The sequence below is a fragment of the Streptomyces sp. NPDC001816 genome (assembly GCF_042892235.1).
Classification (GTDB): domain Bacteria; phylum Actinomycetota; class Actinomycetes; order Streptomycetales; family Streptomycetaceae; genus Streptomyces.
This window is the reverse complement of record NZ_JBIATY010000007.1, coordinates 269,713-324,648: the sequence shown is the minus strand read 5'-3', so window position 1 is coordinate 324,648 and position 54,936 is coordinate 269,713. Positions and strand designations below refer to the sequence as shown.

Annotated in this window: 51 protein-coding genes and 16 pseudogenes (2 of these 67 cut by a window edge); 37 read left to right on the top strand and 30 right to left on the bottom strand. The window is 68.1% G+C overall.

The window, feature by feature from the left end:
- Nucleotides 1-306, bottom strand: the start of a protein-coding gene (locus tag ACFYZZ_RS26445) for an alkaline phosphatase family protein (protein WP_389180583.1). Its footprint begins 585 nt before the window's first position; only the first 306 of its 891 coding nucleotides appear in the window; it begins with the start codon at nt 304-306; the stop codon falls past the left edge of the window.
- Nucleotides 307-1,153: 847 nt separating this feature from the next.
- Nucleotides 1,154-2,008, bottom strand: a complete 855-nt coding sequence (locus tag ACFYZZ_RS26440) for an Imm50 family immunity protein (protein WP_389180579.1) — start codon at nt 2,006-2,008, stop codon at nt 1,154-1,156.
- Between the two features lie 199 nt (nt 2,009-2,207).
- Here ACFYZZ_RS26440 and ACFYZZ_RS26435 point away from each other — a divergent pair.
- Both ACFYZZ_RS26435 and ACFYZZ_RS26430 read left to right on the top strand, forming a co-directional pair.
- Nucleotides 2,208-2,867, top strand: a pseudogene (locus ACFYZZ_RS26435) (transposase); the annotation flags it as partial.
- A gap of 121 nt (nt 2,868-2,988) precedes the next feature.
- Nucleotides 2,989-3,384: a hypothetical protein gene (locus ACFYZZ_RS26430; RefSeq protein WP_389180576.1), complete on the top strand. Its 396-nt coding sequence runs from the start codon at nt 2,989-2,991 to the stop codon at nt 3,382-3,384.
- 7 nt (nt 3,385-3,391) lie between these two features.
- On the opposite strand, the pseudogene ACFYZZ_RS26425 reads toward ACFYZZ_RS26430, so the two are convergent.
- Nucleotides 3,392-3,820: pseudogene (locus ACFYZZ_RS26425) on the bottom strand (flavin reductase family protein); the annotation flags it as partial.
- 142 nt (nt 3,821-3,962) lie between these two features.
- Nucleotides 3,963-5,099: an LUD domain-containing protein gene (locus tag ACFYZZ_RS26420; RefSeq protein ID WP_389180573.1), complete on the bottom strand. Its 1,137-nt coding sequence runs from the start codon at nt 5,097-5,099 to the stop codon at nt 3,963-3,965.
- A 150-nt stretch (nt 5,100-5,249) separates the two neighbouring features.
- On the opposite strand from ACFYZZ_RS26420, the pseudogene sigJ reads away from it, so the two are divergent.
- Nucleotides 5,250-6,210, top strand: a pseudogene (gene sigJ / locus ACFYZZ_RS26415) (RNA polymerase sigma factor SigJ).
- A gap of 123 nt (nt 6,211-6,333) precedes the next feature.
- On the opposite strand, the gene ACFYZZ_RS26410 reads toward sigJ, so the two are convergent.
- Nucleotides 6,334-6,717 carry a hypothetical protein gene (locus ACFYZZ_RS26410; protein WP_389180983.1) on the bottom strand — a complete coding sequence of 128 codons (384 nt, stop codon included), beginning with the start codon at nt 6,715-6,717 and terminating at the stop codon, nt 6,334-6,336.
- Nucleotides 6,718-7,022: 305 nt separating this feature from the next.
- The gene (locus ACFYZZ_RS26405) at nt 7,023-7,820 is read right to left on the bottom strand and encodes a transglutaminase domain-containing protein (protein WP_389180980.1); all 798 of its coding nucleotides are present in this window, start codon (nt 7,818-7,820) and stop codon (nt 7,023-7,025) included.
- Between the two features lie 145 nt (nt 7,821-7,965).
- On the opposite strand from ACFYZZ_RS26405, the pseudogene ACFYZZ_RS26400 reads away from it, so the two are divergent.
- A pseudogene (locus ACFYZZ_RS26400) lies at nt 7,966-8,300 on the top strand (transposase); the annotation flags it as partial.
- Nucleotides 8,301-8,316: 16 nt separating this feature from the next.
- On the opposite strand, the gene ACFYZZ_RS26395 reads toward ACFYZZ_RS26400, so the two are convergent.
- Together ACFYZZ_RS26395 and ACFYZZ_RS26390 are read right to left on the bottom strand one after the other, a co-directional pair.
- Nucleotides 8,317-8,772: a hypothetical protein gene (locus ACFYZZ_RS26395; RefSeq protein ID WP_389180570.1), complete on the bottom strand. Its 456-nt coding sequence runs from the start codon at nt 8,770-8,772 to the stop codon at nt 8,317-8,319.
- Between the two features lie 300 nt (nt 8,773-9,072).
- Nucleotides 9,073-9,428, bottom strand: a pseudogene (locus ACFYZZ_RS26390) (transposase family protein); the annotation flags it as partial.
- A gap of 88 nt (nt 9,429-9,516) precedes the next feature.
- Between ACFYZZ_RS26390 and ACFYZZ_RS26385 the strand changes: the two are divergent.
- Entirely contained in the window at nt 9,517-9,816 is a 300-nt protein-coding gene (locus ACFYZZ_RS26385) for a hypothetical protein (RefSeq protein WP_389180567.1), read from the top strand.
- A gap of 468 nt (nt 9,817-10,284) precedes the next feature.
- Here ACFYZZ_RS26385 and ACFYZZ_RS26380 read toward each other — a convergent pair whose 3' ends face one another.
- Nucleotides 10,285-10,644, bottom strand: a complete 360-nt coding sequence (locus tag ACFYZZ_RS26380) for an excisionase (protein ID WP_389180564.1) — start codon at nt 10,642-10,644, stop codon at nt 10,285-10,287.
- A 68-nt stretch (nt 10,645-10,712) separates the two neighbouring features.
- On the opposite strand from ACFYZZ_RS26380, the pseudogene ACFYZZ_RS26375 reads away from it, so the two are divergent.
- The 6 genes and pseudogenes from ACFYZZ_RS26375 to ACFYZZ_RS26350 form a co-directional block, all read left to right on the top strand.
- Nucleotides 10,713-10,866 (top strand): annotated as a pseudogene (locus ACFYZZ_RS26375) (Clp protease N-terminal domain-containing protein); the annotation flags it as partial.
- Nucleotides 10,867-10,931: 65 nt separating this feature from the next.
- Nucleotides 10,932-11,088, top strand: a pseudogene (locus ACFYZZ_RS26370) (Clp protease N-terminal domain-containing protein); the annotation flags it as partial.
- Entirely contained in the window at nt 11,082-11,684 is a 603-nt protein-coding gene (locus ACFYZZ_RS26365; protein ID WP_389180978.1) for a Clp protease N-terminal domain-containing protein, read from the top strand. The pseudogene ACFYZZ_RS26370 and the gene ACFYZZ_RS26365, both read left to right, overlap by 7 nt.
- Before the next feature lie 56 nt (nt 11,685-11,740).
- Nucleotides 11,741-12,193 carry a hypothetical protein gene (locus ACFYZZ_RS26360; RefSeq protein ID WP_389180561.1) on the top strand — a complete coding sequence of 151 codons (453 nt, stop codon included), beginning with the start codon at nt 11,741-11,743 and terminating at the stop codon, nt 12,191-12,193.
- Nucleotides 12,190-13,302: an FAD-dependent oxidoreductase gene (locus ACFYZZ_RS26355; protein ID WP_389180558.1), complete on the top strand. Its 1,113-nt coding sequence runs from the start codon at nt 12,190-12,192 to the stop codon at nt 13,300-13,302. Before ACFYZZ_RS26360 ends, ACFYZZ_RS26355 begins: the two co-directional genes overlap by 4 nt.
- A 449-nt stretch (nt 13,303-13,751) precedes the next feature.
- Nucleotides 13,752-13,982, top strand: coding sequence for a hypothetical protein (locus ACFYZZ_RS26350; RefSeq protein ID WP_389180556.1), 231 nt, complete (start codon nt 13,752-13,754; stop codon nt 13,980-13,982).
- A gap of 351 nt (nt 13,983-14,333) precedes the next feature.
- Here the strand turns inward: ACFYZZ_RS26350 and ACFYZZ_RS26345 are convergent, their stop codons facing one another.
- On the bottom strand, nt 14,334-15,605 hold the full coding sequence (locus ACFYZZ_RS26345; RefSeq protein WP_389180553.1) for a hypothetical protein: 1,272 nt from the start codon (nt 15,603-15,605) through the stop codon (nt 14,334-14,336).
- 342 nt (nt 15,606-15,947) lie between these two features.
- Between ACFYZZ_RS26345 and ACFYZZ_RS26340 the strand changes: the two genes are divergently transcribed.
- Nucleotides 15,948-16,499: a GNAT family N-acetyltransferase gene (locus ACFYZZ_RS26340; protein ID WP_389180550.1), complete on the top strand. Its 552-nt coding sequence runs from the start codon at nt 15,948-15,950 to the stop codon at nt 16,497-16,499.
- Between the two features lie 75 nt (nt 16,500-16,574).
- On the opposite strand, the gene ACFYZZ_RS26335 is transcribed toward ACFYZZ_RS26340, so the two are convergent.
- A complete protein-coding gene (locus tag ACFYZZ_RS26335; RefSeq protein ID WP_389180547.1) occupies nt 16,575-16,922 on the bottom strand; it encodes a hypothetical protein in 348 nt (115 codons plus the stop codon).
- Between the two features lie 126 nt (nt 16,923-17,048).
- Between ACFYZZ_RS26335 and ACFYZZ_RS26330 the strand changes: the two genes are divergently transcribed.
- The 6 genes from ACFYZZ_RS26330 to ACFYZZ_RS26305 all read left to right on the top strand — a co-directional run bounded on the left by ACFYZZ_RS26330 (nt 17,049) and on the right by ACFYZZ_RS26305 (nt 23,225).
- On the top strand, nt 17,049-17,456 hold the full coding sequence (locus ACFYZZ_RS26330) for a hypothetical protein (protein WP_389180544.1): 408 nt from the start codon (nt 17,049-17,051) through the stop codon (nt 17,454-17,456).
- A 159-nt stretch (nt 17,457-17,615) separates the two neighbouring features.
- Nucleotides 17,616-17,807 carry a hypothetical protein gene (locus tag ACFYZZ_RS26325; RefSeq protein WP_389180541.1) on the top strand — a complete coding sequence of 64 codons (192 nt, stop codon included), beginning with the start codon at nt 17,616-17,618 and terminating at the stop codon, nt 17,805-17,807.
- A 1,039-nt stretch (nt 17,808-18,846) separates the two neighbouring features.
- Nucleotides 18,847-19,428, top strand: coding sequence for a GNAT family N-acetyltransferase (locus ACFYZZ_RS26320; protein WP_389180538.1), 582 nt, complete (start codon nt 18,847-18,849; stop codon nt 19,426-19,428).
- Between the two features lie 40 nt (nt 19,429-19,468).
- A complete protein-coding gene (locus ACFYZZ_RS26315) occupies nt 19,469-20,239 on the top strand; it encodes a transposase family protein (protein ID WP_389180535.1) in 771 nt (256 codons plus the stop codon).
- A 500-nt stretch (nt 20,240-20,739) separates the two neighbouring features.
- Entirely contained in the window at nt 20,740-21,843 is a 1,104-nt protein-coding gene (locus ACFYZZ_RS26310) for a multidrug MFS transporter (RefSeq protein WP_389180532.1), read from the top strand.
- Between the two features lie 50 nt (nt 21,844-21,893).
- Nucleotides 21,894-23,225 (top strand): cytochrome P450, encoded by a 1,332-nt coding sequence (locus ACFYZZ_RS26305; protein WP_389180528.1) that lies wholly within the window; start codon nt 21,894-21,896, stop codon nt 23,223-23,225.
- A gap of 123 nt (nt 23,226-23,348) precedes the next feature.
- On the opposite strand, the pseudogene ACFYZZ_RS26300 reads toward ACFYZZ_RS26305, so the two are convergent.
- Nucleotides 23,349-23,603, bottom strand: a pseudogene (locus ACFYZZ_RS26300) (hypothetical protein); the annotation flags it as partial.
- A gap of 237 nt (nt 23,604-23,840) precedes the next feature.
- Between ACFYZZ_RS26300 and ACFYZZ_RS26295 the strand changes: the two are divergent.
- Entirely contained in the window at nt 23,841-25,067 is a 1,227-nt protein-coding gene (locus ACFYZZ_RS26295) for a PP2C family protein-serine/threonine phosphatase (RefSeq protein WP_389180975.1), read from the top strand.
- A 103-nt stretch (nt 25,068-25,170) separates the two neighbouring features.
- Here ACFYZZ_RS26295 and ACFYZZ_RS26290 read toward each other — a convergent pair.
- Nucleotides 25,171-25,620, bottom strand: a pseudogene (locus tag ACFYZZ_RS26290) (carboxymuconolactone decarboxylase family protein).
- Between the two features lie 79 nt (nt 25,621-25,699).
- On the opposite strand from ACFYZZ_RS26290, the gene ACFYZZ_RS26285 reads away from it, so the two are divergent.
- Nucleotides 25,700-25,981 carry a hypothetical protein gene (locus ACFYZZ_RS26285; RefSeq protein WP_389180525.1) on the top strand — a complete coding sequence of 94 codons (282 nt, stop codon included), beginning with the start codon at nt 25,700-25,702 and terminating at the stop codon, nt 25,979-25,981.
- Between the two features lie 746 nt (nt 25,982-26,727).
- Here ACFYZZ_RS26285 and ACFYZZ_RS26280 read toward each other — a convergent pair.
- On the bottom strand, nt 26,728-27,843 hold the full coding sequence (locus tag ACFYZZ_RS26280; RefSeq protein ID WP_389180522.1) for an FAD-dependent oxidoreductase: 1,116 nt from the start codon (nt 27,841-27,843) through the stop codon (nt 26,728-26,730).
- 912 nt (nt 27,844-28,755) lie between these two features.
- Nucleotides 28,756-29,253, bottom strand: coding sequence for a hypothetical protein (locus tag ACFYZZ_RS26275; RefSeq protein WP_389180519.1), 498 nt, complete (start codon nt 29,251-29,253; stop codon nt 28,756-28,758).
- A 389-nt stretch (nt 29,254-29,642) separates the two neighbouring features.
- Between ACFYZZ_RS26275 and ACFYZZ_RS26270 the strand changes: the two are divergent.
- The 4 genes and pseudogenes from ACFYZZ_RS26270 to ACFYZZ_RS26255 form a co-directional block, all read left to right on the top strand.
- Nucleotides 29,643-30,129, top strand: a pseudogene (locus ACFYZZ_RS26270) (transposase); the annotation flags it as partial.
- Between the two features lie 351 nt (nt 30,130-30,480).
- Nucleotides 30,481-31,695 (top strand): phosphotransferase family protein, encoded by a 1,215-nt coding sequence (locus ACFYZZ_RS26265; protein ID WP_389180972.1) that lies wholly within the window; start codon nt 30,481-30,483, stop codon nt 31,693-31,695.
- Between the two features lie 551 nt (nt 31,696-32,246).
- Complete coding sequence (locus tag ACFYZZ_RS26260) at nt 32,247-32,657, top strand: PPOX class F420-dependent oxidoreductase (protein ID WP_389180516.1); 411 nt, start codon at nt 32,247-32,249, stop codon at nt 32,655-32,657.
- Nucleotides 32,658-32,753: 96 nt separating this feature from the next.
- Nucleotides 32,754-32,993 (top strand): annotated as a pseudogene (locus tag ACFYZZ_RS26255) (IS5/IS1182 family transposase); the annotation flags it as partial.
- A gap of 47 nt (nt 32,994-33,040) precedes the next feature.
- Here the strand turns inward: ACFYZZ_RS26255 and ACFYZZ_RS26250 are convergent.
- The 4 genes and pseudogenes from ACFYZZ_RS26250 to ACFYZZ_RS26235 all read right to left on the bottom strand — a co-directional run bounded on the left by ACFYZZ_RS26250 (nt 33,041) and on the right by ACFYZZ_RS26235 (nt 36,771).
- Nucleotides 33,041-33,580 carry a GNAT family N-acetyltransferase gene (locus ACFYZZ_RS26250; protein ID WP_389180513.1) on the bottom strand — a complete coding sequence of 180 codons (540 nt, stop codon included), beginning with the start codon at nt 33,578-33,580 and terminating at the stop codon, nt 33,041-33,043.
- A gap of 78 nt (nt 33,581-33,658) precedes the next feature.
- Nucleotides 33,659-34,514, bottom strand: a pseudogene (locus tag ACFYZZ_RS26245) (helix-turn-helix domain-containing protein); the annotation flags it as partial.
- 518 nt (nt 34,515-35,032) lie between these two features.
- Entirely contained in the window at nt 35,033-35,866 is an 834-nt protein-coding gene (locus ACFYZZ_RS26240; RefSeq protein ID WP_389180510.1) for a PIG-L family deacetylase, read from the bottom strand.
- Nucleotides 35,867-36,603: 737 nt separating this feature from the next.
- Nucleotides 36,604-36,771, bottom strand: coding sequence for a hypothetical protein (locus ACFYZZ_RS26235; RefSeq protein ID WP_389180507.1), 168 nt, complete (start codon nt 36,769-36,771; stop codon nt 36,604-36,606).
- 292 nt (nt 36,772-37,063) lie between these two features.
- Here ACFYZZ_RS26235 and ACFYZZ_RS26230 point away from each other — a divergent pair.
- Nucleotides 37,064-37,278: pseudogene (locus tag ACFYZZ_RS26230) on the top strand (IS5/IS1182 family transposase); the annotation flags it as partial.
- A gap of 116 nt (nt 37,279-37,394) precedes the next feature.
- Here ACFYZZ_RS26230 and ACFYZZ_RS26225 read toward each other — a convergent pair.
- Nucleotides 37,395-37,913, bottom strand: coding sequence for a hypothetical protein (locus ACFYZZ_RS26225; protein ID WP_389180505.1), 519 nt, complete (start codon nt 37,911-37,913; stop codon nt 37,395-37,397).
- A 466-nt stretch (nt 37,914-38,379) separates the two neighbouring features.
- On the opposite strand from ACFYZZ_RS26225, the gene ACFYZZ_RS26220 reads away from it, so the two are divergent.
- Entirely contained in the window at nt 38,380-38,532 is a 153-nt protein-coding gene (locus ACFYZZ_RS26220; RefSeq protein WP_389180502.1) for a hypothetical protein, read from the top strand.
- A gap of 110 nt (nt 38,533-38,642) precedes the next feature.
- Here the strand turns inward: ACFYZZ_RS26220 and ACFYZZ_RS26215 are convergent, their stop codons facing one another.
- Both ACFYZZ_RS26215 and ACFYZZ_RS26210 read right to left on the bottom strand, forming a co-directional pair.
- Nucleotides 38,643-39,170, bottom strand: a complete 528-nt coding sequence (locus ACFYZZ_RS26215; RefSeq protein ID WP_389180499.1) for a GNAT family N-acetyltransferase — start codon at nt 39,168-39,170, stop codon at nt 38,643-38,645.
- Between the two features lie 50 nt (nt 39,171-39,220).
- A pseudogene (locus ACFYZZ_RS26210) lies at nt 39,221-39,370 on the bottom strand (ATP-binding protein); the annotation flags it as partial.
- Nucleotides 39,371-39,749: 379 nt separating this feature from the next.
- Here ACFYZZ_RS26210 and ACFYZZ_RS26205 point away from each other — a divergent pair.
- Together ACFYZZ_RS26205 and ACFYZZ_RS26200 are read left to right on the top strand one after the other, a co-directional pair.
- Nucleotides 39,750-39,956, top strand: coding sequence for a hypothetical protein (locus tag ACFYZZ_RS26205; RefSeq protein ID WP_389180496.1), 207 nt, complete (start codon nt 39,750-39,752; stop codon nt 39,954-39,956).
- 353 nt (nt 39,957-40,309) lie between these two features.
- Complete coding sequence (locus ACFYZZ_RS26200; RefSeq protein WP_389180493.1) at nt 40,310-41,515, top strand: HEAT repeat domain-containing protein; 1,206 nt, start codon at nt 40,310-40,312, stop codon at nt 41,513-41,515.
- Nucleotides 41,516-41,796: 281 nt separating this feature from the next.
- Here the strand turns inward: ACFYZZ_RS26200 and ACFYZZ_RS26195 are convergent, their stop codons facing one another.
- The 3 genes and pseudogenes from ACFYZZ_RS26195 to ACFYZZ_RS26185 form a co-directional block, all read right to left on the bottom strand.
- Nucleotides 41,797-42,498 (bottom strand): 2-phosphosulfolactate phosphatase, encoded by a 702-nt coding sequence (locus ACFYZZ_RS26195; protein ID WP_389180490.1) that lies wholly within the window; start codon nt 42,496-42,498, stop codon nt 41,797-41,799.
- Between the two features lie 170 nt (nt 42,499-42,668).
- Nucleotides 42,669-43,141: pseudogene (locus ACFYZZ_RS26190) on the bottom strand (transposase family protein); the annotation flags it as partial.
- Between the two features lie 610 nt (nt 43,142-43,751).
- Entirely contained in the window at nt 43,752-44,531 is a 780-nt protein-coding gene (locus ACFYZZ_RS26185; protein ID WP_389180487.1) for an ArsR/SmtB family transcription factor, read from the bottom strand.
- A 66-nt stretch (nt 44,532-44,597) separates the two neighbouring features.
- On the opposite strand from ACFYZZ_RS26185, the gene ACFYZZ_RS26180 reads away from it, so the two are divergent.
- Complete coding sequence (locus ACFYZZ_RS26180) at nt 44,598-45,230, top strand: flavin reductase family protein (RefSeq protein WP_389180485.1); 633 nt, start codon at nt 44,598-44,600, stop codon at nt 45,228-45,230.
- 157 nt (nt 45,231-45,387) lie between these two features.
- Nucleotides 45,388-45,912, top strand: coding sequence for an acyl-CoA thioester hydrolase/BAAT C-terminal domain-containing protein (locus tag ACFYZZ_RS26175; protein WP_389180482.1), 525 nt, complete (start codon nt 45,388-45,390; stop codon nt 45,910-45,912).
- Between the two features lie 18 nt (nt 45,913-45,930).
- Here ACFYZZ_RS26175 and ACFYZZ_RS26170 read toward each other — a convergent pair whose 3' ends face one another.
- The 3 genes from ACFYZZ_RS26170 to ACFYZZ_RS26160 form a co-directional block, all read right to left on the bottom strand.
- Nucleotides 45,931-46,569, bottom strand: a complete 639-nt coding sequence (locus tag ACFYZZ_RS26170) for an HAD family hydrolase (RefSeq protein WP_389180480.1) — start codon at nt 46,567-46,569, stop codon at nt 45,931-45,933.
- 81 nt (nt 46,570-46,650) lie between these two features.
- Nucleotides 46,651-47,016, bottom strand: a complete 366-nt coding sequence (locus ACFYZZ_RS26165) for a hypothetical protein (RefSeq protein WP_389180477.1) — start codon at nt 47,014-47,016, stop codon at nt 46,651-46,653.
- 21 nt (nt 47,017-47,037) lie between these two features.
- On the bottom strand, nt 47,038-47,196 hold the full coding sequence (locus ACFYZZ_RS26160; RefSeq protein ID WP_389180474.1) for a hypothetical protein: 159 nt from the start codon (nt 47,194-47,196) through the stop codon (nt 47,038-47,040).
- Between ACFYZZ_RS26160 and ACFYZZ_RS26155 the strand changes: the two genes are divergently transcribed.
- The 5 genes from ACFYZZ_RS26155 to ACFYZZ_RS26135 all read left to right on the top strand — a co-directional run bounded on the left by ACFYZZ_RS26155 (nt 47,189) and on the right by ACFYZZ_RS26135 (nt 50,811).
- On the top strand, nt 47,189-48,037 hold the full coding sequence (locus ACFYZZ_RS26155) for a hypothetical protein (protein ID WP_389180471.1): 849 nt from the start codon (nt 47,189-47,191) through the stop codon (nt 48,035-48,037). The two genes, ACFYZZ_RS26160 and ACFYZZ_RS26155, sit on opposite strands and share 8 nt — an antisense overlap.
- 477 nt (nt 48,038-48,514) lie before the next feature.
- Nucleotides 48,515-48,946, top strand: coding sequence for a hypothetical protein (locus tag ACFYZZ_RS26150; protein WP_389180468.1), 432 nt, complete (start codon nt 48,515-48,517; stop codon nt 48,944-48,946).
- 146 nt (nt 48,947-49,092) lie between these two features.
- Nucleotides 49,093-49,545 carry a hypothetical protein gene (locus ACFYZZ_RS26145; RefSeq protein ID WP_389180465.1) on the top strand — a complete coding sequence of 151 codons (453 nt, stop codon included), beginning with the start codon at nt 49,093-49,095 and terminating at the stop codon, nt 49,543-49,545.
- Nucleotides 49,546-49,696: 151 nt separating this feature from the next.
- Nucleotides 49,697-50,092: a DUF6153 family protein gene (locus ACFYZZ_RS26140; RefSeq protein ID WP_389180462.1), complete on the top strand. Its 396-nt coding sequence runs from the start codon at nt 49,697-49,699 to the stop codon at nt 50,090-50,092.
- Nucleotides 50,093-50,175: 83 nt separating this feature from the next.
- Entirely contained in the window at nt 50,176-50,811 is a 636-nt protein-coding gene (locus tag ACFYZZ_RS26135; RefSeq protein ID WP_389180459.1) for a DUF305 domain-containing protein, read from the top strand.
- A gap of 62 nt (nt 50,812-50,873) precedes the next feature.
- On the opposite strand, the gene ACFYZZ_RS26130 is transcribed toward ACFYZZ_RS26135, so the two are convergent.
- Nucleotides 50,874-51,449, bottom strand: coding sequence for a TetR/AcrR family transcriptional regulator (locus ACFYZZ_RS26130; protein WP_389180456.1), 576 nt, complete (start codon nt 51,447-51,449; stop codon nt 50,874-50,876).
- A gap of 132 nt (nt 51,450-51,581) precedes the next feature.
- Between ACFYZZ_RS26130 and ACFYZZ_RS26125 the strand changes: the two genes are divergently transcribed.
- On the top strand, nt 51,582-52,199 hold the full coding sequence (locus tag ACFYZZ_RS26125; protein WP_389180454.1) for a class I SAM-dependent methyltransferase: 618 nt from the start codon (nt 51,582-51,584) through the stop codon (nt 52,197-52,199).
- 34 nt (nt 52,200-52,233) lie between these two features.
- The gene (locus ACFYZZ_RS26120; RefSeq protein ID WP_389180452.1) at nt 52,234-52,890 is read left to right on the top strand and encodes a DUF2218 domain-containing protein; all 657 of its coding nucleotides are present in this window, start codon (nt 52,234-52,236) and stop codon (nt 52,888-52,890) included.
- A 171-nt stretch (nt 52,891-53,061) separates the two neighbouring features.
- On the opposite strand, the pseudogene ACFYZZ_RS26115 reads toward ACFYZZ_RS26120, so the two are convergent.
- Nucleotides 53,062-54,936, bottom strand: a pseudogene (locus ACFYZZ_RS26115) (heavy metal translocating P-type ATPase); it runs 159 nt beyond the window's last position.

Below are 54,936 nucleotides of genomic sequence, written 5' to 3'. Positions count from 1 at the left end.
GCCCGAGAAGAGCATGTAGTAGTTCGGCTCACTGGGGTGGGTGAGGCCGTAGGACTGGGTGAGGTTGGCGCCACCCGCCTTGAGGGTGTTGTTGATGTACGGGGCGCTGGAGCTGCCGATCACCTGCGAGTACGAGTGGTTCTCCATCACCACGACCACCACATGGTCGGGGGTCGGGAGAGCGGCGGCCTGAGCGGTGGAGGCCGTGGCGGTCCACAGGCCGATCGATGTGGCGGTGAGGGCGACAGCCCCGGCGAGTGCCGCGAGGGGACGTCGGTTGCGCTTGGGGGCCTTGACGACGGTCATGACTGTCCTCCGGACAGAGGTGACGGACGTTCGGGGAGCGGCGTCGTAACCCTAGAAGCACCAGACCGGAACCGGGTGAAGGGCAGAAGAACGGTGGGCCCCGCTGGGCAAAGGTCACGCCACGCACAGTTCACGCACAGAGAACCCCGACCGTCACATGATCGACGCCCCTCAGCGGAGCGTGCCAGCCCACCCGCACCACGCTGCGTCCCCGACCCCAACTGCGGCCGGTTCAAAGTCCCCGACGGCCGTCGAAGCCCTCGAGGCTTCCAGGCCTCGACACATCGGCACGCTGATCGTTCGCGCCGAAGCCAGCGCCTGATCTCTGCTCGTCTGCTGCCCGCGTGGTGTGTGGGCGGATCTCCTGCGCGGGAGTCTCCACCGGGTGCTCTCAGACAGCGATCGGCGGAGTATCAGGTCTAGAGGAGCAGCTTCTGGCCCTGCGTCGGCTGCAGTCGCCCGTGGCCCATCGAGGGATTGGGCGAAGGGAAAGGGAGCACAGGTGGCGGAGGTGACGGCGTACTCGAGCAACACCGAGGCCATCCGTTTCTATGAGCGCAACGGCTTCACGTCCAAGTCAGTGACCTTGGAAATCGCGCTGTAGACGTCGGTTTCACCTGGCCGGCGGCCGCCTCAACGCTCCTGCGGCGGCCGTCACTTCGTCTGAGCCTGCCAGGCCTTGACCTTGGTCGTGGCCAGGCGACAGGACTCGGCGGCGCCAGGCCGCAGGCCGTTGCCACGAGAGAGGAAGATTCAGCTCAAGCAACGACTTCTGACTGGATTACGAGCCTCGCTCTTTCATGAGGGGCTTCCCGGTGCGCCATCCCCTCTCGACCTGCGAGTGACGTCACGGCACGCGGCTGGCCAGACGTCCAATTGGGACCTCGGCTCGGATCTCAGCGGCCTCGAAGGACACGCGCTTGCCCTGGCCGGCGAGCACGACCGCTTTCCCCACGACGGTGGCGACGGTTGTGGGCCGGCAGGACCACCCATCCACCCCGAAGTTCTTCACGCCGATGCAGACCAGTACGAACTCGACCGCATTGTGCCCTCGCGCCCGCCATAGATCCGCGGCACCGACAGGGACGGCGAAGGCGAAGAACCTCAAGGTGACCGACGCTTCGCGCTCGTCGATGAGAACAGAGGTCAGGCCGTAGTCGCTCAGCGGTGGCGGAGGTGAGCCAAGGACTTCGCGGAGCGTCTCGGGATGGGTCACCTCGGCAGACCAGTCACGGCCAGTCATAGAAAGCCTTGGCTGTCGTGGGAGGCAGCACCTGGTGCAGGTGCTGGTCGAGTCGGCTCTCGAACCATCGCCGAGCTGTGTAGGGATCCGCGTCGTCGGAGCGGAGGCGTTGAGATGCCTGGCCAGGACCGTGGCATGCGCGGTGAAGTCCAGCGAGAACCCCGGCCCGCTCACCGCGACCGTGATCCCGTGCCCTTGGTCCTGGGCGAAGGGGCCGAACTCGATGTCGACCACGGTGCGGTTGGGAACACCCCGCATCCGCAGGTCTTCACCCACGGCCAGGAACTGGATCTGGACCTCGAACCGGTCGCAGCCGGCTTCGGTCCAAGCTGCAGGAGCGAGGTCCGGAAATCGGGGCAGCTCCACCCGCAACGTCACACCGGGGCCGTAGGGACTCAGGTGCACCGATCTGAGAACCAGGTGCTTCAAGGGCGGCAACTCGGTGTAGAGCGCGGTCAACTGCTCGGAGTGGGCCAAGAGCCCTGGCCATGTGTCGGCTGACATGGGTGGGTCCCTTCACTCTGGGCGCTTCGCGCCCGGCGAGGCCAACCGATCCTCGTCCCAGGGGCGGTCGGAGATCAACAAGGTGCACTTGAACTGGGATGATAGTGCTCGTCTACGGTCTGGTTGGATTGCCCCGGCACGAGGCACGCGCCAGATGAAGCGCAATGGGTCCCATCCGCGTCCGGACATCGGGTGGCGGGCAGGGAGCGGTCTCGCGGCCGGCGGGGCGCTGCTGGTGGAGACTGCCCGCCGGACCGGCCTGGACACCGCGCTGCCGTGCCGGCGGCGCTCATGCCATATCGCAAGCCGCGGGCAGCGCACGGCACGACCCGGGCAAGATCCTTCTCGACCTCACTCTGGCGATTGCGCTGGGCGGAGACTGCCTGGCCGGCCTCGACCTGCTGCGGGCGCAGCCCAGCGTGTTCGGGCCGGTCGCGTCCGATCTGACGGTGTCCCGGCCGGCCGACACCCTCGCAGAGGACGCCGCCACCGACGGCGGCGTGCGCGACGGTGCCTGGGTGGCCGAACTCGCGGGCGACGTCCTGAAGGGACGGCCGAAGGGTATGCGGCTGATCGAGCGCAGGGAACGACCCCACCCCGGAGCCCAGTTGGGCATCACCGGCGCCCACCGCATGAGGCTCATCTGTTTCGTCACCAACACTGCCGACATCCCGATCGCGATCCCAGAACTGCGGCACCGCCAGCGCGTCTGCGCGGAGGACCGAATCCGGGCGGCTCGCGACGCCGCCTGCGCAACCTGCTGCTGCACGACGCCACCCAAAACCGCAGTTGGCTAGAGATCGTCCAACTTGCCCGAGGTAGCAACCCCCGAAGCTGACGGGCAGGACCAACAGGAGGCGGCGAACAACGAGTACAGGCAGGTGGGCTAGATTCGTGGTCGCCTTCGCAAGTCTCTACCGCCTGAGGAACTGTCCGTGTCCCAAATTCCGCCCCTGGGCGGCCTGAACGTCTCGTACACCGCGGTGCAGATACGACGCAACCGCCTGATCTTCCTCGGTCTGGTCCTTGTTCTCGCGGGCATAGTGGCGTTCTGGGCCTTGGGCCCGTACGACACGAAGGACCAGTCCGCGACGCTCAAGACCGGTGACTGCTTCCAGAACATCGGGACGGACAAGGAAGCGAAGACCAAGAAGCTCGACTGCACTGACCCGGACGCCGACTACAAGGTCCTGAAGATGGACAAGGACGGAGTCGTCGATACCTTCTCGTGCTCCGACGTCCCGGGCACGACCGGCTCGCTCACCCAGTCAGGGCCCGGAAAATGGTTCGTCGTCTGCTTCAAGGAAAACGACGAGCAGGGCAAGAAGTAGCCGGAAGGTCGGCGTGGACGCGTGCGACCGCGCACTCCACGATCAGGAAGTGGCCCTCCGCGTCCGGTGAGGAGCGCTGGACCTGGGCCTCGAGTTGGAGCGGGCACTCGGCGACGCGCGGAGCGCGTACCGTCTCGGACGGTACGGGCGTGAGGCCGGCCGCGGCGAACTTGCCGGGCTGGTAGCGGTAGCCGCGTGCCTGCTTGGCGGCGGGCACGGGGGTGGCTCCGGTGAGCGGGGCGAGTCGCTCCACCGCGTCCCAGAGGCCGGGCGAGGGAAGGTTGATCACGAGTTCCGGCCTGGTGGCCAGGTTGGCTGCGGCCTGGCTGTCGGCGCCGAGGCCGAGCACCACGGTCTGCCCTAGCGCCCAGGCGAAGGAGCTGATCGAGGTCTGCGTGACATGAGTAGCGCCAACGGACCAGATCACCTCGACCAGCGAACCGGATCAAATCGCCTGACACGGGAGCCAATCGGCGCGGCAGCCCCCGCGCAAGACAGGGCGCGGGGGCGGACGGTGAGCGCCGATACGGCTCTCCGTCCGCCGCCGCGGCGTTCTGACGTCTGCACCGCACGGGGTGTCAGAATCCGATGGCCTCGCGCAGCAGCAGGACGGTGCCGCGCCCGGGCTGCGGCTCGGCGTTGAGGACGAGTAGACGGTTGACCGCGCTCGGTTGCCCGTAGACCGCCATGGCGCGCGCGGTTTCCAGCGCAAGGGCGTGCTCCTCGACCCGGCGCAGTGCGGTGCTCAGGTCAGGCACCACCTTCTGCGCCCCGACGACCCAGATCGCCCTTGCGGCGCCGCCGGCGGAGGCGGGCAGCTGGCTGCCGCTGCCCGAGGCGATGACGAGCGAGCCGGTCTCGGTGACGGCCGCGACGCTGGCGACGAAGACGTCGGGGGTGGCCACCAGCCGGCGGATCTGGTCGGACTCGGTGGCGCGGTCCATTTTCAGTACACGCGGCCGGATGGCCTGGTAGCGGTCGCCCGCCTCGATGTCCTGCTCGATGCCGGAGAGCCGAAGCGTCTTGCTGGCCCCGGTGAACACGCCCGCGCCCTCCGGTATCAGATCCTTGACGCGGGCACGGGCCGCCGCAGCGTCGTCGAGCAGTTCGGCGGTAAAGCCGTTCGCCCGCAGCGCCGCGATCGCCCGGTCGAGCCGTTCGTCGGACGCCGGTGCGCTGAAGTCGTCGGCTGTCCCAGTCGCCGACGCGTCCGCCTCACCGGCACCCGGTGCCTGGCCGGCGTCCCCGGCCTTACCGGAGCCGTGCGCCTGAGTGCCGGGGCCGGGCACAGACCCCGCGAGCGGGGTGGTGTCGACGTACCTGACCTCGTAGACCCGCTCGGTGAACTTCCATCCCTCCGGCGTACGCCGGTAGGTGTCGTGGTAGACGGCGAAGTTCAGGCCCGAGCGGCCGTCGAGCAGACGTGCGATCTCCTGCATGTAGGTGCGACCGGTGGCGGTGTCGCCGTCGATCCGGATCGTGCCCGGGTGGCTGTTCTGCACGAAGAAGTCCCACTGGCTCTGCAGGCGTTCGCCTCCGGTCCGGATCTCCTCCCGGCCGATGAGCTCGACCGGGACATTGGGCATGCGCAGAACGCCGTCGGGGGTGAACAGCGCGGAGAGGCGGGCACGGTCGCGCATCATCGCCGCATCGGTGAACTCACCGCGCAGCGCCTCGATCTCGACGCGGTCGGCGATCTCCTGGAAGTCGTTCATGCTCAGCGTCCTGTCCTGTGGATGGTGTGCTCCTCTTCACCAGTCCGACAACGCAGCCCTGCCGATTGTGAGGCGAGCCGCCGAACGCACATTCCGGCGCTCTGATTCGTCGTGAGGGAGAAGGAACGTGAACGAGGGAGCCGGAGAGCCATGACCACCCCGTCGGAGCAGACACAGCGGCAGGCAGACGAGCAGGGCGACCCGGGCCGGAGCACGATCATGAGCGAGCGGCGGCAGCTGCCCAATCTCGCCTACCGGATGCTCGGGTCCTTGACCGACGCAGACGACGTCGTCCAGGAGACCTACACCCGCTGGTACGCGATGTCCCCGACGCAGCAGGAGGCAATCGAGTCGCCTGGCGCATGGCTGACGAAGGTGGCCGGCCGCATCTGCCTGAACCTGCTCGGCTCGGCACGCACCCGGCGGGAGACCTACGTCGGCGAATGGATCCCGGAGCCGCTGCCCGACCCCACCGAGTGGATCACCGGGTCGGCGGGCGGTGCCGGCGTGGACCCGGCAGACCGGATCACCCTTGACGAGTCGGTGACCATGGCCTTCCTGATCGTGTTCGAGTCGATGACCCCGGCCGAGCGCGTCGCGTCCGTGCTGCACGACGTCTTTCGCTACCCGTTCCCCGAGGTGGCCGAGATCGTCGGCCGCAGCCCTGCGGCGTGCCGTCAACTGGCGTCCGGCGTCCTCGGAGCGCCGCCGCGTCGCCGCCGCCCGGGCCGAGGTGAGCCCGAACACGACCCGGCAGGCGAGCGTCGTCCGGCGGTTCAAGGCGGCCTGGGAGGCGCAGGACATCGAGGCCCTGCTCAGCCTGCTCGACCCCGGCGCCACCGCGATCTCCGACGGCGGTGGCCGCGCCATCGCCCGCCTGTTGCCGATTGAGGGCGCACAGCAGATCGCCCACGTCTACCTGACAATTGCCCGGTTCGCGCCGCCCCGCACGATCCTCGAACGCACGGTCAACGGGCGGCCGGGCCTGGCGATCGAGTCCGAAGGCCGCATCGAGACGGTGTTCGCGTTCTAGGTTTCCGACGACGACCGGATCACGCACATCTGGGCGGTGCGCAACCCGGACAAGCTCCACCCATGGCAACTGTCGTGACCGTCCTCACGGTTCGGCGACGGTGGTCAGGTTCAGCGACAACCGGTCAAGGTTCGATGGCAGCTGGAGTCGTGAACCCCGCCACCCCGGCTTCGGGGTATCGGAACCATACTGGTCGGGTACTCATGGCAGGTCGTCGCGCCCCAGCCACGCCGGCTTGATGGGCACCCCGTCCGCATACCGCTCGACTTGTTGTTCCACCGCCTCGGCCGGTGGAACAACAGGCACGGTCGACGCCTGCGCCTCAGGTTCCGGGACGGTGGGCGCATCAGAGTCCTCCAGCAGCTCGGCCACCGTGAACCGAGTGACAAACGACTGCCACGCCCCGTCGATGACGAGCAGGAACCCATCGTTCTGTCGCAGGAGCCGACGGCGCTTGGGGCTTCTTGGGTGCTCGGGTGAGTAGCTCCGCGCCCGCCGTTCCAGCTCTGCGAGTGCCTCCTCACGCGGTCCGGTGATGTGAGCCACCACGTTTGCCTCGGTGTGTTTGCGGTCCCCAGCGCCCATGGTCGTCTCGATGACCAGCCCCCACGTCGTCACGTTCTTCGCCCCTTCACCTCTCGTATCTCTCCCTACCGTAGGAGGAACAGCGAAAGTAAGGCCGAGCAGCGCAGCAGGCGATCGCACAGAGCGCGCCATGCCGTCGAGGACGGGGCGGATCTGACCGGCAGACAGGGGGTGCGCGCGGCCTCGGGGCTACCCAAGTGCGCAGGCCTGTGCCCAACGTGCACCTAGCAGCGAATTACCGTGGAGCTGGTACGGGCGGCCGTCGACCGGGCCGTCGCCATGTGGGCAGGCCTGTAGGACGCGGCCTAGGCGCTCGCCGAACGGCGACTCAGGATGGGCTCGGCCAGCAGTCTCGCCATCCCGCACAGGGTCTGGCCGTGCTGGGCGAAAAGTTCGTCACGCGAGTCGAAGTGGCCGAGGTCAGCCAGGACGTAGGCCGAGAGATCGCACGCGGCGCCGGCGGCCGGGCAGACCGTCGTACCGTCCCAGTCGATCGCTGTCCTGGACAACGCCTCGAAGAGCGTCTCCGCGCCGGCGTTGGTGAAGCCACCACTGCTGCCTTCGCTCAGCTCGTTGAGACCACCGAAGAGTTCCGAGACTGTCAACCAGGGTGCGGTGAGGTGGTTGGTCAGTGACAGCCCGTCAAGGCGGAACTCCGGCCATGCGAGCACAACTTGGTGCGGGACGATCCGATGGAACCGGGGGAAGCGCGGATACCAGAACCGCCCGTCCACCAGCAGGCCACGCACCCGCGTGGCCACCCCGGATGCCCTTGCCGCGGACTCCAGTACCGCCAGCCGCTGGCTGCACGAGCCGCGGCGGCGGCGAAGCACCTCCGACACGGGCCGCTCGTCCTGAACCGAGTACACCGGCTGCACAACTGCGGCGATCCATCGGTGAGCCTGACGCAGGGCTGCTATGCGGTGGGCGGGATCTGAGGCGTCCCTCGAATCCGCCGGGATGTCGATCCGTCGGAGCAATGAGGAAACACTCGGATGCTGCCAGTCGAGAATCCGTGTCGGGGCCGTGCTCCCCGCAGCAGTTCCCCTGTCGGCCGTGCGTAGGCGGACACGGCCTCGCGGCGTGAGAAGCGAGCTCGTCATGACCGTGATCCTCTCGCCCAGCATCCTCCAGGTGGCAGGACGTATCATGACAGGAGATTTGAACGCGTTCAACTATGGTGAAGCTCTGCTCTGCCGGCCTGACTCGGCAAGATCGACCGGACGGGTCATAGCCGCGCACGGCTGATTGTCCGCGCCTGCTCGCTGCTCTGTCGCCGTGCTGACCACGAAGGGCCACCTCGCGGTTGACGGCCGAGGGCTGCCTTTGGTGTCGTCGTCACGCCGGGCAACGTCGACGAATCAACGGTGTTCGACATGGCCCTTGACGCTGTGCTGCGGCCTGGAGGTCTCGCCGCAGACCGGAGAGTGTCATAGCGGAGAAGGCGTATGGGCGTATAGGTGTATTCCGGGGCGCCGGGCCGGTCTGGGCGCCGGCCGGCAGCGACGCGGGGCAGCCGACGGTTCGGCCGCCGTTGTTCGATGCTGAGCAGTACCAAGGCCCGCAACATCATCGGATGCTGCGACGAGACCTCGGTCTTCAGTCCCACCAGTTGAACAGCAGGTCGCTCAACACTGCGGGGCGCCAGTAGCGGATCTGAGTGAGCTCTGTCTCCGCCAGCTTGGTCACATCCACTTTGGCCATCGGTGTCCTCAGATCCTCAACGGACAGACAGCGGAAACCGGCAACCCCGAGGTAGTTCACCCACGGCGGCGGGTCCACGAAGCCTGACAGCGGCTGTCCTGGAACAGGATGTGCGTTGGCGAAGGCGATAACCGGCAGGTGCGCGTGGCACAGAACGACGTACTCCTCCGCGCGGCAGGTGATGGTGAGCGCGTGGAAGCTGGACGCCCCGGGAAAGGCCAGCTCGCTGACACGGCCACCGATCCGTCTTGCCGCTTCCCAGCAGACGCTACGACAGAGCGTTAGGTCTGTCACCGAAACCGGTTCGTCGCCGTGACTCCAGAACCCAGTCGCTCCACGCTCCAGCCGCATCAACGCTTCTCCTTCCCGACGAGGAAGCTTGCCACAGCAAGATCAATTGTCCGACACCCCTGGCACTGGTGGTTCCGAGCGCGTGCCGGCGGCCGGGCTGCCGACTCCGGTGCGCGCACTCATCACTGGTCGGGATGGTCGGCTACCACTGGTTGAGCTTGCAGCAGGGCGCGGACGTCAAGGTCTGCGTGCGCTTCGCCGGGATCGAGCGGGTCGTGCCAAGGCCGGTGAGTTCTGGCAGCAGCCGCTCGACTTCCGCACGGGCCATCACGACGCGGCGGCCACGAGCCTTTTCCACTCTCAGTCTGAGCTGGCCATATGCAGGGGGAATACGGCACAGACGATGTTGCGGATCCGGGTGGTCGAACAGCGGAGCTTTCGCAGATGCCGCCAGGTCTTGAGGGTGGCAACGGCCCGCTCGGCGAAGGCGCGGATCTTTGCGTGGGCTGGTTGACTGCCTGCTGGCCTACGGACAGCGTCTCCCACCTGCCCCAGTATGGAGTTCGAACCGTGCCCCCGGCACCGCGGTAGGCCTTGTCGGCGTGCCTATTGTGTTTCCCAGAGTGGAAGAGCTTGTCGGCAGCTATGCGGTCGAATGGCGGCAGCAGGGTGCCGTCCAGTAGGACGAAAGCCTTCGTCGAGGCGGCCCGCACCGCCGCTTCGAAGCTTCACCCCCCTGTCAGCACAACTGACGAGCGATCTTGGTAGGTTGGAAGAGGGCGTACTGACTGACATGGGGTGACCGTGCCGTTCGATACTGGTTCACAGTTCGTCAGGGAAGCCGCCCGCCGCATCGTGGATCTCGTGCTCACCGAGGACGACGTCTACCTCGACAGCCTCCCGGACGAGGTCGAGGTCTCCATCGCCGTTCCGTTGGTCGAGGTGGCGAGGATGCTGGACGAGCCCACCGGCGACAAGGAGTTCCGGGTCGGCGTCCGGCTCCTGCTGGAGGTGGGCGCGGTCGTGGCGCCCCGTATGCCGAGCGAGCTGCGTGACCTGTTCGAGGAACTGCGTTTCGCAATGCGTGGCGTGACCGTGCGCTGAACGGGGTCCCGGACGAGAAGGCCTGCAGGGGCCGGGCAGAACGGGGCCTGGGCAGGGCGAGGTTCAACCCAGTTGAAAAGGCTCCATGTCCGTAGATCGCCACGATGGGCTGGAGGGGCGCCATGTCGGCGCCTGCGGCCAGGACCCACTCGGCATTCATGCCGGCTTTATGCAGCTCCTCGATGAAGTTGTTGGAAGACATCGGCACGGTGAACAACAGAATGTCGGCGATCAGGCCGGCGCACTCCGCGGGCTGCAGGGGATAGATGCCCCCCGCGGGGCCATTGTGCTGCGGGCGGTGTTGTCACCGCTACCGAAGCAGATTCAAGGTGCCTGCCCGTGGGCCACCGTTACCCCACTGGGCGCCGCTGGACTGGCCATACACATACACCCTGGTCGTGGACGAGCGCGCGGATCCGGCGTCGGTGGCACCGTTCCGAGCCGCAGGCTCGGTGTTGCTCGCGCCGGTCACTTCCGCTCCAGCGCGGCCAGCCGCAGCTCAAGTTGGTCAACCCGGTGTCGTAGCAGAGTGACCTGGGCTTCCAGGCTGACTTCCCGTTCCGCCCTGCGCTGGATGCGCGGTGACGAGGCGGCGCGCTCGATCACCGCGTCCAGCTGGACCAGGCGCTGTGGCCCGTTCGGGCCGTCCACCAGCCGGGACCGGATCTCGCCGTTGCGGTACCAGGCCCGCAGGGCCGAGCGGGAAACGCCGGTCTCCGCTTCCGCCTTGGCCAGCGTGACCCAGGGTGTCTCGTCCAGCTGCTCGAACAACTCCAGCTCGCTCTGCCAGCGCGCGAGCCGGTTCTCCCAGTCCGACGGTGTCTCCATCGCACCCTCTCTTCAGCATGGTGACCCTATCAATGGCAGTGTATTGACAGGGTTGAGACCATGGAAGCATGACTTTTGAAAGGTTCACGGTGAAAGCCCGCAAGGCGGTCGTCGCGGCCCAGGAGGAGGCGAGGCAGCTCAAGCACGACCACATCGGCACGGAGCACATCCTGTTGGGACTGCTCGACGCGCCGGACAGCACGGCGGCGAAAGTTCTGCACCAGTTCGGGTACGACAAGGAGGCTGCGCAGGCTGATATCGCTGCAGTGGTCAAGCCCGGCACGGAGGAGCTGAGCGGCCATATCCCGTTCGCGCCGCGCGCGAAAAAGACGCTGGATCTCGCCCTGCGCGAGGCCCAGCAGTTGCACCACAACCACATCGGTACGGAACACATCCTGCTCGCCCTCGTCAGGGAAGGTGAGGGCGTCGGCGCGAAGGTGCTCGCCGAGCGTATCCATCCGATCGGCAAGATCCGTGCCGCGGTGCTGGCAGCACTGGAGGGATCGCAGGATGTCGCAGCCGGCCCATGGCCGGCCGGCACACCTGCCACCGAGGACACTGTTTCCACCGCCAGCGCGCTGGCCGGTGGCGCACCGGTCGGCAGCCATCACCTGCTGGAGGCGATGCTGCGGGCGGAGAACAGCATGGCGGCCAGGGTGCTGCGCGAACTCGGGGTCGACCCGGACGCGGTCGCTGCCAAGATCGACGAACTGGATCCGGAGACGACCACGGACGCGAACCCGGAGGAAGCCGCCGCGCGCAAGATGGAGATCCGGCTGGTCGACGATGAGGTGCACCTGATCCTTCGGGACCCGACAACGGTCACGATCGCCAAGAAGGTCACCGAGCTGTCCGACGGACCGATCCAGGGCGTCGGACCGGTCGCTGGCATGTTCGTCCCGCTCTGGCGGTCGACCAACCAACTGCTGGGGCAGCTCCAGCGCATGCTCGAACCGGAACCCGAAGAAGGGGACGGATCCGCCGCGAGCAAGGTGGCCAAGGCTGTGCGCACGGTGCTCGCGCCCCGGCTCCGTCGGTGAACCGGCTGATCAGCGGGCCGGAACCTGTCGGTGGGACAGGCGAGGACGGGGGCGTGATGAGCGCCTTCCTCGTCGGCGAGCAGCCGGTCGAGATCGTGCGGCCGACGAACCGGGAATCGGTCCGGCTGCGGGTGGAAGTCCCGTTCGCGGACATGGCCACGCTCGGGGAGAGCACCGGCGGGATGTCCGCCCCGGAGGCGGGACCGGAGCGGCGATCGTCCCTCTGGCCGGATGTCGAGCAGCGGATTCTCGCGCTGGTCGGCGAACTTCGGTCGACGATCGTGTTCGCCAACTCCCGCCGGTTTGCCGGGTGGCTCGCCGCCCGCCTGAACGAACTGGTCGCCGAGCCGGCCGAGGCTGGCCAGCTGACAAAGTTCCCGGCCGAGGCGATCAGCGAGCCTGGGATCGCCGCTCGGCGCCCCGTCGGTGGCGGCCCGCGCGCACCACGGGTCGATCTCCCGCAAGCAGGCAAGCAAGCAGGCAATACGGTGAATCGGAGGCAACCGTGACCATCACCATCGTCGGAGCCGGTTTGGGCGGCCTGGCCCTTGCCCGTGTGCTGCACGTGAACGGCATCGACGCCATCGTGTACGAACGTGAATCATCGCGTGGCGCGCGCGGTCAGGGCGGCATGCTTGATCTGCACTCCGGGACCGGGCAGCGAGCGATGCGCGAAGCCGGCCTGATCGACCAGTTCCACGCGATGGCCCGTCGTGAAGGCCAGGACCTACGCCTTCTGGAGCCGGACGGCACCTTGCTGCTCCAGGAGGACACGCCCGACGACGCCCCGCTCGAGCGACCCGAGGTCGACCGTGCCGATCTGCGCAACCTGCTGCTGGACTCTCTCCCCGAACACGCGGTGCGCTGGGGGCACGCGTTCGAATCCGCCGACAATGGCCTGCTGCACTTCGCAGACGGCAGCAGTGCGACATATGACCTGCTGGTCGGCGCCGACGGCGCGGACTCCCGGGTCCGCGCGCTGCTCACCGACGCCCGACCAGCGCACACCGGCCAAAACGTCGTTGAGCTCGGCATTCCCGACATCGACCGCACCCACCCCGACCTCGCGGCGATGGTGGGGCGCGGCAACTACTGGGTGCTCGGCAACGGACAATCCCTGTCGGCGCAGCGCAACGGCGACGGCCGCGTACGCATTTACCTCAGTTTCAACACCGCCGAGGACTGGTTCGCGACCAGTGGGATTCCGTTCGGCGACCCAGCTGCGGCCCGGGCGCGGCTGATCGACCTGTTCACCGGCTGGGACTCACGTTTCACCGCACTGATCGCAGCCTGCGACGACACGGTCCTGCCACGGTCGATCACCACGCTCCCGGTCGGCCTGACCTGGCCGTCGAGACCAGGCGTCACACTGCTCGGCGACGCCGCGCACCTGATGCCGCCAGTGGGGCAGGGCGCCAACATGGCGCTGCTCGACGGCGCCCTGCTCGGCCTCGCGCTGGCCGCGCACCCGGACGACTTTCCCGCCGCCGTCAAGGAATACGAACGCGAGATGTTCGAACGCACCAGCGCTGCCGGTCGGCAGTCCGCGCGCATCCAGGAAATGCTGATGTCGCCGAACGCCGGCCGGAAAATGCTCGCGTTCTTCCAACCTGGCTGAATGTAACGGAATACGACCAGGCAACAGACCGCCCAGCCAGCGCGATCACTCGCGGTTCAGGTCCCTCGTGGGCGGCCGCCGGCCTTTCGAAGGGACACTCCTTCCCTGCTTGCGCAGGGCCAGGCGCACTGCGGCCTGGCCTACGTGCTCGGCTGTGGCCTGGTCGGAGCAGTCCAGTACCAGCGCACAGCAGATCAGGAATCACGGGGGTAGATCCTAGGCGGCTACCCGCTGGCTCGACCGCTCATGACTGAGATCGGCGAGACAGGCCCCAACTGCTCAGCATCTGGGGCTCCACAGCAGCGCTGCGGAGTCACTGAAACTCAGCGCAGAAGCCGACTCAGGGACTCGGAAGTCCAGCGGGTCGCTGCTCTGCCCCCGCCACAAATCCAGGAACCCGTCCATTTTCGTCTGCCTAGGGGAGGAGGCGGGCTCCGACCGCGCCGGCGGTGCGTGTCCGGTGCGGCACGGCCGGCTGTGTCGGGGTGAAGGCCGGCGCGGCATCGGTGCGGGCCCGTGGCCGCAGTACGGGCAGGAGCGAGCTGCAGGAGCTGAGCAAGGCGGAGCTGGATGAGCGGGCGACCCAGCAGGACGTTCCTGGCCGGTCGAAGATGAGCCGTGGGCAGCTCGTCGACGCCCTGGCCCGCACCGGACGCCGGCGGAAGAAGAGCGTTGCCTGACCTGAGGGCGATCGTGCGGATCCGCGCAGGGAGTTCGCGGCCGGCGCTACCGTCCCGGCCACGCAGCCATTCGTGCTCCAGCACGCCCAGGACACCTGGCTGGAGGACGAGAAGCATCGCCACATTACGTCCATTACCTCTGCCCAGACGCCACCACCACGGGATACGCCCGCATCAGCAACTCCTGCCACGAGTCGCGCAACAACCCGCCGCAGAGCGCTGCACATCAAGGAAGGCGGTGCGCTGCACCGACTTCGAGGGTGTTTGCGGCGCGCCGCAGCAACGCTCCGGGGACACGACCGGCCAGGAGTACCTGGGGACACCGTGGCCGGTTGTGTGCGCTCAGCGGCACTACAGCTGCGGCTGTGGCATCCGCTGCCAGCTGAACGGGCCATAGGTTGTGTCGGTGACGGGGTGGTTGGCGTTCGGGTCCGCGGTCAGTTTCAGCCATTCCAGCGGGGCGGTGCTGCCGTGCACGACGATCCGGTGGAAGTTCGGGACGTTGTAGTACGGGTGCTCGTTCCACGCGTTGTTGTCCGGGTCGTGGGCGCACACGCCGGCGCCGGTGGCCGGGTCCGTCTCACCGGTGCACGTGGCCGTAGGCGACAGCGGGTTGTCCGAACGGTACAGGTGCGAGTCGCCGTTGAGCATCAGCACCGGACGGCCGAACTCGGTCGTCTTCGCCGCGACCTCGCTGATGACCGGCTCGTAGTTCGTCAGGTGGCTCTTGGTCTTGCCATCGAGGTCCCACATGTCGGCCTGTGCCGTGATCACCACGGCCTTGGCGTGCTTGGCCTGCGCGTCGGCGAAGGCGGCATCGAGCCAGCGGACGTCGGCCGCGGTCCGGTTGGTGCGCTCGTCGGTCTGCGCCTGAGTCGCGGTCGGCACCTTGTACCAGGGGTCGGTGTCGTTGTTCGAGCCGCCTGGCACGTTGATGGTCACGAAGACGATGTCGTTCTGCGCCCACCTCACGTTCTCGACGTACTGCGCGTCGCCCGGGTGGCTCGGGTCGTAGGCGCTGGCCTGGGACACCACGCTCAGCGTCCCGCTGCCGAGGGTGTGGCCGGGCTGCGCGAAGAATTCCTGCCGGACTTCGGCGAGGTTGTCGAGCGGGTTGCCGCAGTGGTAGCTGATGCAGTCTGCCGTGTTGGTCGACAGCCCGTTCGTGCCGATGTAGTTGATCGCGCCGGAGGCCGAGTCGTAGAAGCCGCCGCCCTGACCGGGCGACGTGAGACTCGACGCCTTGTGGCAGTCGGCCCACTCGTTGTCGCCCGGCGTGTAGACGACCGGCTTGCTGAAGGTCTGCCACGCGGACGCGATCGAGGCGTCGTAGCCGTCGGTGCAGAACTCCTTGCCCGAGTGGATGTCTCCCACGTGGATGACGTCGCTGATCGTCGGGTCGCTGTTGATGGTGCCGATGAACGCCGGGGTCTTCTGGAACTGCGAGGTGTCGGCGCTCTGCCCCGCGGGCGCGTAGGCCGACTTGCCGTACGGCGAGTCGCCGAACACGGCCAGCGTCAGCGGGGTGCCGGCCGCCGAAGCCGTGGTGGTCGACATTACGGAAGAGACAAGGCCGACGGCGACGAGCGTGACCAGCCCGCGCTTCACCATGCGTCTCGACATGCGTCCCTCTTTCAGGTTCGGTTGAGGGGGGCGCTCCAGTGAACTGGATCCCCGGGGAGCGTGACATGGCATCAATGGCGTCCTGGAGACGACGAACAAGTGAAAATTCAGCCGCGCCCGCAGGCCGCATCGCTGTCTGCTTGGCTCAGCTGCCGCGGCCGCCCTCGACAGCTAGGGCGTGCGCCGAAAATGGATCAAAGTAGTGCTTGAGCAATCGCGGAGAAATGAGGCGATCTCGCCTCGATCCGGCTTACCTGCACCCCACCCCATCCGACGGGCCAGGCTCCCGATCTGGCAGAAGTGCCTGATCACACACGGGGTGCGAGTGTTATGGTCCCTCGCATGGCTGAACTGGTCGCACCCACGGGACGGTTGCATTCCTCATGGCTCACGGCGCGTGACGAGTGGCAGCCTGGTGCTCACCAGGACGGGGCCGGCCTGCGTCTGGTCGGTGACGACGACCTCGACAGCCCGGAAGGGTTCGCCTCATGGGTCGAGCGACTGCGAGAGCAATCGGACCGGTCGCTGCCTGTCGGGGAAGGACGCGTCCACGCTACCCACTGGTGGATCGTCGACGGCGAGACATACCTCGGAGCCATCGACCTTCGGCACTATCTGAACGCCTTTCTGCTGGAAGGCGGCGGACACATCGGCTACAGCGTTCGGCCTTCTGCCAGGAGACGCGGACTGGCCTCGTGGGCGCTGGGAGCGGTTCTACTCAAGGCGCCGGCGCTCGGTCTGGACCGGGTCCTCCTCACCTGTGACGACGGCAACGTCGGCTCGGCGCGCACCATCGAAAGCAACGGCGGCGTTCTCGAAGATGTGCGCAGCACTGAAACCGGGGTCAAGCGTCGCTATTGGATCACTCTCAACGATGCTGGTCACAGCCATTAATTGATGGACGTGACGAGGACGGTCGCCTCGTAGCGGACCGCGAGCTTGACGTACTCCCGCGCTGCCCGGCGGTGATCACGATGGACATGGTCTCTGCCCCTGGTCGACGCCCGGGTGCAACGTGGCGGACAGCCCCCCGCGCGCGAGCGTCCGAGGCCGTTGTCGTGCGGCTCGACGGCGATGCCGCCAGGCGGCTCCTTCTGAAGGCACCCCTTTGCGCGCCCAGGCGGCGTGCTGGTGGGCCCGCACGCTCGTCGAGTCGACGTTGATGTCCCAGGTGATCAGTTCTTCCGCGACAACCTCGTTGCCCGCATCGCTGAGGCCAGGCGCGAAGGCCGGCTGGGCGAAGCCGAAGGACTCCAGGTCGGTCTCGCGGGTGCGGAGGAGAAGCTTGCCCAACTCGACCGCCGTCCCGCCGGCCACGCAACCGTCGACCTCGGGTTGCCCGCTCCGCCTAGTGCTTCAACCAGCAACGCACGAAGGCAAGTTGATCGACGTCCACGGAGTATCCGTGGTCGCTGAGAAGCTGCACCGCCTATGCTCCAACCCATGCGCAGTGTGTTCGTGTTCCCCGCAGGTGAGCGGGCTGAGACCGTCGCATTGCTCGATCGGCACCTGCCTAGGCAACGCGACCCCTGGACCGTGGAAGGCAACCTCTACATCGAGATCCACGATGAGCAGGCTGGCTATCTATTCTCCGACTGGGATCCCGACGACGTGGCGGTCCTCGAAGCGGCCGTCGGACATCACCCCACCTGGGCAGTGCAGATCGACATCTCCGGACGGATCGACGGCACCGCAGAGGTTCGCCAACTGGTCGAGCTGCTGCTTGAGCACGCAGGCGTGGCGACCGACGACTATTCCGCCCACCCCTGGACCTTGCAGGAGATCAAGTCTGGAGCAGTGAACGACGGTCTGCGCTTCTTCGACTTTCGCACATACCACGCACCGGATTGAGCAGCGAGAGCCGATCCACCTCGGCCTCCCAGCCGTCGGCTCCAGGAACGGATCAGGACACCAACCCCAGCGGGACCTTCACCGACGTCAATCTGGAGACGCGCCACCCCGACCGGCCGGTACCGCCGCGACCGGGACGGCTCGCGCGCCGTGACGCTCATGGGGAAGGAAGGCGGCGCCGAGACACAGACGCTCTTCGTATCTGCTGAGGGAGAGCCCTACGTGCTCAGGGTGACGGGTGTGGGCGGCAAGGAGCCCGGCTCGCACGAGTTCTCGGCGTTCAATGAGCCTGTGACCGTCACGCCCCCGTCGGCCAGCGAGGTCATGGACCTGGACAAGCTCAAGCGATAACACCCGGCCCGCAGCCGTTATGAGGCCCCGACCGGCGCAGCAGCGCGGTTCGGGGTCTCAATCGCCGTACGTCCTTGAACATTTCCCGCTTCGCTATCCAGCGCAGCCGGTGCAGTGGGAATCGCGTCACGGTGGAGCCGTACCGGTTCCCGCGAGGTGGCAAGGCACGGCAGCCCCGGCGCGTGCAGCTCGGCGCCCGCATCGGGCCCGGCGGCAATGCCGAGCTGCTCATGGCGATCATGCAGCCGGACGAGGACTGTTGCCCTCGGCGGGAGCGACCGTGCTCCGGTCGCTCTTGCCGGCAGTTCTCGGTGCCGCGCGGCACCGACCCGTACGCTCGGCGCGCCCCGGCTGTCCTGGCGCAGTCAAGTGCCGGTCCCTCGAACACATCACCGTCCGGGGCCAGTCTCCGTGCCGGGACCTGGCTCGGCTGAGAGTTGCCCATTCAGCAGACCTTGCCCATTGTCCGAGCGTGTTCTCCAGCAGAGCCCTGGTGTCGTCCTCACTCAGCTCGTTCACGGCATGCAACGCGGCCTCGGCGTCAGCAGAAGACGCCCGGCGATGAGCCTTCTCGAACCACGCCCCGCGTGGCGTGAGATACGCGAGGCGAGTGCTGGGGGCCTCCACGTGGGTCAGGTAACAGGTGCTGGCAAGTCCGGCGAGCGTGGGCCGATCCGCGATGACCGAGTGCCGATTGATCCCGGGCGCACGTCGGCAGGATGCTCCACTTGCTCCAGCAGATCGCCGCCTCCAACGGGCACTGTGTCGGCCAGGCGCCGCTCGACCCCACGTGATGTCACCGGCAGCGAGGCGTAGCCCGCGGCACTGCGCGGGGCCACGGTCGATGAGTTTGGGTGTCACTTCGGCTGTCATGGCCAGGTTGTCCGCTCGATTTGAATTGACAAGGCGGGAGGCTGTGTCGTGGCGGAGGATGACCAGTCGGTGGAGAGAGTCCGCTCCTGGACGGTCGCCAGGAAGCCGGCAAGCGACTCGACATAACCGATCGACACCCCGATCTTTATCGGGTTGGCTGGGCCGCATGCCCGAACTGCGTACTGACCGTCTGCTCCTCCGTCGGTGGCGGGAGTCCGACCTTGCACCGTGGGCGGCGATGAACGCCGATCCCGAAGTCCGGGAATACCTGGGGGAGTTGCTGACCCGTGAGCAAAGCGATGCCACGGTGGCAGGGATGCAGGCCGAGTTCGATGGGCGAGGCTTTGGGTGGTGGGCGCTGGAAGCACGGGAGTCCGGCGAGTTCATCGGCCGTGTCGGCTTGGACGAGGTGGGCGAGGACATGCCCTTCACGGGGGTGGACATCGGTTGGCGGCTGGCGCGTTCGGCGTGGGGTCACGGGTACGCCACCGAGGCTGCCGTGGCCTGCCTGGCTTTCGGCTTCGAGGCACTCGGGCTACCGGAAGTGGTTGCGTCGACAACCGTCAACAACCTTCGTTCCCAGGCGGTGATGCGCCGCATCGGCATGACCCGCGACCCGGCCGACGACTTCGAGGATCCAAGCGTGCCCGAAGGGCCGCTGCGCCAGTGCGTGCTGTACCGGACCCCCGCAGCGCTGCGCACGGCCTACACCATGCGTCCGGACGCGATCGGCGACGCGCGCCCTTAAAGGGTGTTGCACAAGGCAGTGAGCTGGGCATCTTCCTTGTATGGCCGCGGTGTTACGTGCTGAGCGGGTGTGGGTGGAGACGTTCACGGGGCTGCGGATGGCGCAGTTTTCGGGTCTGTTGAGGGTGGTGCGGGAGCGGGGCGGCAACGGGACGCTGCGGGGCCGGCCGTGGTCCTTGCCGCTGGCCGAGCGGGTGCTGATGGTCGCGGTGTACTACCGCACGAACCTGACCATGCGGCAGCTGGGCCCGTTGTTCGGCGTCTCCTCCTCCAGGGTCTGCCGGGTCATCCAGCGGCTGGGACCGTTGCTCGCGCGGGAGCCCGTTTCCCGCCCGGCCGATGCCCCGGAACGGATTTGGATCGTGGACGGCACCCTCATCCCGGTCCGCGACCGGGGTGTGGCTGCCTCCAGTCGCAACTACCGGTTCTTCGTGAATGTGCAGGTCGTCGTGGACGCGGACACGCGGCTGGTGATCGCGGCAGCCCGTCCGGTGCCGGGAACCATGGCAGTCGCGCATGCTTGGTGTGCTTCCGGGCTCAGCGAGCACTGTCAGGGCGTGACGGTGCTCGGTGACGGCGCGTATCTCAACTGCGGGATGGCGGTGCCGCACCGCAAACGCCCCGGGCGAGCTCTGCTGAAGGGCGAGGAGGACGACAATGCCGAGCACCGCAGGGTCCGTGCCCGCGTGGAACACGTCATCGGCCGGATGAAGAGCTACAAGATCCTCCGCGACTGCCGCCAGCGCGGCGACGGGCTTCATCACGCGGTCCAGGCCGTCGCCCACATGCACAACCTCGCCCTTGCCTCATGAGCAGACAGCCCCGTTCACCGGCCCTGACCTGCCCAAGCGCAGCCTTGTGCAATACCCTTTTCCGAGTACACCCATCTGGGTTTCGCCTCGCTCGACCTTGCTTCCGAGGAGGGTTTCGCTCCAGCTGTAGTTGGGCCACTCGTTGCCCGCGTCCGCCTGGACGTGGAGGACCGACGACAGCGGCGCCGGCGGACAGCGACGCATTGTGCGGTTGAAGCGTTCGACCTTGCTGGCCGCGCCGAGCTCGGGGTCCGCTACGCACCGAGGCCCAGCAGGCGTTCCACCTCCCGCTCACGCGAGGTCTCAGGGCGTAATCACAGACGGATCCGGTTCCTGGACGAAGGCGTCGGGTCGCACGCGGTGCCCTTCGCGTGCGCCTGTGCGCTGTGTACGGCACCTTTCGGGGTCGCTGCAGCGGGTGATGGTGTTCGTCAGGCCGTGTCCCGCACGTTGGACGCGTCGCCTGTCCTTGGGCGGACGACAGGGAAAGGACGCGCTCGATGTCAGCACAGAGGTCATCCACGATCGAGGTCCCTGAGATCCAAGTGCCGTTTCCCCTCAACCGGCACCCCGAATACGACCACGTCCGCAACCATACATATCAGTGGGCAGTTGAGCGGGGGATCATGACAGCCGACACGGCCCGCGCCCACCTTGACGGATTGCGCTATACCGACCTGATCACCGGGTACTACGTCGGGGCGCCGCTGTCGGCCCTGTGCGCGATCAACGACTTCAGTGTGTGGTTCTTCGCGTGGGACGACCGGCACGACCGCGACGCAGTGCATGGGCGGACCACGGCCTGGTATGCCTTGCAGCACGCTCTCGGAGAAACGCTGCGGGCGCCGGACCGTCACACGGGTCACGACGAGCCGCTGGTCGCTGGTTTCGCAGACTGTGTTCTGCGCCTCCAGGAGCGTCTGGGATCAGGCTGGGCGGAGCGGTTCGCCAGTCACTTCCGCCGGACCATCGCCGCATATGGCCGCGAGTTCCACAACCGCACCAGCGGCCGGATCCCCAGCGTGACGGAGTACCTGTCCTTGCGTCGGCACACGTTCGGCATGGGTGTGTGGTTGGACTGCCTCGAGCTCGCCGCGGACCGGGTACTGCCGGAAACGGTTCGGCTCAGCGAGCCGTACCAGGAGGCAGGGTGGGCATGCCAGGAGTTCGCGGCATGGTTCAACGACCTGCACTCGATGGCCAAGGAGGCCGCAGTCCGCGATGTCCACAACCTGGGCATCCTGCTGGCCCGCGAGGCCGGGGTCTCCCTACGGGAGGGTGCCAGGTTGCTGGCGGCGTGTCTGCGGGCGCGGGTGCGGGACTTCGAGCGTGCCGAGCAGGGTGTGTGTCTGTTGGCCGAGCGGCTCCCGGAGTTGGAACGGGAGGCGGTGCGGTCGTGTTTGTACAACATGCGCAACTGGATCTCGTCGGTGCAGCTCGACCCGCTACCAGATCGCCGCGTGGGCGGATCCCACGGCACCGCCATACGTGCACGACAGCGCGCCGCAGGGCCGTGCGTAGCCGCTCGGACAACCGACAGCGCAGCATCCCAGCTCGGCGGCGTACCCAGTGAACGATGCACAGAAAGGGCATTTCGACGATGACTGCCGCGCCTTCCACCACTGATACCGAGCCCCGGGACCGCCCCGCTACGTTGGCCACTGCCCCCGGGGGTCTCCCTCTGCTCGGACATGCCTGGCAACTGCGTTTCCGTCCGCTGCGGTTCCTCGACTCCCTGCGCGGACAGGCCGACCTGGTCGCCCTTCGGCTGGGCCCGATCCCGGGATACCTGGTCAACGAGCCCAGGTTGGTCCACGAGCTGCTCGTCGTACGGAACCGGGAGTTCACCAAGGCCGGCAGCCCGCTGTATGAGACCGTGCGTGTCCTGGCGGGCAACGGCCTGGGTACGAGCGAGGGCGAAACGCACATGCGACAGCGCCGCACGCTCCAGCCGCTGTTCCATCCCCACCGCATGGAGCACTATGCCCAGATCATGACCGCTGTCGCCGAGGAACGCAGCACCGCTTGGCGCCACGGCCAGCGCCTGCGCGTCGACCAGGAGATGTACCGGATCGCCGCCACCGCCCTGACCCGCTGTCTGTACTCGGTACGCCTGCCCGACGACGCGGTCCACGAGATCACCACGCACCTGCCAGTCGCCTTTGCCGGCGTTGGCAAGCGCGCTGCGCTGCCCATCAGCTGGCTCCACGCACTGCCCACCCGCGAAAACCGCGCCTACACCACCGCCGTGCGCCGATTGCACGCCCTGGTGACGCAACTCATAGACGATCGCAGGAACGACCCCACTCCCAGCCCCGACCTGCTGACCGCGCTTTTCGCAGCCCGAGACGAACACACTGGCCAGCCCCTGTCCCAACAGCAGATCCACGACGAGGTCATGACCCTCCTCCTCGCGGGCACCGACACCAACGCTGCTCTCCTCGCCTGGACCCTGCACCTGCTGGGCGCGCACCCCGACGTCGACCAACGCCTCCACACCGAACTCCGCCACGAACTCGGCGACAAGCCCCCCGCCCTGGCCGACCTGCCCCGTCTCGGCCTCCTGCGCCGGGTCGTCGCCGAGGCCCTGCGCCTGTACCCACCGGCCTGGCTCATCCCACGCCGTGCCGCAACCGACGCTCAACTCGGCGGACACCGCATACCGGAGGGCGCCTACGTCTTCTTCAGTCCCTACGCCCTCCACCACGCACCCGGCCACCACCCCCGCCCGGACGACTTCGATCCGGACCGGCCCGAGGCAGAGCTGTCGTACGCCGGTACCGGCACCGCCTTCCTGCCCTTCGGCGCGGGCCCGCACAAGTGCATCGGCAACGCTTTCAGCCTCGCCGAAGTCCACCTGACCCTGGCAACCATCCTGCCCCGCTGGCGCCTGCGTCCGGAGCCGCCCCACACCGTCCGCCCACGCGCCTTCACCACGCTCACTCCAGGCCCGCTGCTGATGCACGCCGAGCCGCGCACGCGGTGACAGCCCGTCGCCGACCGTCCACAACCGCGGCGCAGTTGCTCTCTTCGACGACGCCGGCCAGAAACAACCAAGCGACCCCCGCTGACCGACTGGTCCGGGCAGCGGGGGTCGCTTCGTGTGTACTCAGGCGCTCAAGTGGCAGCCGTGCCAGAAGAGACCACGCTTCAAGCGGGCTCCGGCGCGGACGAGGGCGACGAGGCGGGGTGCGTTCACGGCTCGCCACCGCCGCTGGGCCGACTCGACGAGCTTGAAGACCATGGTGAGGGCGGCGGTACGGGAGCCGGCGCCGGGGATGGCCTCGGTCCGCAACCGGACGGCGGCGAAGGTGCACTCGATCGGGTTCGTGGTCCTAAGACGGATCCAGTGCGAGCTGGAGTAGTTCCTCCGCCTGAATGCCCGGGCCCGCGCGCCGAAGCAGCTCACCACCGGCTGACGGCTACCACCGATATGGAGTCCGATTCCTTTCCACGGGGCGAAGAGGATCGGCTGATCGAGTGCATGGCGCATGAGGTGTGCCCGGTCGATCGAGCTGAGCCGGCCACCCTGGCCGCCGCTCTCGCCCCGGCCGCCGCCGTACCTGACGTGAGAGCGGACGGGATCGGTGTGAGACTGGGCATGGAAGGGGTGATCCCTGTGTCGGACCCACCGCACACGTCCTCCGGTCCCGACACTGCCGTCGACGAGAATCGGCTGGAAGAGCTGATCATCGAGGCGCAGACTGCCCTGCCAGTCGACCTGCCCACCCTGGCGAACCGGTGCGCCTCGGCCCTTGGCCTGGGCGCCGCGCTGGTCTACCTCGTCGACCTGCAACAACGGCTGCTCATCCCGCTCGACGAGGCCCTGGATCCGCTGCCGGTGAACCGCTCGTCGGCCGGCTGGGCGTACCGAACGGTCTCCCCGCGGGTGGCCGAGGCCGACGACGGCTTGATCGTCTGGATGCCGCTGATCGACGGTGCGGAGCGGCTGGGCGTGCTGGAGGTGCGGACCGCTTCGCTCGACGGGATACGGATGCGCCGCACCCGGATGCTCGCTCATCTGTTCGCCATGCTGATCACCTCCAAGCGCGCCTACAGCGACTGGCTCGCCGCCCGCACCCGCACCGCGAGCATGCAGTTGCCCGCCGAGATGCTGCGGGCGTTCCTGCCACCCCACACCATCGGCAGCACCAGGTGCGTCTCGACCGCAGTCCTGGAACCGGCGTACGACATCGCCGGCGACGCCTTCGACCACTCGGTGGTCAAGAACATCCTGCACACCATGATCCTCGACGGAATGGGGCACGATCTGACCGCCGGCCTGACCACGTCGGTCGCCATGGCCGCGGCGCGCAACGCCCGCCGCGGCGGTGGCGACCTGGCCGACGTCGTCAGCGCCGTCGACCAGGCGCTCGCCCAATGGCTGCCCGACCACTTCTGCACCGGCGTGCTGTGTCGGCTCGATGCAGAGACCGGAGTACTGCGCTGGGCCAATTGCGGTCACCCCCCACCGCTGGTGATCCGTGGCGAGCGGGTGCTCGACGGGGCGCTGGACAGTCCACCACAGCCACCGATCGGCCTGGCCGGGATGCTCGCCCCAGCAGCCCGGCAGGTCCACGAGACGACACTGGAACCGGGCGATTGCGTCCTGCTCTACACCGACGGTGTCGTAGAGGCGCGCGACGCGGACGGTGCGGAGTTCGGCCTGGACCGGTTCACTGACTTCATCATCCGCTCCAACGCCGCCGGCCAGCGCCCGGCCGAGGTGCTGCGGCTACTCATCCACGCCATCCTCGATTACCAGCGCAACCAACTGCGGGACGACGTGACCATCCTGCTCTTCGAGTGGCGCCCACAGCTCTGGTGACACGGCATTGCGCCCTACCTCGCTGTGCTCCGTCGCTCGCCGAACGTCGGCGTAGAGGTGAACGGACCCCGTCGCCGACCCTCGGCAGATGCCGCTCCTCAGCTCACCAGGTCTTACCGGCCTGCTCCCGGATGGTGCGGTTGATCCGGTTGAAGAAATTGGTCGTCGCGGTCTCCAAAATGATCGCGGACAGCTGCTGCTCGCGGAAGCGGTCGGTGACGGCGTCCCAGACTTCGTCGGTCACGCCCGGTGCGCCGTCCTGGATCCGGGTGGCGGCCTCGGTCAGCGCGAGCGCCGCCCGCTCCTCATCGGTGAAGAAGGACGTCTCGCGTCACGTGACCACGTTGTGCAGTCGCTCCTCGGTCTCTCCGTGCTTCTTCGCCGTCGCGACACCGGCAAAGACGCACGGGCTGCAGCCGTTGATCTGGCTGGCCCGCAGGTGAACCAGGTCCAGCAGGAGCGGGTCGACGCCACTGGCGTGAATCCCCTTGATGAGGTGCTGAATCGCGGTGATCACGTCGGGATGCGCCGAACTCTTCATGCGTGCTTCCATCGGTCTTGCCCCTTCACCGGTTAACTGTGCTTGTCCGGGCACGTCATCACCTCACGGCGACTTCGAAGGGCTGCTGCGCGTGCTCGACCCCGAGGTGAGGCTGACCGTCGACACCCCCGACGGCGTGATCGTCACCCTAGGCGCCACCCAGGTCGCCGCCGGCGCGCAGCTGTCCGCCGGTGCAGCCGCCCGGGGACGAGCGGTACTCGTCAACGGCCTTCCCGGGATCATGTCCTGGCGCGAAGACGGTTCCCCGCTCTCGGTCATCGCGTTCACCGTCACCGACGGCCGGATCGCCGATATTGCGGTCGTGATCGACCCGCCCAGGCTCGCGTCCATGGACCTGCTGGATCCTGTGTGAGTCGCTGCCGAGTGGATCCAGTGTCTGCGATCGGCCGATGGAGAAGGGTGGGCTCCACCAAGTGTGGCTCTCTCTGCGGATGGCCGCCGATGATGATGAGGATTCCTGAATTTGGCTCTGGCAGCAGTTCCGTGATGCTCATGGTGGGTCCTTGTTCGATCTCTCTGGACCTACCTTGAAGGTCATTGGTCACCATCACCTGAGCCAGTCTGGCCGCGATGGTGATCACGATGCCCCACCCCGGATGATCGAGATAAGCCTCATCCGGGGCGCCGCGGCCCACGGATTCCTGCACTGCCGAGTAGGCCGTGCCCATCTCTTTGATGAGCGTGACTTCCTCGTCGGTCCGTAGGCTCTTGCCCAGCCACGGAGCCGGGTCGTCCGCGCTGCAGAAGTCGTCGAAAAGCACGTTGACCACGTAGTCCAGGTCCTCGAACCCGATGACGGAACTGCGGACAGAGCCATGAATTTCCCCACCCCCGATCGGCTCCGTTGCCCCAGATCTGCTCTTGTTCCCCGCTCAGGGACGTGGCTGACGTCGGCGAAGCGGATCCGCCCGGCCTTCGAGGGTGCGGAAGGGGTTCGAGGAGCCCCTGCGGGGCCCGGACGGCCTCGCAGGACCATCCGCAGAAAGCGATGGTTTCTTGAGATCCTGCAGGCGCTCGGGCGCTCGGGCGCTCAGGCGGCCGGGAGAGCGGGAGGGCGGGAGGCCTGTAAGGAGGGCATCAGTTGGGGGCTTGAGTGGCTCAATCGCCCTTCTCGGTGAACATGTTGATCAGGCCGTGGGCTGTGTTGTCGGCAGAGTCGATCCCGGGCATCTCGTCGGTCTCGGCGCTGCGGGGGAACATGGCCTGCTCGTACTCGGTGAGCGCCGTCTCGATGTCGTCGGGGTGCGCGGCGAGGGCTTCACCGAGTTCGGCGCCGTCGAGCATGGCCAGGTTGGCGCCTTCGCCGTTGGGAGCCGCGAGGTGGGCGGCATCGCCGAGCAGGGTCACCCCCGGCACCCGGTCCCACCGGTGCCCGGTCGGCAGAGCGTAGAGGGGGCGCAGGACCGGCGCGACGTCGCTGTCGGTGATCAGCGCGGTCAGCTCCGGCGCCCAGCCGTCGAATTCCTGCGCGATCCGCGCGGTGGCCGTGGCGGCATCGGCGAAATCGATGGCGGCGAACCAGTCCTGCGGCTCGGACAGCCCCACGTAGGCGTGCAGCGTGTCGCCCTTCTCCCGGTGAGCGAAGATCTCCCTGCCCGGAGAAGGCGCAATCATCATCCCGCCGCCAACCGCTGTCGCGGCGGCCGGGTGCCGTGTGTCGGCGTCGAACAGGTAGGTCTCGACGACCGATTTACCGATGTACTCGGGTGTGGCGGTGGACAGCAGCGGCCGGACCCGTGACCACGCGCCGTCCGCGCCGACCAGCATGCTGGTGACGACGGTGCCGCCGTCGGCGAACGTCACCTCGTGGCGACCCTCGCCGAGGGCACGGGTGCGGCTGACCTTGTGCCCCCACCTCACGATGCCCGCCGGGAGTGAGTCGAGCAGGACCTTGCGCAAGTCGCCGCGCGGCACCTCGGGGCGTCCGCCCGTGCCGTCGTCGGCTTGGTCGAGCAGGACAGTCCCGTCCCGATCGAGGACCCGCATAGCCTGGCGACCCTCCAGAACGATGGCGTGGAACTCGTCCATCAGCCCGGCCGCCTTGAGTGCGAGCTGCCCGTTGTAGTCGTGGATGTCGAGCAATCCGCCCTGCGCGCGCGCCGAGGGGGAGGACTCCGCTTCGTAGACCGTGACCGGGATTCCGTGAACGTGCAGGACGCGGGCCAGCGTGAGTCCGCCGAGTCCGGCGCCGATGATCGTGACTGGGGTGTGCATGGTGGCTCCTTCGGTATCGGGCCGCCCGGTGAGCTCCGGCCGGCCGTCTCTGGAAAAGTGCCAGCCCCCGCCGACGAGCCACCGACATCCGACCGACAGTGCTCCGACATGGCACCGACACCCAACATCAGCTGGCTGTCAGGTGGACACCCCCCTGGTTGAGCCCGTAACCAAGTGGGCACGGCGAGCGGCGGTGGCCGCTTTCAAGGCTCTGGCAGCTTTGGCAGCCTGTGTGACCGAATCGTCGAGAGGGGTCACTCCGCGAGGCGGCGCTTCCACCAGGGATCTGTGGATGGCGAGAACGGATCTGGCAATGTTCGTGCCATGAAGCGCTCGTCGAGGGGTGCGACCGCTCCGAGTAGTTCACGGCGTGCCTTGCGATTCATGGCCGAGGCCGCGCCTTGCAGCAGTGTTCGGGCGTGCCTGTCCCTCCAGACGGTGGTTCCGCACCCGTGATTGGGCCCGTGGTTCGGCCATGAGTGAAGCGCCAGAGCCCATGCCCGGAAGGCGTGGGCGACGTGCCCGGAAGGCAACCGGCACTGAACCTCGAACTGTGCGATCTGCCGGTTCGTCGCAGCGGACAAACCAGGGATGTCCTGTGGGCTTCTGGCGCTCCTGCGGCGGAGCCGCTCGGTTCCGATCTCGCCCGGTGGTCGGCGAGGCATGGACACTTCCAGATGGGAAGACGAGTGACCGTCCGACGGTAGGCGGCGTCAGCCCTGAGATCAAGCGGTCAACTGGCTGCTTGCTGTTCGGCTCGGGCGCGGCTGGTGGCGAGGCGGTAGGAGTCGGTGAGGGCCACGTCAACCGGGTGAAAACGATCAAAAGAGCCATGTACGGGCGAGCCTCGTTCCGCCTCCTTCGGGCACGGGTCCTCATCCTGCCGTGATCCGGCCCTCTCCTGACTGCCGGTCATCGCTGTTGGCTGATCCGTTGAGCCAACCCTTCGAAGAACTCCTTCAGTCCGGCGGCAGCAAGGTCGAACTGAGCGAGCCACGAAGCGGTGGCGGACCTCCAAACTCGCCCGGAGCCTGCCAGCGCGAACAAGTGGCCACCCCCGTCGCTGGCGAACACCAAGGCAGGCTCTTCCCCTTCGATCTCGATGGCCCCGTACTCACGGAAATGACGTGCGACCGTGGAGGCCGGGTGGACGAAGCAGCCGCTGTCGACATCGGGCAGGGAGACCTCGTCAATCACCCAGTACATCGTGGTCAGGTCCGAAGGGATCGGCGTCAGTTCCACGAGGGCACCAGTCGCCTTGTGACTCGCAGGCGTTGCGAGCCCGACCACGTTCCTGCCGGGCGGGAAGCCATGCCGCGCCTCAAACGACCGCATCAGTTCCGTGACTGCCGCGTCCGCCTGCTCGCACCAGCCGCGGACCCACTCGGCCTCAAGCCGCTCATCAGCCACGATCACTCCTTTGAACCTCCGACGACTCGCCCTCCGCGAGTCCGCAAGAACATACAGGGGCGTTCACGCAAGCGCGGCCAGAGCCGTTTTCAAGGAGCCTCAACAGCCCGTCGTCCGACTGGGACTGATCTGATTCATGTGCGCGCCGGCGTACGATCAGCGGGGCAGCCGTCTCCTGGCGCTCAATCCTTCGACGGCGACGGCAACGGCCAGGAGTGCGACGGCATTGGCCTCGTACGGGTCGGTGAAGCGCGCCCATGGTCGCTGATGTCGTAGGGCGCGTTCCGCGCGGTGACCGTGAACCCCTGTACGGTGATCGCCCGGCCGTCCAGCACGGTGTTGAAGCGGTCGGCATCATCTACGTGCTGCGGGGAGGCCGACATGTGGCAGCGTTGCACGAGGCGCTCCGGCCCGGGCTCAACGCCGCATCCCGGCTCGACTAATCCCGCTGTGTGGTGGACGCCTCCCACGTCAGGGCGTTGAAAGGGGGAGGGAGCTGCACGAGCCCGTCGCCGGTCGACCGGGGCAGGGCCGGCTCGACGCGATCCCGCCCGTTCCCGGCCGCATCGGCCGTCCGTTCTGCAGGCCGGATGCCCTGTCCGCCGACCGCGGCTACGACCACGACGTCTACCGCAACCAGGTCCGCGCCCGGGGCATCGTGCCGCAATCGCCCGCCGCGGGACCCGGCACGGCACTCGCCGGGGCACCTACCGTCAGAGGGCCGAGCGCACCTTCGCCCGGCTGCACGGCTTCCGACGCCTGCGGACCCGCGCGGAACGGCGAACCGACATCCACGAAGCGTTCCTCGAACTCGCCTGCTGCCTGATACGCCCACCAGCAACTCGGCTCACGGTGCCGGCCGTTGTAGGCCGTTAGTTGTCGTCGAAGCAGCTTTCCCCGCGCTTTGCGACACCGAGAAGGATCGCAGTGTCGGTGCTGGCCCTCCCCAGCGCGCCGGGCACCTGGGTGCAGACCTTCCAGCTTCGAGCAACGGACGGTTTGCGCCCACGACTTCGGACGTCGTACATGCGGATCGACTGGAAGCCGGCAGCTCGTGCTTCGTCCAGGGCAGCTTGCAGATTCTGACCAGCAAGGTCCGGAACGGGCACGCTCCCACGACTGCTGCCGCTGCCGACAGTGAATTTCGCCTCGGGGCCAGGAGAGGCCGTTGTGTCTGTCCGCTGTACGGGGGTGTGGGCGCCTGGTGTCTCCGTCGTGCAGGCCGAAATGGCGAGGCAGACGGCGGTGACGAAGACGATAGCGGCGGTACGGTGCATGGCCCCCCCAGGCGATCAAACGACGAACATAGGACTCTCGCGGGCCACGGAGTGTAACGTCCGTTCGCCAGCACCCGTCCCGCGGGTGACGTCAGTGACAGTCGCTCGTTGCCCTGGAGGTCCCGGCGAGTGTGAGGCACCGCAGTACCAGGTGCCGCCCCTCCGAGCCGACCACGAACGGCTGATCGGTCCCACAGCTCATCCGTCGCGATCCACGGCATCGTCCCCACACCAGATCGAACGCTCAACTACCGTGCCAGACATGGTGATCGGCTCCCACTCTCCTCATAGTGTTAGCCGTTGTAAGGCGCCTGTGACCACGCGCCTTCTGGGAAGATCGCGTCTCATGACTTCCGTTGTATGGAGTACTCACTCTGTCGAGCTCCGGTCCAACAGCGTGATCAAGAGGTTCCGGCCTGAGAGCCGCGGAGCGTGCGAGCGGGAGTGGCGCGCGCTGACGTTGCTCGCCGCGTATGCACCGGGCTTGGCCCCGGTCCCTCAAAGCGTGGACTGTGCGGCGGAGGATCCGGTGGTGGTGATGTCGCGCGTGCCTGGTGAGCCGTTGCGAGGAGTGCCGCTCGGCGATCGGCAGCTCAAGGCTCTGGCCGCGGCGGCGAGCGAGCTGTATGCGGCTGTGCCGGCGGAAGTCCTGGCTGAGGTCCCGGTCCGGCCTGGCCAGCAGCATCAACTCATCACCCGGATCCACGCCTGGGTGCCGCAGGTTCGCCCGCGAGTCAGTGATGAGGTGGGCGAGGCCATGGACCGCGGTCTTGCATGGCTGGCCCGTTCAGGCATGGAACGAACCAGCCGGCCAGACGTGCCGATGGTTTTCGGTCCGGGGGACGGCAATCTCGCCAACTATCTGTGGGACGGCACTCGCGTGCATGTCGTCGACTTCGAGGACTCCGGTCTCAGTGACCGGGCCTTCGAGCTGGCGGAGATTACGGAACACGTGGCCAGTTGGGTAGGCTCGCCCCTCGATGCAGGGGCGTTTCTCGATCTGTTCGACCTGACCGCCACCGAACGCGCGCGGCTGCCGGAATGCCGCAGGCTGCTGGCGCTCGTGTGGTTGTTTCTCTTGTCCTTCGAGAACGCTCACCCTCCCCGCAATCCACCGGGAACGGCCGAGCGGCAGGCGGCACGCCTGTCCACGCTTCTTGCCTGAGGTCGTACGCTGGTCGGTCGTCCGGGCCGAGACTGATCACGAGGTGCCGCGTCCTGTCCTGTGGGGCCGCTCGACGCAGGGGGAGGCAAGGGACTTCAGCTGCTGGATCCAGCTGACTGCCAAACTGAGCAAGAGCCGACCACCAGACCAGCGATCAGGCGGGAGCATCGCCGCACCTCTCCCGAACCGCAAGCGGCCAGGGAACACGCAGGTCAATGTCCCCCCAGGTCAGAACGCCTCCGCATACACGATCTCCCTCGGGCAGGGTGAGGACGCTCACGCGGTTCGCCCCCCGACACACACGCCCCGGCCCTGGCGCCCGGCGCGGCGGCCGTTGATGGACCGCACCGTGAGGTGCGCAGCGGTGACGACGGCTGCACGGCCGGAGCGCTTGTCGTCGTACAGGGCCGCGTCGGCGGGACGCTGCAGGACGGTCAGGTTGTGACTGCCGATCAGGTCCGGGGTCGCGGCGCTGCGGGGGTGCCCTGCGTGTGCGCCGCCAGGGGAAATGTCGGTCGACGCCGCCTGACGACCTGGCTAGGGTCGCGGGCGTGACGATCAAGTTGAATGATGCCGCCCGCAGGCTCCTTGACGATGTGAATCCCGCGGTGCTGGCCACCGTGAACCCCGACGGCAGCCCGCAGACCTCAGTGGTCTGGGTCGCCCGGGACGGCGACGACGTGCTGATCTCTTCGGCAGCCGGCCGTCGCAAGGTCACCAACGTGGAGCGCGACGCACGGGTCAGCCTGACGGTCTACGACCGGGCCAACCCGCTGCGATACCTGGAGGTACGCGGTACCGCGACGGTGGCCGAAGATCTGGGCCGGAAGCTGGCCGTCGCACTGGCCGAGCAGTACGAGGGGCCCGACGCGGGTGAGGAGTACCTGGAACTACCGCCGGAGGTGGTGCGGGTGGTCGTCAGGATCACCCCGCAGCGGCTGGTCGGCACCTTCGCCGACTGACTGGGAGCGGGTGTTCACAGCGCTGATGGCCCAGGCCGACGCCGATGAGGACCTGGCCTGGGTCGTGTCGATGGGTTCGAAGCGGCCGACCATGCCATCGATCGTTCCCGTGGCGGGCTGACCACGAAGATCCACCTCGCTGCCGATGCCCACTGCCGGCATCTGGCATTCGTCCTCACCGCCGGACAGGCCGGTGGCGCGCCCGCCTTCACCGCCGTCGTGCCCCGTCTGCGCGTTCCCCGACGGCGTGGGCGTCCGCGTACCAGGCCGGACGTAGTCCTTGCGGACAAGGCTTATTCACCCCGTGCGACCCGTGACCGCCTATCTTCCTCTGGTCCGCCCCCTGATCCAAACGAGAGCCCCTGGAGGTGACGCCCGGGGACTCAACTGGACGGCGTGACCGGGGACCTCATGCCGAGCCACTGCTCGGCGCCCCAAGCCTCGAACCGCTCTACCTCAGTGAACCCCAGTTTCGCCGCGAGACGCATCGAGCCGACGTTGGCGGTCTGGGTGGTGAGCACCACCGGCTCGCCGGGAAGCGCGCCGGCGAGCCAGCCGAGTGCCGCCGCACACGCCTCGGCGGCGTACCCGCATCCCCACGCCCGCGGCAGGAACAGGTAGCCGAGATCGGCCTTCCCTGCGGCAGCCGGGCGACGGTGCCCCGTTGCTCTCCTGAGCAGGATCTGGCCGATCATCGACCCGTCGAGATCAACGACGAAGCTCCCGGGCCACCGCTCGGGCACCTCAGGCGTCTCGCGCTCAAGCTCGTCACGCGCCCGGGGGCCGCCGAGGTAGGTGTGTACCTCTGGCGAGGCAAGCAGCTCGATGAAGGCCGCACGGTCCCGGGTCTCGGGCTGACGGAGCACGAGCCTCTCGGTCCTGATCGGCTCAGGCGGCCAGGCCGCGGTTCCCAGATCTTCCATCCCCGCACGCTAACAGGTGGTCAAACCAACCGAACGGGGAACGCTTGACTCCACTCAGATCCGAACCCCGAACAGCACCTACTGGGTTCGTGAGCGGAAGGTGCGGCGGTAGGTGTCCGGTGGGACGCCGAGGGTGCGGTTGAAGTGACGGTGCAGTGTCGTTGCGGTGCCCATGCCGGTGACCGCTGCGACGGTGTCGATGCTGTCTTCAGTTTTCTCCAGCAGCTCCTGGGCGTGGCGGATCCGCTGGGAGAGCAGCCATTGCAGGGGAGTGGTGTCGGTTGCCGCGCGGAAGTGGCGGCCCAGGTGGCGTGACCTCACCCGGGCCAGGTGGGCCAGGTCCTCCACGGTCAGCGGGTGGTCGAGCCGCTCGATGATCCAGGGGAACAGGGCGGTGAGCGGATGGTCGTCCTGGGCGGGCACCGGGGCGGTGACGAACTGGGCCTGGCCGCCGGACCGGTGCGGAGGGACGACCAGGCGGCGGGCGTTCGGCGTTGGCGATCGACGAGCCGCGGTCGAGGCGGACCAGGTGCAGGCACAGGTCCAGCGCAGCGGTCTTGCCGGCGGAGGTGAGCACGCTCCCGTTGTCCACCTAGAGCACGTCCGGGTCAACCTCCGCCTCGGGGTAGCGGGCGGCCAAGAGGGCGGTGTGCTCCCAGTGGGTGATGGCGCGCTTCCCGTTCAGCAGACCGGCTTCGGCCAGGACGAACGCGCCGGTGCACAGGGAGGCCACGCGGGCGCCCGCGTCGTGGGCCGCGCGCACCGCTTCGACCAGTTCGGCGGGCGGGATCACGTCGACGTCGGCCCAGCCGGGGACGATCACGGTGTCGGCGCCCGGGAGGTGGTCGAGGCCGTGGCCGGGCTCCAGGTGGAACCGGCCGAAGGGCACGATGTCCGGCCCGCAGACCGTGAGGTCGTACCAGGGGACGGTGACCGCGGGCACGATCGGGTCCTCCACGGTCTCGGCGGAGGTGGCGAAGTCCGTCACCAGCACACTGTCGTCGGCCAGGGTGGCGGTGAGGCGAATGTGCCGGCTCACGCGCGTGAATCTGGCGATCTTGCCGATCGGCGGATGCGTGCGTGAGCGCGGCATGTGGTTTGCGCGTCGGACGGGTGGTCACCACACCAGCGCTGCTGATCGGTACAGACCCGGCGCCCGCGTCTGCTCCGGGGACGGGCTGTGCGGGGCGGCGGCTCGCATCTCGGTGTGGACGCCACTCGCCAGCCCGTCCGGTTGATCCCCGCCCGGCCTGTCGGACGTTCCCGCTCAACAGCCCTGCCCGGGTGGGGGGACTGGCGTTCTCGTAACCCCCACGCGACCGAGCAGGGGCCACTCTGATGATCAAGGGCCGCCGGAGCGGGACCCACGTGAACAAGCCTCCGGGTGTGCGAGCCCGTCACCGAGCCGCACGGACCATCCATGGGCTCTCTGACCCCCGGTGGGCGGGCGGATCAGCGCAGTCCTGCGAAGAGATCGTTCTCGGGCACGACCGCTCCGGTGGTGTCCTGGACCCGTACGAAGGTCTCGACGCCCATCAACTCGGTGAACCTCTCCCGGCCCATTCTGAGGAAGAAGATGTTCTCGCCCTGGCTGGCGTGTGCGGCCAGCGCGTCGAACTTCTGGCCGCCGAACGCGGTGGTGTCCACCCAGGTGGTGATCTCCTCGTCGGGGAGTCCGATCTCGGCCATCGCGGCGGCCTCAGCAGGATCCGGCTCCTGCACGTCCGCACCGAACTCGCGCATGATCTCCCCGAACCGCTGCATCATCGAGCGGGGCGCCGTCGTCCAGTACACCTTCGGCGTCTGCGCGGTCATCGCCAGCGCCGCCATCGTGATGCGGTTGGCCTGGATGTGGTCGGGGTGGCCATAGAAGCCGTTCTCGTCGTAGGTGACGACCACATCGGGCTGGTAGCGTCGCAAGAGTTCCGCGAGCCGGGCAGCGCCCTCCTCCACAGGTGTCTGCCAGAAAGAGCCGGGGGCGTCATTGGCCGGCCAGCCCATCATCCCGGAGTCGGCGTAGTCCAGCATCTCCAGATGACTGACCTTCAGGACTTCGCAGCTTGCCTCGAGTTCTTGACGCCGCATCAAGGCGACCGCCGCCGGCTCGTGCCCGGGATCGCCCGGCTTGACACCCCCCGGTCCGTCACCACAACCGCCGTCGGTGCACGTCACGAGGATCGTGCGAATGCCCTCCGCCGCGTACCGCGCGAGGACACCTCCTGTTCCAGTGGCCTCATCGTCGGGGTGGGCGTGTACCGCCATGAGCGTCAAGGGCCGGTCATTCATGAAACTGTCCTCCTATGTGGAAAGGCCTCGGTCCGAGTCTGCGGCGGACGTATGAGCGGTCACCCCTCAATATCGGATGTCGGATGACCGGGCGTACCGCGGACCCGAGGAGCCCGGATCACGTCCCGACAGCCTTTCGGTCTCTGTGTTCCCCGCCCGCGTGGCACCGGTCTCCTGGCCGGTGCAACAGCGTCGGCCGGACCGGCTGTTCCCGCCGCACACCGGAACACCCCTCGGCCTCGGCCTTGGCCTTCGCGAGAGCGCCGGCTCGCTGCACCGGCCCGGGGCGCGGCAGGCGGCACCTGCTGCAGGACATCGCCATGGGGCTGGGAGTCAGCCGGAGGAGGACCATCTCCAGTCGGCTCCGTGATGCGGGGTTCGCGTTCCGTTCGGACAGCGGCCGATCGCGCTCCCTGACCAGACGTTCCGGCGTCGACGTAAAGCGGGCGAGGCGCTCGCTGCCCTGGCGAGGGCCTATGGAGCGTCATCGCCTACGATCCGACGCCGACTGCCGGCGTAGCGTCCCGCGCCGCGACGTCGCCCAGTCGTATGCAACCGAGGCCACCGCCCGTGTGGCCTGCACTTTGGCCGAGGTCGACGGCGTGATCAGCGGACGGCGCAGCCGCACGGACAGCATCCCGTAGTCAAGGGCGGCCGTACGTGGATGACCACCTGCCCCGTGGGCTCGAGCGATCTGGGCCTCGTGGCAGGCTCGGCTGTTCCTGCCAACGCTCCGATTACAGACCGCCGGGCCCTGACGTGGGGAACTGCTGCGCCGGGATGTAGTGGCGGGCGAGGCCGGCATCCCGGTCGTGGCTGCGTCGGTGGGCCTCGGGGTCGCCGTACTTCGCCAGTAGCCGACGGCCGGAGACGATGTCCCGGATGAAAGTGAGCAAGGTCGTCATGCGCGTTCTCCCCGTACATGCTTGTGCCTGTCAGGGAGTATGTGCCCGCCGGCCGGGGGATACGCGTGATTTGAGCGAGCCTTGAGCTTGCTGTGGCTGTCGCGCCGCCGTAGGGCGATGGCCTTGAAGGCAGAGGAATCCTTGGTGAGGGTTCTGCGTCCCGAGGGTGGTGTAGATCCGGGCGAATCGTCGGCTCAGTTCGGCAGTCGTGGCCAGGTAGAGCGCTTTCGGGTCGATGGTTCTCGTCGGCGGGTCGAGTAGCCGCAGGGCTGCGGCGGGTTTCGACGGTCTGCGCGCCCCTCAGCCCCCGGCGGGGGCTCAATGCTGCCTGCCCCGGGCGCTGGGGCGCCGACGTCGTCCGGCCGAACATCGCCCCGATGAGGTGCCCGGCCGTTCACGGGGTGGTCTCACGACGAAGATTCATCTGCGAGTGACGGCGGCTGCCGCCCATTGGCCGTGCTGGCCACCCCTGGGCCGTGGGGTGACGCGCAACAGTTGATCAAGGTTCCCTACGTTCTTCTCCGGGACAGGGCGAGCCCTTCGTATGGTTGGCCCACCCAGGGGCGTCGGGTGCGGCTCCGCTACTGACCTCAGCCACCGCAGCGGATGCCCTGGTGGTCGGCTCAGTCGTCGGCCGCGACGACGAGGGTGATCTGCCCAGCCGAGCGGTCGATGAGCACGAACTCGTGGAAGCAGTCGTGCACACGTCCCCAGTCATGAATCGCCTCATCACCGAGCTCGCCGAGGTAGTAGATGCCATCGGCCGCAGCCAGGCGGTTGAACACCTCCCGCTGCAGATCTGCCTCCAGCTCGGAGGGCGGGTCCCAGAGGGGATCAACCCACTCCCGCAGGATCTGCACGGCCCTCTCCTGGCTGATGGCCTCGTAGAGGTCGGGAGTGATCAACCGCAGCCAATACGGACCGTGCCGGGGCCCGTCCGGCAGCACTCCACCACCTGCATAGTCGTCCCGGAACTGCTCATGCCCGATCAGTGCGGCAAGCAGCCCTCTGTCGTCCAGGGACTTCGCAGAGAAGCGGAGCTGCTTGATGTCGACCCACCGAAACCCGTGCTCCCTCGGATCCCGGACGTAGTGCCGAAAGTTGATGAAGGCGCTTCCCTCGTGAGCGAGCCCGTTGTCCATGGCGCCAGCCTAGAAGGCAGGAGAGGGGACCCTGCCGACCCACGGGACAGACCCTAGGGACCACGACCGAGCTGGCGACGGCTGGAGCTGTCCGGTCTTGCGGTTGGGCCAGATCGCCGCGGCCGGCGCGAGCACGCGCTGAGCGACGCGTATGGCGACGACGCCCTCGAGTCGTCCGGCCGGCCGTGCTGTTCCAGGTCGAGTTGGCCCCTGAGGGGGTCGTTCGCCGACTCAATCAGCTGCCGCACCAACTTCGGCGGGGACTGGCCCTTGCGACTGACCGAAGATGTTGGTCGCGGCCGACCGCTTGGGGTGGCCCGTGCCTGCCGTCCCGGTCAGGCGAGTGTCATGCGTGCATATCTCGTGAGTGTGGTGTCAGCCTCCGCGAGATCGCTGCCGAAGTAATCGGCTCAGCCTGGGCCCGGCGCCGGATAGCGTGCTGTCCGACGGATCACCAGGGGCGAAGATGACCGCACCGCAGCACGACCTGCGCAACCCGAACGACGTGAATGACCTTCTTGTGGCAGCCGTGATTGCCAAGGACTCCCGTGCGGTACAGGCATGTGGCTTCGTTCACTTCAAGCAGCAGCGTTTGTCCGCCGGTTTGGGCAGCAGTTGACGATCTTGTGGCCCCTGGATGTTGACGAGAAATAGCAGCAGTCCATGGGGCGGCGGGCCGCCGAAAACCTGCATCCTCGGCGGGCTAACACGGGTCTGGTTCCGTGCAGCTCAGCTGTGGTTGATGCTGGATGCGACCTCGCGGGTCATACGTAGGTTGGGCAGCCTTCCCTGCCAAAGCTCTCGCTCGCCCGTGATCTTGAATCCGTGGCGTTGGTAGAAGCGGACCGCGCTGTCGTTGTAGTCAGTGACCCAGAGGCATACGGGTGCGGCTCCGGCCCAGGCGAGGAACTCCGTCATCATGCGGCCACCCAGTCCCTGGCCCTGGACGTGGTTCAGCAAATACATCGGTCCGAGGATGACCACCTCGTCGCGGCGCCCACAGAGGACGCCGACGATCTCGGTTTCGGAACGGACAACACGGCAGAACAGCAGGTCCGGTTGCTGGTTCGCTGCCTCAATGAACTCCCGCCACTGGGTGATGCCTTCCACGGTGGCTGACGAGCCGCGATGCTCACGGATCCAGTCCTCGTCGATCCCCACCTCCGGGTTGGGGTATGTCTGCAGCCAGGCCCTCAGCACCAACGGCCCCAACCTCGCGGAGTCGTTCGGACGAGCGGCTTCGATCACGTAGGTCATGGCAATGATCCTCGTCGATCATCCACCGCCTCAGACCGCCCAGACGGACATCAACCGACCCTGGCAGGCTGCTCCGTTCGCGCCCTGGTGCTGGCGAGCCGGTAGGAGTCGGTGCCGGTCTCGATGATCGCGCCGTTGAAGGTGAGCCGGTCGACGATGGCCGCGCAGAGACGGGGATCGGTGAAGGTCTTCGTCCACCCATCTGGGGCTGGCACTTGTTCCCTCACAAGGGTTGCCGCTGCCACCTGGCCGTATCAGCGGACCTCTCGCAGAGGTCCGCAAGAGCGATTCGTAAGGTCATCGCGTGAACTGGCTGACACTTCTCTCCACGCTCCTTGGCGCCGTTGTCGGAGTCGGCTCAACCCTGCTGGCCACCGGGCCCGCTGGGGCCGCGAGGTCCAGACCCAGGCGCTGCAACACAGGCGCGCCCTCTACGGCGAGTTCCTCACCGCCCTCAACCTTGCCCAGGAATCGCTGTTCGCGGTCGCCTACGGCCGCCATCCGACCGAGCTGACGCGGGATCTCGCCGCACGCGCCGCCTTCGGCAACCATCAGGTCTATGCCGTCAGGGAGCGACTCGTGCTGTCGGGCCGCGAGACCGTCGTTTCCGCTGCGGACCTGGCGTTCAACCGCTTGAAGACGTTCCGCGACGTCGTCGGCTCGGGGGCCAACCCCGACTCCCCGGAACTGGCCGACGCCATCCACGCCTACGGGACCGTCCTGCGCGAACTGCGTCACGCCATGCGACACGGCGAACCCCGCCTGGAGACGGACATCTCCAACTGACGCCCGCCCCGTCCAAGCGGCCCTGACCGGGGCCGCTGCGGACCGGAAGCCGGAGCCACTTCACACCGGAACTCTCAACCGGTCGATCTTCAAATGGGGCCGCCTCAAGCCGAAAAAGTGGGGCCGGCTCGAACCGTTAAAGCCAGCCTTTCACCAGGAGCATCCCGATGCTGCCCTGGCAAGTACCCCAGTGCTGTCAAAACTCGTGAACATCACCCGACCGTGGATCCGGGTGCCTCCCAAACCCGTGAACAACTGACGACGCGGCTCGTGAACAACGCCAGGCATGTCTCCAGGACGGCGCCGATCCGAACACTTCAGGCCCCGACGGCCTCCCGTTGCTCTGCGCCGCTGTGGGCGGGTTCGACCACGAGACCGCCGGCACCCTGACGGACAGCGGCGCCGATTCGGACGTAGTGCTGCCGGACGGTACAACACCTCTCCTGCGGGCCGTCGACCTCGGCTCCCCGGCGCCGGTCGGCGCCGTGCTCGGCAAGGACCCGCGGCTGCGGATCGCTGAGGCCGAGCGAAAGCGGCTGCTCGACCTCGCTCGGGACTGGTACGAGACGGGGGAGGCCGAGGAACTACGCCGCCGCACGGGGGCCTCGGGTCCGGCCACCCGGCGCCTGGTCAAGGACGACGAGTACACGGACATCGAGGAGGTCTCCCTCGGCGGGCTCACCGTCCGGGCGGGCCACAGCGGCGTCCTCACCGATCTGGAGCGGGCGTTCGGCCTCCTGCTGCCGGTGGCGGAGCTGGTGGCACGAGCCGTCCCGCACCCGGGCGAGGTGCATGCCAACTGGTCCACCGTCAGCTACGCCCTCGCCTTCCGCAAGAGCCCGCAGGCCTGGTCGGACCTGGCGGCCTTGCGCCACCACCCCGCTCCCGTCCACCGTCGGTTGCTTGCCAGCGTCCTGTGGTCCCGGCACTTCCAGGCGAACCACCACGTCCGTCCGGACACCGCGCAGGACGTCGGGTTCCTGGCGCAGTGGGCGCTCGACGAGCCGGATGGCGAGGTGCTCGCCAGGGTCTTGGACGTCTATACGGAATACGACCACCCCGACCAAGAGGCCATGGGCTTCCACTACGCCGACCATCCGGACCGGCGCGTGCGCCGCGAGGTGCCGTACTGCCTGATCCGGACCCCACGGAGCGAGTCCGCCGCCACCCTGCTCGCCCTGGCGCGGGACCCCGACTCCGGGGTCCGGTACGTCGTCGCCCAAGTCCTCGCCCACCAGCGCGATCTGACCCCGGCGACCCGGGAGAGCCTGCTCACCCTGCTCCGCGATCCGGACCCCGACGTCCGGCGCCGTGCCGCCGCATCTCTCTCCGGCTCCCACGACCGGACGGCCGCCGTCATGGATGCTCTCGCGGCCCTGTTGGACGAGGAGGATCAGAATCTGCGGCTGGAGGCGGCCTACGCCCTCGCCGTCCGCAACGGCCCGCGCACTGATGGCGCGTACGAACAAGTAGGTCCGCTCGGTCCCGGCTTCGAACACGACCACCGCGTGTCCGCTCACTGGCACTACAAGGCCCGCAACCGGCCCGACAGAACTTGACGGTAGCGACTGCACGCTTTCCGGTTCGACGGTGGACGACAACATCGCCTCCGACGCTGGGGGCGGCGTCTGTGCCGGAGTGCCGATCATCAGTGCACGCTCCTCCGCGGGCGAGAGTTCCGCCTGGCGGAAGGTGTGACGTCAAGACCCTCGCCCGCGAAGCGGGCCTCGACCGCACCGCCTTCTACGGCACCCGCACCTACGCGCACCTCCGCGTCGAATTCGAGCAACGTCTCCAGACGCTGATGCCGCATACCCGACCGGATCCCGGCTCTCGCATTTCAGATCGAAGCGTCGTCGGCCAGCGAAGGCACGGCGCACGGACGCAGGACCATGAGCGAGTCTTCAGGGGCCGCCACCATGGCAAAGGGAAACCGGTCCAGCTCAAGGCAGAGTGCAACATCATCAGGATGGACTCCTCGGCGCACACCCTCCGCCAGCTCGGCGGCGGCGCGCGATTCGGCAGCGCGGCGGAGGAACTCAGCAGCATCCGTCCCGGCCTCGGTGGCTCTCCGAGCGATGTATTGAGCGCACGCCAGATCTTCATCGGCCTGTCCATCTTCGCCAGTGACCACGAACGTGACACTGTCACTCTTGCGTGTCCGCAAGACCTGAGCCGTTGCCTCCGCCACTACGAAGCCGGCGCACAGCACCAGCGATGCGTCCTTGACCGCAAGGGCGCCGACCGTCCCTGCCGTGGTCTTCTGCACAACAGTCCGTCCGCCAAGGTCAACAGACCGCAGCATGCCCGGCGAGTTGACCATGTCGAACCCAGGCGCGGGCGGACCGTCCTTGAGCGCCACCCGTTCCGGGTGGCGAGCCTTGAGTGCCAGAGCGTCGTCCAACGACTCAGCAAGAACGATCTTTTCCGCCCCCTGGGCAAAGGCCCAGGCAGCCACGGTGAAAGCACGCATGACGTCGACTACGACCGCCACGGACGGGGCCTCGACCAGCTCAGTGATGCCAACGAAACGAGTGTCCATTCCAATCATGATCACGTACGCCCGGCCCGAAGCGACCAGTGAGTGATCCACATCACGGCGACGGTCTCGGAATGCAACACCTCCGGCTGCCTGCGTCGCAAAGGCGGCTGATCAAGTACGCGGGGCTGGGGCGTTCGACGGAGGACGAACAGCGCGACTTCCGCGAGGAGATCCCATGTCTTGCAGTGGTTACGGTTGCCGGGCACCGGCTTACCGACCACAACGACGAGCCGGCTGCCGGCGTCGATGACGACCTGGTGATTCGTCGGGTACCGGTAGTTCTTCGACTTTTCGGCCACCGAGTGGTCGCCGGTGGGCACCAGGGTGCCGTCCACGATGAGACGGTGCCCCTGCGGAACCGCTTGCGGGGCCGGAGGGCGAGCAGGGGGCCGAGGTGGTTGATGATGCGGTCGGCCGGGGACTCGGAGACCCCGAACAGCGAGGCGAGCCGACGTAGCGTCAAGTTGGTGCGCCAGTAGGCCGCGAGCAGCAGCACCCGGTCTTCCAACATCAGGCTCCACGGCCGATCCCTGCGGACCGTGTTCGCCCCTTCACGCCGCAGCATCGTCACCAACTTGCCGAAGCAGTGCGGGCTCAGCCCGGTGAACGGGGCTGTCCAGGAAGGCTGCGACGTCGTGATCACACCAGCCGCGGCAAGATCCGCACGGTTCCCGCAGGTACTGGTGCGCCGATCACTTGCTGGACAGGCGGAGTTCACCGGACCAGGTGTTGCACCGCACGCGGCCGGAGTCGAAGGTGATCTCCAGCGCGAGCCGGCCGGTATTTGAGGCCGCCGGACGGAGCTTCCGTACCAGACAGGTGCCACGACGCGACCAGACGTACAAGACACCGCCCGACCAGGTAATCAGGGCACACACCAGCCCCGCACGATGGGCACTCGCTCGACCTCTTCGACTCCACCCGGTGACCGTACCGTCAGGCAAAGCCCCAGCTCACGCTTTGGCTTGGAAGTCGGGGTCGGTGATGAAGTTCCAGGAGCGGTGCTGCCAGGGCTTGAGGCGTCCTCGCGCAGCCCGCGACGCACGGTGGAGGCCGAGATCGGGCCGGTGATGCCGCGCGCCGTGAGTTCGGCGGCAGTTCCGGGCATGACCAGCGCGCCGGCGGGGTGCCGGTTTTGGCAGGCAGTCGGCATGCGAGCGCCTTGGCCCGGGCGGCCTGCAGCGCGGTGAACGCGGGCGGGCGGCCCACCACTTGCGGTCGTCCAGCCCCGCCAGGCCCTGCTCGGCGAACCGCTATGGGCTGCCCGGGGGCAGCCCGCTGTCCTTCGGCACCCTCGCCTGCGCCGCTGAGCAGGCGAGCACATCGTCAGTGAGGCCGAGCCGTGTGCGCAGCGCGGCATGGCCCGCCTCGGTCACGGTGACCATCCGGGTCGTGCTCCGGCGCACCAGCCAGGATGAGTCCAGCGCGTGCCGGAAGAGCGCCGCGCCCACTGCGCCGGCCAGGTGCGGGCGCTGTTCCGTCCAGTCCAGGCACATACGGACGTGGGGTCGCCAGGAGTCGGGCGGGCAGTCGTCGGCGATACCGAGCTCACTCAGCCAGTCCCGGCCCGCCGCGGTGAGGGCCGGTCCGTAGTCCCAGGCCAGCAGCCCGAGTTCGGTCATGGCGTCGGTGATCGCCACGGCCAGCGCGCCTGCGAGATGGTCGTAACAGATACGGGCGTGCGCCAGGGTGCGACGGCGGTTGGAATCAGTCAGCGAGCGCACCGGGGTCGGCCGGAACGGGGACCGGGCGGCCAGGCTCTCGATCATTTCGGCGGTGTCCGCGGTCGCCAGCCGTAGCAGCCGATTCCGCCCCTGCCGCTCGTCGGCCAGGATGCCGCCCCGCACCAGCCGGTCGAGGTGCGCGCTGGCGGTTGACTGGGCGACGCCCGCGGTGCGGGCCAGCTCCGACGCGGTCCAGGCACGGCCGTCAAGCAACGCCAGACAGAACTCCGCGCGGGTACGATCCGCCAGCAGCCCTGCGAACCCGGCGAGGTCGGGGCCGTCTGCATAAGTTTCGTCGAAGCTGGTCACCCCTACAGTCTCGCCCGGCGACAGTTCGGCCGCCGACGAAGGGTCCGGGCCCTAGGGTTCCGGTCCATGACGACAGCGACACACGCACCCTCGCACACCGCGATAACCCCGAGCATTCTCTATTTCGGCACCCCCGTCGCCCTGCTGACCACCGAGAACGAGGACGGCTCGGCCAACCTTGCCCCGGTCTCCTCTGCCTGGGCGCTCGGGCAGACCGTGGTGCTCGGCCTCGGCGCCGACAGCCAGACCGCAGCCAACCTGGCCACCCGGCCGGAACTCGTGATCAACCTTCCCTCGCCCGGCCTCTGGGACGCGGTGGAGCGGCTCGCCCCGCTCACCGGAGCCGCCCCCGTGCCGGCCGCCAAGCGGGCACGCGGCTACCGCTACGAGCCCGACAAGTTCGCCGCGGCCGGCCTCACGCCCGTACCGTCCGAGACGGTACGCGCTCCGCGCGTCGCCGAGTGCCCGCTCCAGCTCGAGGCCCAGGTTCGGCGCAGCTCACCGGACGCGGAGGGCCACTTCCTGATCGTGGAGTGCGCGGTCGCACGCGTCCACGCCGACCGTCGCATCGTCGTGCCCGGCACCCAGCACATCAACCCCACCCGCTGGAGCCCGCTCATCTTCAACTTCCGCCACTATCAGGGCCTCGCCCCCGAACTCGGCCACTGCTTCACCTCGGAGACACCCACCGAGCGATGACAGGGGGCACGACTCGAACCGATTGCAGACGATCAGGAGACTCGATGAAGCGGGTGGACATCAGTGAGCGCGCATCCTCGCTCAGCAAGGCTTCACAACCTTGGCGATCCGCTGGTTCGGCGGGCCTGGGCAGTCCCCAGGAATCTGCGAGGTGCCCTTGGAGACCTTCACCGCCGCCGTCGACTTCCTCCGACTGGGCGGAGCGCAACGCATCGGAATCCTCGGCACTTCCAAGGGCGCTGAAGCCGCCTTGCTCACGGCGGTCCACGACTCACGCGTGGACGTGACCATCGCACTGTCGCCCACCTCGCGGGTCTGGAGCAACGTCGGCCCTGGCCGCGACGGGGCACACCATCCGTATCGCTCGTCTTGGACCTGGCGGGAGCGGCCCCTGCCTTTTGTCCCGATGGACGATTCCTGGACGCCCACGGAGCCGGACAGCGGCCCCGTCGCCATCCGCGGATGGTACGAACTGAGCGAGCGGACCTTCGCACACTCGCTGGCGCCGACGGAGATCCCCGTGGAAGCGGCCAGAGCGGATGTGGTCTTGGCCGCTGGGGGCGACGACGCTATGTGGCCGTCGCTTCCGTATGCCGAACAGCTGGCTCAGCGTCGGCGCTCGGCCGGGGCGACCGTACGTCTGATCGTCCGCGACGACGCCGGCCACCGACCACGCCTCTGAAGACCGGCCAGGCCGACATCATCCGAGCGAGACGCGTCCTGGAAACAAGGGCCCGGCGTCCAGATGAGCTGCGATGCGCGTGATCGTCCGGGCGTTGTCCTCGAACAGATGCGCCTGCATGCCCGCTGCCTGAGCGGCCTCAACGTTGAGTGCGACATCGTCGATGAAGAGACAGCTCTCCGGCGGTACCTCCAAGCTGGCGCAAGCGGCCTCGAAGGCACGCAGGTCAGGCTTGCCGACGCCGATCTCGTGCGAGTAGGCAATCTGCTCCACCAGTTCGTCGAAGTGATACAGCGCCGTCTCTCGCTCCCGGGCACCAACGAAGCTGTTGCTCAGGATGCCCAGCCTGCAGGTTCCTCGCAGCCCTCGCACATAGGCGATGAGTTCCTCGTTCGGCGTCCCCAGATACTCCGCCCACAGATCAGCCATGAATGCCTCAACTTGGGGCGCGTCGAGACCCAGGCGGGCTGCCACCTGTTCGTGCACCTCTTGTTCGCTGACGCTCCCAACGCTTCCAGCCCGCCACACGTCGTGCATCCGCTCATTTACAGTGCCCAGCGGCAGCTCCAGCCGCTCTTCCCACCGTTGCACCCATCCCGTTTTCGGCGTGATCTCCAGCACGCCACCGATGTCGAGAATGACGCAGGTCGCGGTCACGCGAACTCCCCCTCTTCGTCCTGGCCTGACCAGTGAGCACACACCGCCCGCTCATGTGATCGATGGAGACACTGTCGCCCTTCACTCTGGGGCAAGGTCAAGCGATCTTCGAACCCCCGTGACGGTCCTGTCGCTGCCCGCCGACCCGACTCGACCGAACCAGCAGGTGCTTTCAAAACTCGGTTCTGGCACAGATCTTGGGGAGTGGTCGCGGAGCAGGTGGAGGACGAAGTCTGTGAGGCCGAGCAGTTGGCTGATGTCGACGGCGTTGGACCAGGTGGGGAGCGTGGGACCGAGGCGGTTGGTGAGGATCTCGCGGAAGTCGCGGATTTGCTGGGCGGCGGTGTCCAGTTCGGGACTGCGCGCCAGGACGTGTTTCAAGGCGGCGCGTTCTTCCTCGCTAAGGGCCGTGGGTTGGCGAGTGAGCCAGCCGGTGACCTGCCGCACCGTCGGTGGTGGGGGCGGCGCCTACGGTGGGGCGGCGGGCAGGGTGGCGATGTAGGCGCGGACCATCTGGTAGGTGACGGAGGCGCTTTCAGCGAGGAGTTCGCGGTGGAGGTGTGTGACGCTCGTGCATCCCGCCGCGAACCGCCGGTCCAGGTACGGCTGTAGGGATCCAGTGGACACGGTCAAGGATCTGCTCTTCGCTCTCGCCCGGTCCCCGCGTGTGCTCGGCGCCAACTGGCGGGCCCAAGCGGTAGACGCCCTGTCGGAACGGCGGTTAGGGCTACTGGCTGTTATCGCCGGCGGAGGGCCGGGCGGTCACGCTCCCGACTTCCTGCGGCCAGATCCCGCTGGATTTCAGGTGGCCCTGGACAGCGCCCTGCATCAGGTGGCCACCACTCCGAGCGAGCGGATCCGTTACGAGCTGACGGCGGCCATCGGCGGCCACTCATGGGGCAAGACCGTGGCCGACAGGCCGCCTCGGCTGCTCCTGATGGCCATGGACCGATGCGAGGAGTCTGTGGAGCGGCGTATCGCTGTGGAACTGGAGCCGTTCTGGTGTTCCGTCCTCGCGCCCCACTGGCCCGGCATACGGGCCCGGTTGGAAGGCGATGTCGCTGCCCGGGCCTCCATGTTCGCCCGGCATGGAATCGCGGACGCTGTCAACGAGCTGGCCCCCAACCTGGAGTGGCACGACGGCGCCCTGAAAGTCGGCCTGTTTCCCACCAGTGCCCACCGTCTGAGTCTCGATGCCGACGCCGCGATCCTCGTACCCAGCGTCTTCGCGGGTCGGGCGATCTTCTGTGCCGCCGAACCTCCGGGCGCCCCGGGCCCCCGCACACCACTGATCGTCTATCCGGCTGCGCGCAATGACTGGCATCCGCCCTCGCGCGGTGACGAGCTGATCGGCACGACACGCACAAAGTTGCTGGCTGAACTCGCCCAGCCGCTCGTGCAACGCACCCGCCGATCCCGAACACGGCTGTGGGCGGTCCGGGACCGGGGACGCCGAGGAGATCCGTAAGGTGCTACGGAAGGCCGGGTGCCGTGAGTTCGGCGGAGCCGACGGCGGGTTCGCCATGGAGGGCGAGCAGAGGGGGGTGCCCTTCCTGGTGGCGGGCGGGATCAGCGAGCGGGAGGAAAAGGCGGCAACCGCCGCGACGTCCACGTCGGCGATCCCGTCGAACACCAGCGAGTCCCAGAACGATGCGTTGCCTGCATTACCAACACCGTCACCGGCCACAGTCGGCTCCGGCAGGGACAGCCGCAGACCTGGCCGGGCGTCCCGGATACGTGCGCATCCACCGAATTCCCTATCGGCTACTTCGACTGCGACCTGTGAGATGCCGAGCAGCGGCCGCGCTGTGCCGCTGGTCATATCCGGCAGCCGCTGGAGCCCTGCCAGCAGGAACTGGCCGCACAGCACTATGTCCCCCCGGAGCGTGCCGCCTGCGGCCTGTCCGGCCGATCATGCACGTAGGCGGTCAGGCATGATGTCTCAGTGAGCATCATCGTCGAGTTCTTCGTGGCGCCGGATGACGCGTCTGCGGCTTTGGCTCTTGAGGCCGGGCCAGGACGTGCCGAGTCGCTCTCCTTCGGCAACTTCGATCCCGAAGGGGCTGTGGTCGAGTGGGAGTGCCTTCTTGCAGGCGGTAGCTTCGAGGAACTCGTCGAAGCCGGCGAGCCTCGTATCGTCGCCGACCAGGACAATGACGGGTGTGTCGTCTTCGCGATCTCGCCTCGCCTGGCCGCCGCACTCGCCGAGGCCGAGCCGTCCGGGTTGCGGGATGTCGCCGTCTCGTGGGCCGCGCAGCGCGCGGAGGACGGCGAGGTCATCGACACGGAGATCGCCGAAGTGATCCTGAGCGATCTGGCCGCTCTCGTCAGCAGTGCGCGACGTCAAGGCCAGGATGTCTACTGCTGGGTTGCGTAGGCTTTCACGTAGGACCAGCTCGTAGTGCCGGGCAGCGATCATCCATGCCTCGTACCTCGTAGCCGGTCGGCGGGCCACCCGCTTCGGGCGATTTGCCCCTCGTCCGGAGTCGGCTCGCGGCACCGACACGCTGACTGGCACTCCGGATGCAGCTCGATTTCGGGGGAGTAGCCCTGCTCTTGGTCGGCAGGGCGAACGAGGATGAGGAACCGTTGCTCAAACGGCTGGGGGCAGATCTGGCACAGGTGCTGGAGGAAGGCGAGGCGGGCACGGTCGGCGTCGAGTGGCTTCTTGAATACGGCGTGCCCGTTGTGGGTCACGGAACCCATGGCACGACCAGCCCGCCGGCCAGCGGCCGGCCGGGGCAGCGCACGGGGATCGCCGGGCTGGTGGACAAGGGGCGGCTCGGCATCTCCGGCATCCCGGCCCTGACCCGACGTCGCCGTCGTTCAGGTGTACGCGCTGATCCTCTCCCCGCACCTGGTGTTCGGCGCCTACAGCACCACCATCGACGGCGACACGCCCTCACCGAGCGTCTGATCGCCAGCGGGGTCGACATGTTCCTCGGCCACTGCGCACCTGGTGACGGCAGGTCGTAACCACCGTCGGACCGTCGGGTGTCACTTGCCCTCAGCGGGAATGACGGGCGGCTCGCCCGACCACGTTGAACACGAGCACGACCACGTCCGTATGCACAACTGACACCCCACCACTGAGCCCGCCTCTCACCCTCCACACGGAATGACGCCGATGACCAGTCCAGAGCAGCACTCCGCGCAACCGCCGGTGCGGCGGTGGCGGGCGCTGCTCGTACTCGCACTGCTGGCGGGCCTGTTCGGCATGCACGCCCTGGCCCCCCTCGGGCTCACCCCGGAGCACACTCACACCCGGCCGACGGCGGCCCCCATGGCCATGCAAGACGACTGCACCGACGCCGACGGCCACTGCGGTGGACACCATGCCCAGCACGCAGACTCGACCTGCGCGTCGGGCGCCTTGAGCGGAGGGCCGGAACTGCCCACCCTCGCGCCCGATCCCGTAACAGCGCCTGCGCACGACGACGCCACGTGCCCAGGGGCGTCCGCGGCACCGGACGGTGCACGCGCGCCTCCGTCCTTGGCCGAACTCCAACTCCTGCGGATCTAGAGGAACCTCGGCACCGCGTCATCACCTGACGCGGCGCTCACGCCCGCCCGGATTCCCCCCTTTCGCACAGCAGGAGTTCACGCATGACCCCTCGTATCTTCACGCGCCGCGCCGCCCTTGTCGCGACCACCGCCACCGCCGCACTCGTTCTCGCCGCCTGTGGTGGCGGCAGCGGGCGCTCGGGCCATGACTCGGCCTCGTCGTCCTCGGGCGCCGCCGCCACGGCGGGCGCACACAACGCGCAGGACGTCTCCTTCGCCCAGAGCATGATCCCGCACCACCAGCAGGCCCTCGAGATGGCGCAGCTCGCTGCCGGCCGCGCCTCCTCCGCCCAGGTCAAGGATCTCGCCTCGCGCATCGAGAAGGCGCAGGACCCGGAGATCCAGACCATGAGCGGCTGGTTGAAGTCCTGGGGCGAGGACGTCCCAATGTCGCACGGCTCGATGGGGTCGATGCCCGGCATGGATCACTCCAGCCACTCCGGCATGCCCGGAATGATGGACACCAAGGACATGGGCGAGCTGAAGAAGATGTCCGGCGAGGACTTCGACGCCATGTTCCTGACCATGATGATCGAGCACCACAAGGGCGCGGTCGAGATGGCCACCACCGAGAAGGGCAAGGGCAAGTACGGTGCCGCCACCTCCATGGCCGACGACATCGTCACCACGCAGAACGCCGAGATCACCGAGATGAACAAGCTGCTCGGCAAGGGCTGACGCTCCCGGGGAGGCCGGGGCCCGCGCCGGCCTCCCTGTTCCTTGTGGCGCAGAGCGGATTGTCAGGAGGTGGGGCGCAGGCCGTCCACTGTGACGCGGACGAGTCTGCGCGCCGCGGCCTGGGACGGCAGTCCGCCGGCTGCTCCGAGGGCGTACAGGCAATACGCGGCGAGCTCGTCCGGCGACACGTCGTCGCGTACCTCGCCGGCTTCTGCGCCTTCGGCGAGCAGCTCGCTGATGAACCGGAGCAGATGTTGTTCGGCGTGGGCGACGTGCTCCCCTCGGTGCAGGACGGCACCGATCTCCGGGTCATGGCCGCGACGCCGCAGCTGGATCGAGGCGTAGGCGTCGAGGACCGCGGTCAGTCGTTCGCCCGCGCTGCCGGGCCGGTCGCGGAGCGCCGCGAGCTCCTGCAGATGGCCGGTGATCTGCCGCTCGTGCCAGGCGGTCATGATCGATTCGACGTCCGGGAAGTACTTGTAGAGCGTGGCTCGGCCGATCCCGGTTCCCTCGGCGATGCGGGACATCGTCACACCCCGCAGCCCGTGCTCAGCCACGAGAGCCGCGGTCACTTCCAGCACCGCGTCACGTACCGCGCGGCGGTGCTCCTCGATTGTCTCGTTCCACAGCTTGGGCACCCCCGTAGTCTACGCGGCGCCCACCTGAATACAGCATGGCTTGACGTAGACACTGTGTCTCGATAAATCTGGGGTCATCACCCGGGTCCGTATCCCGTCACGAGGATCCGGCCACCCTCATAAGGAGGGCCCATGTCCGTCTCACCTCATCAGCCGGGCGCAAGGGCTCCGCGGGAGCCCGACGACCTGTACGCCACCCCGCCCCCGTGGGACATCGGCCGCCCCCAGCCGGCTTTCCTGTCCCTCACCCGGTCCGGTGTCATCCGGGGCCGGGTGCTGGATGTCGGCTGCGGGACGGGGGAGCACACGCTGATGGCGGCCGCTCTCGGTCTCGACGCCACCGGTATCGACCTCGCCGCCCGAGCCCTGGGCGCAGCAGAGGAGAAGGCACGTGCCCGCGGCGAGAAGGTGCGATTCCTGCGCCATGACGCCCGCGACCTCGCCGGTCTCGGCGAGCAGTTCGCCCCCGTGCTCGACTGCGGTCTCTTCCACGTCTTCGCAGGCGAGGACCGCACCGCGTACACAGGCGGCCTGCGGTCCGTCCTACGGCTGGGCGGGCGCTGCTTCATGCTCTGCATCAGCGACCGGGAGCGCGGCGTCTGGGGCCCTGTGCACAAGGTGACACGTGGCGACGTCGAAGCGGCGTTCGCCGACGGCTGGCAGATCGACTCCGTCGAACCGTCGGCCATCGAACTCAGCGTCGCCCCGGGCCACGTCGACGCCTGGTTCGTCGCTGTGACCAGGATCTGAACCCTCTTCACCCACCACCGCCCCGAGGATCGCCATGCCGAGTGCCGAAGCCCGCGTACCCACTGACCGGCCGAGCCGGTATCTCGTCCAGCTGTGCAAGCACTTCAGCAACAAGGGCCGCCACCTCGGCCACCGCGCGCGGCCACATCATGGCGGGAACGCCACGCCGGTGCCGGGAACGCACATGCCGCCCGAGCTCAGGCCGGACCAGATCCAGGTCGAGTGGACCGACACCCATGGTGTCCTGACACTTCCCTGGGGTCGGTGCACCTTGGACGCCGCGTCGGACGCGCTGGTGCTGCGCGCCGAGGGCGACGACGAACAAGGGCTGCGTCGGCTCCAGGACCTCCTGGCCGCGCACCTCGGCAGGTTCGGGAGGCGCGAAGAGCTGCGAGTGGACTGGCGGGAGGCGACGCCTGCCGCCCGGTGTGCGGAGGACGCCGGTAGCGCGGTCACCACCGCGGCATCGACCTCGGCGCGGCGCAGGCACCTCACCTGGGCAGGCGTCACGGTCCTCGGCATCCTGGCCGTGGCTGTCCACCTGGGTCTGGCTGGTGCGGTGTTGTCCGCGCCGCGCTGGACGGGCTGGGCGGCCGGCGCCGTCCTGGTCGCCGTGCTCCTGAAGATCACGGCCGTGACGTTCCTGGGCCGCCGTGTGCACCACCGCAGCCGACGGCGGCAGGCCGGTTAGGCCACGCCGCTCTGCGGGGCTTAAGACGTGCGCTGACCGGCGGCGCACAGCCTCACCCGCCCTCCCCAAGCGCCCGTCCTGGCCGCGGCTTTCCACCGTGCGGCGACGACAACCGCGTCACCGCGTGAGCAACGACGGTCACACCGGGGCGCAACCTGCTCGGTCGACCGCTTACTGGTCAGCGGCCCGGAAGCGGCGCAGCCGCAGGCTGTTGCCGACGACGAAGACCGAGGAGAAGGCCTGGGCCGCGCCGGCGATCATGGGGTTGAGCAGACCGGCCGCGGCGAGCGGCAGGGCGGCGACGTTGTAGGCGAAGGCCCAGAAGAGGTTGGAGCGGATGGTGCCGAGGGTCTTGCGGGCGAGGCGGATGGCGTCGGCCGCGACCCGCAGGTCACCGCGGACCAGGGTCAGGTCGCCGGCCTCGATCGCGGCGTCCGTGCCGGTGCCCATGGCCAGACCCAGGTCGGCCCGGGCCAGTGCCGCGGCGTCGTTGACTCCGTCACCGACCATGGCGACCGAACGGCCCTCGCCCTGCAGGCGCTTGATGACGTCCACCTTGTCCTGCGGCAGGACTTCGGCGATCACGTGCTCGGGTGCGATGCCCACCTCGGCGGCCACCGACTCGGCAACAGCCTGGTTGTCGCCGGTGAGGAGGATGGGGGTCAGGCCGAGGGCACGCAGGAGACGGATGGCTTCGGGGCTGGTCTCCTTGACGGCGTCGGCGACTTCGAGGACCGCGCGGGCCTCGCCGTCCCAGGCGACCGTGATGGCCATACGGCCGGCCGCCTCGGCTTCGGCCTGGGCGCGCTGGAGCTTTGGCGGCAGGGTGATCGCCCACTCGGCCAGCAGCTGCTCCCGGCCGACCAGGACGGCGTGTCCGTCGACGATGCCCTGGACGCCGAGGCCGGGGATGTTGGCGAAGTCCTCCGGGCTGGGCAGCGTGCCGACCCGGGCGGCGGCTCCGGCGGCGACGGCCTGGGCGATCGGGTGCTCGGAGGAGTGCTCCAGGGCACCGGCCAGACGCAGGACGTCCGTCTCGGTGGTGCCCTCGGTCGTCTCGGCGGCCGTGTGCACGGCCAGCAGGGTCATCCGGCCGGTGGTGACGGTGCCGGTCCTGTCCAGGACGATGGTGTCGACGCGGCGCGTGGACTCCAGGACTTCGGGGCTCTTGATGAGGATGCCGAGCTGGGCGCCGCGTCCGGTGCCGACCATCAGCGCGGTCGGTGTGGCCAGGCCCAGGGCGCAGGGGCAGGCGGTGATCAGGACGGCGACGGCGGCGGTGAACGCTGCGACGGTGTCGCCGGTGACGCCCAGCCAGACGCCGAACGTGCTCAGCGCGAGGAGGATGACCACCGGGACGAAGACCGCGGAGATCCGGTCCGCGAGCCGCTGGGCCGCTGCCTTGCCGTTCTGGGCGTCCTCCACCAGCCTGGCCACCCGGGCGAGTTGGGTGTCTGCGCCCACCCGGGTGGCTCGCACGATCAGTCGTCCGCCGGCGTTCAGGGTGGCACCGGTGACAAAGTCCCCGACGGTCACCTCGACCGGGACGGACTCGCCGGTGAGCATGGCGGCGTCCACGGCGGAGGAGCCCTCGACGACCGCACCGTCGGTGGCGATCTTCTCGCCGAGGCCGACGAGGAAGCGATCGCCGACCTTCAACTCCGCAACGGGTATGCGTTCCTCCCGGTCCCCGCGCAGCACGGTGACCTCCTTGGCGCCCAGCTCCAGCAGGGCCTTGAGCGCCGCGCCCGCCGTGCGCTTGGAGCGGGCCTCGAAGTACCGGCCGGCCAGGATGAACGCGGTCACACCGGCCGCGGCCTCCAGATAGATGTTCCCGGCCCTGTCACTGCGGGCGATGTTCAGCTCGAAGGGGTGCCTCATGCCGGGCATGCCGGCCGTTCCGAAGAACAGAGCCCACAGCGACCAGCCGAACGCGGCCGACGTACCGACCGAGATCAGCGTGTCCATGGTCGCGGCGCCGTGCCGGGCGTTGGTCCAGGCGGCCTTGTGGAAGGGCCAGGCAGCTTACGTCACCACGGGCGCCGC

What these genes read in the sequence shown, in the direction of transcription:
- ACFYZZ_RS26420 (WP_389180573.1), bottom strand. Translation starts at nt 5,099, where the DNA reads ATGAACGACTTCCAGGAGATCGCCGACCGCGTCGAGATCGAGGCGCTG.
- ACFYZZ_RS26410 (WP_389180983.1), bottom strand. Translation starts at nt 6,717, where the DNA reads ATGGGCGCTGGGGACCGCAAACACACCGAGGCAAACGTGGTGGCTCAC.
- ACFYZZ_RS26405 (WP_389180980.1), bottom strand. Translation starts at nt 7,820, where the DNA reads ATGACGAGCTCGCTTCTCACGCCGCGAGGCCGTGTCCGCCTACGCACG.
- ACFYZZ_RS26395 (WP_389180570.1), bottom strand. Translation starts at nt 8,772, where the DNA reads ATGCGGCTGGAGCGTGGAGCGACTGGGTTCTGGAGTCACGGCGACGAA.
- ACFYZZ_RS26380 (WP_389180564.1), bottom strand. Translation starts at nt 10,644, where the DNA reads ATGGAGACACCGTCGGACTGGGAGAACCGGCTCGCGCGCTGGCAGAGC.
- ACFYZZ_RS26360 (WP_389180561.1), top strand. Translation starts at nt 11,741, where the DNA reads ATGAGCGCCTTCCTCGTCGGCGAGCAGCCGGTCGAGATCGTGCGGCCG.
- ACFYZZ_RS26345 (WP_389180553.1), bottom strand. Translation starts at nt 15,605, where the DNA reads ATGTCGAGACGCATGGTGAAGCGCGGGCTGGTCACGCTCGTCGCCGTC.
- ACFYZZ_RS26340 (WP_389180550.1), top strand. Translation starts at nt 15,948, where the DNA reads ATGGCTGAACTGGTCGCACCCACGGGACGGTTGCATTCCTCATGGCTC.
- ACFYZZ_RS26330 (WP_389180544.1), top strand. Translation starts at nt 17,049, where the DNA reads ATGCGCAGTGTGTTCGTGTTCCCCGCAGGTGAGCGGGCTGAGACCGTC.
- ACFYZZ_RS26325 (WP_389180541.1), top strand. Translation starts at nt 17,616, where the DNA reads ATGGGGAAGGAAGGCGGCGCCGAGACACAGACGCTCTTCGTATCTGCT.
- ACFYZZ_RS26320 (WP_389180538.1), top strand. Translation starts at nt 18,847, where the DNA reads ATGCCCGAACTGCGTACTGACCGTCTGCTCCTCCGTCGGTGGCGGGAG.
- ACFYZZ_RS26315 (WP_389180535.1), top strand. Translation starts at nt 19,469, where the DNA reads ATGGCCGCGGTGTTACGTGCTGAGCGGGTGTGGGTGGAGACGTTCACG.
- ACFYZZ_RS26310 (WP_389180532.1), top strand. Translation starts at nt 20,740, where the DNA reads ATGTCAGCACAGAGGTCATCCACGATCGAGGTCCCTGAGATCCAAGTG.
- ACFYZZ_RS26295 (WP_389180975.1), top strand. Translation starts at nt 23,841, where the DNA reads ATGGAAGGGGTGATCCCTGTGTCGGACCCACCGCACACGTCCTCCGGT.
- ACFYZZ_RS26280 (WP_389180522.1), bottom strand. Translation starts at nt 27,843, where the DNA reads ATGCACACCCCAGTCACGATCATCGGCGCCGGACTCGGCGGACTCACG.
- ACFYZZ_RS26265 (WP_389180972.1), top strand. Translation starts at nt 30,481, where the DNA reads ATGGCGAGGCAGACGGCGGTGACGAAGACGATAGCGGCGGTACGGTGC.
- ACFYZZ_RS26250 (WP_389180513.1), bottom strand. Translation starts at nt 33,580, where the DNA reads ATGGAAGATCTGGGAACCGCGGCCTGGCCGCCTGAGCCGATCAGGACC.
- ACFYZZ_RS26240 (WP_389180510.1), bottom strand. Translation starts at nt 35,866, where the DNA reads ATGAATGACCGGCCCTTGACGCTCATGGCGGTACACGCCCACCCCGAC.
- ACFYZZ_RS26235 (WP_389180507.1), bottom strand. Translation starts at nt 36,771, where the DNA reads ATGACGACCTTGCTCACTTTCATCCGGGACATCGTCTCCGGCCGTCGG.
- ACFYZZ_RS26225 (WP_389180505.1), bottom strand. Translation starts at nt 37,913, where the DNA reads ATGGACAACGGGCTCGCTCACGAGGGAAGCGCCTTCATCAACTTTCGG.
- ACFYZZ_RS26220 (WP_389180502.1), top strand. Translation starts at nt 38,380, where the DNA reads ATGACCGCACCGCAGCACGACCTGCGCAACCCGAACGACGTGAATGAC.
- ACFYZZ_RS26215 (WP_389180499.1), bottom strand. Translation starts at nt 39,170, where the DNA reads ATGACCTACGTGATCGAAGCCGCTCGTCCGAACGACTCCGCGAGGTTG.
- ACFYZZ_RS26195 (WP_389180490.1), bottom strand. Translation starts at nt 42,498, where the DNA reads ATGGACACTCGTTTCGTTGGCATCACTGAGCTGGTCGAGGCCCCGTCC.
- ACFYZZ_RS26180 (WP_389180485.1), top strand. Translation starts at nt 44,598, where the DNA reads ATGACGACAGCGACACACGCACCCTCGCACACCGCGATAACCCCGAGC.
- ACFYZZ_RS26145 (WP_389180465.1), top strand. Translation starts at nt 49,093, where the DNA reads ATGCAGCTCGATTTCGGGGGAGTAGCCCTGCTCTTGGTCGGCAGGGCG.
- ACFYZZ_RS26140 (WP_389180462.1), top strand. Translation starts at nt 49,697, where the DNA reads ATGACCAGTCCAGAGCAGCACTCCGCGCAACCGCCGGTGCGGCGGTGG.
- ACFYZZ_RS26135 (WP_389180459.1), top strand. Translation starts at nt 50,176, where the DNA reads ATGACCCCTCGTATCTTCACGCGCCGCGCCGCCCTTGTCGCGACCACC.
- ACFYZZ_RS26125 (WP_389180454.1), top strand. Translation starts at nt 51,582, where the DNA reads ATGTCCGTCTCACCTCATCAGCCGGGCGCAAGGGCTCCGCGGGAGCCC.
- ACFYZZ_RS26120 (WP_389180452.1), top strand. Translation starts at nt 52,234, where the DNA reads ATGCCGAGTGCCGAAGCCCGCGTACCCACTGACCGGCCGAGCCGGTAT.